Below are 57,671 nucleotides of genomic sequence, written 5' to 3' on the forward strand. Positions count from 1 at the left end.
TTAAAGGAGTGCCTAATAATGGGAATATTACCAGCAGTCAGGCTGTTACAGCAGGGAAATATTACCTGATCGGAAACCCATATCCTTCAGCACTTGATGCAAGGGAGTTTTTATATTCTAATGCCAATAACAATGCAGTTTTAAACGGGACTATCTACTTTTGGACACACAATACGGGTATTTCACCAAGTGGAGGCAAATATGTATATAGCTCTAATGATTATGCTTCGTTTAATGCAACAGGAGGTACGGCTACTACAGGAGCAAACAATGCCATTCCTTCAGGTTACATAGCAGCGGGACAATCGTTTATGGCAAGTGCAAAAGCAAATGGAACTGTTCAGTTTGATAATTCAATGCGTGTTGGGGGAGCTGATAATGCACAATTCTTCAAACCCGGTAAAAGTTCAAAATCAGCAGGATTCGAGAGTCATCGTTTATGGCTTAATATGACCAATTCAGAAGGAGCTTTTAAACAAACCCTTATTGGCTATGTTGAGGGTGCAACCAATAGTTATGATGTTAATTTTGACGGAGAGACTTTTGATGGCAACACGTATATCGATTTTTACAGTGTCAATACAACCAATAAGCTGACTATCCAGGGTCGTGCCTTGCCTTTTACCAATACAGATTTGGTTCCTTTAGGATATCGCTCTACCATTGCGGGTGACTTTACCATTTCAATTGATAAGGCCGATGGTAATTTAGCAACCCAAAGGGTTTACCTTGAAGATAAGCAAACCGGTACAATAAACGAATTAACAGCCGGTAATTATGTCTTTACCACAAAAGCGGGAACCTTCAATGATCGGTTTGTATTGCGTTATAGTTCCAATACATTGGGTACGGGCGATTTTGAAGTGGCAGATGATGCAGTTTGGGTTAAGATTGCCAACAAAACAGTTAGTGTAAATTCAACATCAGAAAACATAGATAAGGTATTTATCTATGATCTTTCAGGCAAACAACTGTATGTGAAAGAGGATGTAAATAATCTGCAGTTGCTTATTGAGAATCTGCGATCTGCCCAACAGGTTTTATTGGTAAAGGTAGTATTGGTTAATGGGTATGAGACAACAAAAAAAGTAATCTTTAAATAAAGCCGGTAAAGCGATTAATTAAAAATCCGATAGCGAAAGTTATCGGATTTTTTGGTTTTGAAAGAAAGTTTGATCATGTACATAAATCACTAAATGTGGGTATTGTGGCAAGTTAAGGATAAATATAAATTGCATGTAAATTCTTATTAATTGTAAAAAAAATATCCTCTAACTAAACTGTTTTTATTTTGAAATTAAAATTACATTATCTGCCTATAATCCTATTCTTCTTTTTATTAAATAATAGTAATGCCCAACAGGGAAAATTAGATACAACGTTTAACAGTTATGATAATGGAACCAACGGAGATGGGTTTGATAATGCCATAAGAACTACATCTATGCAAACGGATGGTAATTTAATTGTGGGAGGTGATTTTTTAAATTTTAATGGAAAATCACTTTCTTATTTAACACGATTAAAAACAGACGGGTCTGTAGATACCGATTTTGACACAGGTTCGGGCTTTAATGGGAAAATATATTCATCTTATATTCAGTCTGATGGAAAAATCATTATTGGAGGGAATTTTACCAGTTATAATGGAGAAAATGCAGGTAGATTGATTCGTTTAAATAGTGACGGTTCTTACGATACTACTTTTAATACATCATTAGGTGCAAGTTCAGGTATAATAAATCAGATTGTAACACAGTCAGATGGGAAAATTATTATTGTTGGAAGTTTTACAAAATATAATGGCATTACAGTAAACAGGATTGCCAGAATTTTGCCTGATGGAAATTTAGATGCCGGATTTTTAACCGGTTCCGGAGCTCCTTCAAATATCAATTGTGTTGAAATCCAGTCAGATGGTAAAATTATTTTAGCAGGCAATTTTATTAAGTTTAATGGTGTTGATGTGAACCGAATTACCCGTTTAAATCCTGATGGAAGTACAGATATTACTTTTAATGTTGGAAGTGGTTTTGATAACGATATTCATGCAATGTCTTTGCAGCCGAATGGTAAAATTATTCTGGGTGGAGAATTTACAGGTTATAACGGAAACACAGCAAACAGAATTATCCGATTACATCCGGATGGAACTCCAGATACGACTTTTTTGTCAGGAACAGGTTTGAATAATGGTATTGTATATGTTATAAAAACAGATACTTCAGGAAATATAATGTTGGGAGGTTCTTTTACAGATTTATATAATGGATTAGATGTAAACAGATTAATGCTCTTAAATCCTGACGGAATCATTAAACCTGATTTTGATATAGGCAATGGTCCAGGTTCTGCATCGGTATACAGTTTGGCTAATTCTTCTGAAGGAGGGTGGTATATCGGTGGTTCATTTTCAGTTTTTGATTCTCAAAATCAGGGTAAGTTAGCTAAAATTGATACAAACGGAATCCATGACATTAGTTATTTATCGGCAGGAGTTGGGTTTGATAATTCCGTTTTTAAAGTATTGCCATTATCAGATAACACAACAATGGTTTTTGGTAATTTTTCGAGATTTAACGGTCTTCCTTCTTCAAGAATTGCCCGCATTCTGCCAGATGGAAATTTGGATATTACCTTTAATTCTGCTCAGACAAATGCTAATAATAGTATAAAAACAGCAGCACAGCAATCAGATGGCAAAATAATCATCGGCGGAAATTTTACAAGTTACAACAGTACAACATCCAACCGTATTGCCCGCATTTTACCTGATGGAAGTTTAGACAACAGTTTTGTTTCCGGGATTGGTTTCAATGGTCAGGTAGTATCAGTAGCAATTCAATCAGATCAAAAAATATTGGTAGCGGGAAATTTCACGAAATACAACGGTGTTACATTTGGCCGGATCGTAAGACTTATGCCGGACGGAACAATTGATGGTAGCTTTAATACTGTTGTTGGTGCAAACGGAGCCATAGACGTAATATTAGTTCAGCCTGACGGAAAAATTATCTTAGGAGGAAGATTTGATATGTTTAACGGAACAGGATATTCCAGAATAGTACGATTAAATACTGATGGAAGTATAGACAGCAGTTTTTCTGTAGGTGCCGGATTCGATAAAAATGTATATGCACTTAATCTGCAGTCTGACGGTAAAATTATTGTAGGCGGCTCTTTCTTAAACTATAATGGTATTTCAAAAAGACGAATCCTGCGGCTCAATTCAAACGGAACGTTAGACACAACTTTTGATTCAGGAACTGGTTTTAGTAATGGTGATGTGCGAAGTATTTTGATACAGTCCGATGACAGAATTTTAGCAGGAGGAGCTTTTTCTGGAAATTATAACGGAATAGCTTCTTTACGCTTATTACGGTTATCTTCAAATGGTATTTATGACTCTTCATTTTCAGTAAGTCTTAATAGTACCTTATATACAATGGAAATTACCGCAGATAACAAACTGATAATTGGAGGGAACTTTAATTCGGTTTCAGGAGTTGCCAAACATCGGGTTGCTCGTTTAAAATTGTGCACTGATAGTTCAAGATGGAATGGTTCCTGGTCTAATGGATCTCCGTCTGAGGGAAAAGAACTAGTTTTTGAAGAAGATTATTTGTTTTCAGCTTCGGTAAATGCATGTAGCTGCAGTATCAATTCGGCTAAGACAGTGACAATTTCAAGTGGAAAAACTTTGGGATTGAGTTTCAATTATTCAGGAAACGGAATTTTAGTTTTAGAAGATACTGCTTCGTTGTATCAATCAGATGATGAAATGGTTAATACAGGAATTATTCATCTTAAGCGAAAAACGACTCCTATCCGAAAATTTGATTACACTTGTTGGTCTTCTCCTGTTGAAAATCATAGATTGATAGATGTTTCTCCGGCTACATTATCAGATAAATTTTTCTCTTTTGATGCTATTTTAAGAAAATGGGCAGGAGAAGTTCCGACAAACATAATGGCAGTCGGCAAAGGTTATATTATTCGGGGACCACAAAATTTCTCTTCTACAGTTCCTGAAAAATATGAAGCTATTTTTAAAGGTATACCGGTCAACGGAAAAGTTACAATTCCGCTTGGCACTCCCGGTAACTCAAATTTAATTGGCAATCCATATCCTTCTGCAATTAATGCAGATTCTTTTTTAATAGATAATGCAGAAAATATAGAAGGATCACTTTATTTCTGGACGCACAATACAGCGCTTACCAATAATAAATACAATACAAACGATTATGCGGTTTATAATTTATTGGGAGGTGTAGGGACAAGATCTTCGGTATCTTCGGGACAAAATGAAACTGAACCGGACGGTAAAATTGCTTCGGGACAATCTTTTTTTGTAACAGGCTTAGTTGAGGGAGAAAAAGTGAAATTTGATGATAACATGCGAATCATAGAACAAAATTCCTCTTTTTTTAAACCGGCTAAGACTATTGAAAAAAATAAAATAATAGAAAAAAACAGAATATGGCTCAATCTGACCAATGAAGAAAATTTTTTTAAACAGCTTTTAGTCGGTTATATTGAGGGTGCTACCAATAGTTATGATTTGTTTTTTGACGGAGAGTCTTTGGATGAAAATAGATATATTAATTTTTATAGCTATAACGAAGGTAAAAATTGGGTTATTCAGGGCAGACAATTTCCTTTTCATTCAGATGAAGTTACTTTGGGGTACAAAACAGAAATCAATGGAAATTTTACAATAAGTATTGATCATTTAGACGAAAGTTTTATTGGGCAATCAGTTTATCTGGAAGATAAAGAAAAAAAGATTCTGCATAATTTAAATGATGGATCCTATAGCTTTTCAACAGAAAAAGGAATTTTTAACAGTCGTTTTGTTTTAAAATTTTCAGATAACACATTGCAGACCAAGGAATTTTCGATAAATAAAAAAGGTCTCGTTATTTACCAAAAGAAAGGACAATTAGTTATAGAATCAGAAGACTCAAATATTCAAAAAATTGAGGCTTTTGATATTTCGGGTAAATTGATTTTAGAGCAAAATACCAATCAAAACATCATAATAATTTCTAATCTGAAGCCCAAAAATCAGACTCTGATTTTTAAAATTAAAACTGAAAATAAGCTGGAAACTAAAAAGATAATCTATTAATTTCATTACGCAAATTTTCATTTGTGTTTTGAATTGCCTTTTCATTTTTATAATCTATCCATTTTTGACCTTTGAATTTTCGCATCAAAATATCAAAATGGCGCATGATCAAAACATTGTAAGCCGCTTTTGATAAATGGGTAATGTTTTTAGGAAATGAGCGTAAACTCACAGAAAATCCTGGAGTTAAATATTTCATATAGTGCCAGTAACCTTCCGGCATATATAACATTTGACCATGTTTTAGATTTGTAATGTAACCTTCGGCATTTTTCAAAGCGGGAAATTTATCATAATCCGGATTGTCAAAATCAATGTCTTCTCTCGAAATTAAAGCGTGAGGAACTTTATACAAGTATTTTGACTGATCCGGAGGAAAAATCATGCACTGCTTTTCTCCATGAAAATGGAAATGCAGGATGTTAGAGTAATCAATGTCATAATGCATAAACACTTTAGAGTTTTCTCCGCCAAAAAACACCATAGGCAATTGTTTAACTAATTTTAGTCCAATATCAGGCCATAAAAAGTCATTTTTCAGAGCAGGTACATCTTTCATTAAGTTGTAAAGAAAAATTCGATAATTGGTAGGTTTTTCTTCCAGAAGATTAATGTAGTCACTCATTTTCATTGTGGTATGAGCTTCGTTAAATCCTTCTTCGTGATTAACGGGTCTGTCATCATACAAGGGTACGGTTTTGTCACCCGCTATTTCTTTAATATAGGACAATTTCCATTTATGGTAAGCAGGCCAGTCTTCTGTCAGTTCTTCAACAACAACCGGAATTTGTTTTTTTACATATTGGGAAATAAAATCAGATTTTGAGATTTTCTTAACCCTTTCGATTTGTTTTAGTTTCATCCTTTAAATAAAAAAATTACGTATAATATTGTTTATAAGCAATCTAAAAGTATTTATTGGGATGTATTAACTCTTTTAATTAAATTTTTAACTTGATTAAAACTTCAATACCTGCATATATATATATAGAAATTGTCTTAACTATAGTCTTTTTTGCTCTTCTGTTTGTTCTTTGTTTTTTTCGCTCAGTTTTTGATTTCCAATATTATATTTAAAACCTATTCTGAAATTTTGGCTATCGCTGTAATCAGTAAAATAATTATACTGATTTGCATATTTAGTGGTAACCGTTTGCTTCTCTCCGCGATAAACATCTGAAAAAATCGCAAAAAGCTCCCATTTGTCCTGAAATACCTTTTTTCGAAATGCAAAGTCTAAACTTGTAGATTGGCTAATAGTAAAAGTGCCCTGTACAGATCGGGAGTTGTAATAAAAATTGGCTTCGGCAGTAAAATCCTTTTTCTTGTTGAATGTAAATCGGTTATTAGTACTTCCGTTAAACTGCAAACGTTTGTTTTGGTACAATTTTTCATCAACTCCCAAAAAAGTATCCTGAGTATAATTGACCCCGGTTTGAATTCCGGATTCCCACCAGTCAAAGAAAACCAGATTGGCATTGAATTCTAATCCCAAAGCAGTATTTTTTTCAATGTTGGTAAGATGATAGACAACCGTAGTCGTTTCATAATCCTGATATGAGATTTCCATTGATGGATTTTTTTCGTGTCTGTAATACAAATCAAAATTGTATTTGTCTATTAAAGTATAAGTCAAGTTTAGGTTGTGAATGATGGTGGGCTGCAGTTTTGGATCCCCAACAAAATACGAATAGGAATTGTAGTAAGATCTAAATGGATTGAGCCAGCTGTATTGTGGTCGACTGATTCGTTTTCCGTACGAAAATCCAATTTGATGATTTTCATTTGCTTTGTAAAGCGCATAAAAAGTGGGGAAAAATTTAAAATATTTTTGCTGGTTTATTTCAGTTACCGTAACCGAATTGCCTTTTAGTTGGGTGTATTCTCCTCTTAATCCGGCTTTCAGTGTCCATTTTTGTATCTCTTTATTATAACTTGCATAACCTGCAAAAATAGATTCATCATATAAAAACTGGTTAGTTCTGGCTGTGTTTTCAATTAATTCGCCATTAATTTCATCTTTAAAAATAAGCTGGCTGTCTGCTTTTACTTTTCCAAATTTTATTCCCATTTCGATTCCGTTGTCTTCATTCGCATAATCTGATTGTGCGGAAAAAAGCTGAATTTTTTGCGTATTGTCGCTTACAAATCGAGTTTGTCGGTAAGGAGCACTGTCGGGTAATGAAAATGAAGAGAAAATATCCTGATTTTCATTGTAGTAGTAATGCGTATAATCTGAAGAAAAAGAAAGTTTCTCTTTCTCCTTAAATTTATGATCATAAGAGAAATTGTAATCATTATTTCGGGATGTTTTTTTTCTGTTGTTTTGTGTGACATACAGGGAATCCAGATTTCTGTTACGATCATAAATATAAGTGGGCACATTATAAAAACCATGAACATTTGGAGTCATAGAACCAGTGACGCCAAAAGATATTGTATTTGAATTGTCTATTTCATATTCTGAATCCAGACGAAATGAATTTTGTGATGCCGATTTGTTTTTTCTTCTCATGATGCTTTCCCAAATCGAGTTGGTTTCGCCTGAATTGTCCAAATAATGAATGAAATCTTCTCCTTCTCTCACATAAGTACCCGATCCAAAAGTATAACGCCCCGACAGTGAAAGTTTTTCTCCTTTGTAAATATGGCTTGTAGAAATATTTCCTTTTGCATAAATAGATTGTGTGTAAGAACCGCTCACCGTTCCTTTATAACCTAATTTTACATTTTTTTTCAACTTGATATTTAAAACGACTGCTCCTTGTGCTTCATATTTAGCAGGGGGATTTGTAATCACTTCAATTGATTTGACATCTTCACCGTTTGTGTTTTCTAAAAATTGCTTTAATTCATCACCTGTTAAATAGACTTTTTTGTCATTAATAGTGACCAGAATACTGTTGCTTCCGCGAACAGTCAGATTACCGCTGCTCATGGTAGTCACGCCTGGTGTTTTGCCCAGAATTTCCCAGGCATTATTAGTAGAAAGTGAAGAGTTTTCTACAGTAAATTCTATTCGATCAATTTTTCTTTTTAGAATTGGTTTTGATGTCGTAATGGTAACATCATTTAGTATTTCTGCATTTTGTTCCAGTAGAATAGGTGATAGCTGGAGATCTGATTGTACATCAATATTGAGATGTTTTTCAGAATATCCATAAGAGCTGATTTTCAAAATGTATTTTTCTTTTTCAACATTTATTATTTCAAAAAAACCTTTTTCATCTGTTTGAGTACTTTTATAAAATACAGAATCTTTTTGTTTTAATAAGGAAACAGAGGTAAATTCTACCGTATTATTCTTAGAGTCCAAAATAGTTCCTGAAATTTTGTGTTGTCCAATTCCGATGAGTGGAAGTAATACGATTAAAAAAATATAATGTTTCATGGTGTGATGATTTGTTAGGAGCAAATCTCTGAAACCTCTCTGGAGTATTGGGTTAATGTACGGTTAATGATGGGTTAAAGGGTTTTGTGTAGTTTAGTTTCGAAAAAACTGAAATAAGCTGAACTCCAGATTTTTAAGACATTCATTTCAGCATTCGGTTAATAAAGGGTTAATCGGTTGTTTATTAAAAGCCGTAAAGAATTATTAAGGTAAATTTGTTTTTGTTAATAGTTACATCATGCAAAACAAAAAGAAAATTGCGTATTTAATCGGGGCATGTATTTTTACGGTAATCGCATTGGCGGCTATTCAGGGTTATTTTATATACAATACTTATAAACTAACCGAAAGGGAAGTAAACACCAAAATCAGAAAGCAAATAACCGAGTTGGAAGACCATCCTGAATTCGATGCCATAAAAGACAGCTGGATGGAGCAAACCGGGAAATTATCCGAAGGATATGTTTATAAAAAAATAGCAAAAAAAGAATATTTAAGACTTATTCAGAAGAATCAGGATTCCCTTTCCGATGCTATGAAACGATATATGGAAAAGTCTAAAAAACCGGGAGATTTTGAAATTGGTTACAGCGATTATTTAACGTCTCTGGTCATTATAAACAACAATAAAACGGATTCGGTTTACAATGGCAAATTGTTGATTTTTGATAACAAAGTAAAAAGTAACAATGAAATTTCTTCTTCAACCGGAAAGTGGCAAAACACTAATGAATCAGAATCTGATAACCCAGGTTCTGTAAAAAGTAAATATGTGCTATCGTTAAAAACAGAACAATATTACAGTTTTGCAAGCTGGCAAAAAACGATTTTGGGTCAAATGGCAGGGTTGTTATTGTTTTCTGTGGTCTTAATGTTTTTTGTAGTGTATCTGTATTATCTCTCCATTAAAAATTTAATTAACCAAAAACGAATTGCCGATATAAAAACAGATTTTGTAAACAACATTACACATGAATTTCAGACTCCTTTGTCAACAATGGATATTGCAATCAAGACATTACAGCGAAAGGAAGATCAAATGTCGAAAGAAGAATACAAAACAACTTTATCGTTATTGGAAAGACAGAACAACAGGCTTCAGAAATTGTTTCAGCAGGTTGCGAATGTTTCAGTTAATCCAGTCGCTGACAGAAGTTCTTCCATTGAAATAAGTTGTAAGGAAATTAAAGAAATAATAGATGATTTCAGACTTTCTAAACCTGATATTTTAATTTCCTGTCAGCAAATCAAAGAAATGATCACTTTAAAAATAGATCGTTTTCATCTCAATACAATTTTGATTAATTTTTTGGATAATGCTGTAAAGTATGGTGCTACGGAAATAAATATTGAACTAAACAGTATTGACAATAAATTTTTACTCAGTATAAAAGACAACGGAAAAGGGATTTCTCCAAAAGAACACATAGCTATTTTTGATAAGTTTTACAGAGTAGAAAAAGGAAATCTTCATGATACCAAAGGTCTCGGTTTGGGATTGTTTTATGTAAAACAATTGGTTGAAGCATATCGTGGAGACATAAAAGTAACCAGTGAAGAAAATAAAGGAGCTCTGTTTTTAATATCAATTCCGTTATGATGAAACATATTTTATTAGTAGAAGATGATTTTGATTACGCTTCAGTTTTAAAACAATATCTGGAGTTTTCAGGTTTTAAAGTATCCTGGAAAAAAAACGGTAAAGAAGCTTTGGAGTCTCTTCGCGTGACGAAACCTGATATATGTATTTTGGATGTAATGATGCCGCAAATGGATGGTTTTACTTTAGCCGAAAAGATAGTGGATCAATTTCCGGAAACGCCATTTGTTTTTTTAACGGCAAAATCATTGCAGCAAGACAAAATCAAAGGATTGAAATTGGGAGCCGATGATTATATCGTAAAACCTTTTGAAGTAGAAGAATTAATTCTAAGAATAGGTAATATTTTAAAACGTTCTCAAAAAAATGAAGAAAAAGTTGTTTTACAACAGACCTTCACAATTGGTAGTTACACCTTTGATTATGAAAACTACTTACTCAAACACCAGACAATCACACACCGGATTACTGAAAAAGAAGCACAATTGATTGTTTTTTTGCACACAAACAGAAATAAACTCATTAAAAGAGAAGAAATTTTAAGGGAAATCTGGGGGAACGAAGATTTTTTTTCAGGCAGAAGCATGGATGTTTTTATCAGCCGGTTACGGAAATATTTTAAAGAAGATTCAACTATAAGTATTTTGAGTGTGAGAGGGTTGGGTTTTGAGTTTAAGATTAACAATTAAATCAAAGATTATGAAAATTATTATAGTACTTATTTTTACGGCTATTAGTTTTTTAGCCAATTGCCAAAGTAAACCGACAGTACCAAATCTCCCAAAAATTAATAAATCAGAAACAAAAACCAAGAGCTCCAGTTCATCTGTTTCAGTTCAGAATTCAGATTCATCTTATAGTTTTAAAGCCACTTTTGATTCTGATAAAAATGATAAAGTAAAAAGAATGTTAATGGATCATCTGGATGAAAAATACCTGATTGCTAAAGGAGAAGTTTTGATTTGGAAAAAAATGGATGCAGATGAAATTGTCTATAGCGTCACTTTTAAAAACGGGAGTTTAAGAATGCATGTTGACAAAGAATTAAGTTCCGGAAATGCGGTTAGGGAATTTGAAAAACTCGGAAATAAACTAAGAGAAACGATTTCAAATGATTAAAATAAAAAATGCTTTTGACAAGAATAAAAAGCATTTTTTATTTATGTGTTGAGAAAAAAACTTAAACTTTTAGTTTTCCCGAAGCTTCAACGTTTCTTTCAATAGTATGCCCTGGTCTTGACCATTTTGGTTTTTCACCTAACGGTGCAAATTGAGAATCTGCTGCCTCAACCGTTTTAGGCTGTGATACTTTTGTAAAAGGTTTTTGCGGATTCAATCCTAGCATTTCGAACATTTTCATGTCTTCGTGTACATCCGGGTTTGGAGTTGTAAGCAATTTGTCTCCTGCAAAAATAGAATTGGCTCCTGCAAAAAAGCACATTGCCTGGCCTTCACGGCTCATATTGGTTCTTCCTGCAGATAAACGTACTTGTGTATCCGGCATTACAATTCTGGTAGTAGCTACCATACGAATCATCTCCCAGATTTCAACCGGTTTTTCATCTTCCATAGGAGTTCCTTCAACAGCAACCAAAGCATTGATTGGCACAGATTCAGGCTGTGGGTTTAAAGTAGAAAGCGCAACAAGCATTCCAGCTCTGTCTTCGATGCTTTCTCCCATTCCGATAATTCCACCGCTGCAAACCGTAACATTGGTTTTACGAACATTTTCGATAGTATTTAAACGGTCTTCAAAAGCACGCGTAGAAATAACATCTTTATAATAATCTTCAGAAGTATCTAAGTTATGGTTGTAAGCATACAATCCGGCTTCAGCCAGACGCTGCGCCTGATTTTCGGTAATCATACCCAAAGTACAGCAAACCTCCATATCCAGTTTGTTTATGGTACGAACCATTTCTAAAACCTGATCGAATTCTTCACCATCTTTCACGTTTCTCCAGGCAGCTCCCATGCAAACGCGTGATGATCCGCTTGATTTGGCACGCAAAGCCTGAGCTTTTACCTGACTTACACTCATTAAATCATTTCCTTCAACGCCTGTATTGTAACGGGCAGCCTGTGGGCAATAACCACAGTCCTCAGGACATCCTCCGGTTTTGATAGATAGTAATGTTGATACCTGAACTACGTTCGGATCATGTTTTTGTCTGTGAATGGTTGCTGCTTCATACAGCAAGTCCATCATAGGTTTATTATATATGGCGATTATTTCGTCTTTGGTCCAGTTGTGTTTTGTAATGCTCATTGCTACATTGTTTTTGAAGCTTCAAAAGTAGTTAAATTGTTCTAATCAACCAATGCTGATTTCTGTAAATGAATATTTGACAGTTATTTTCAAAAAAGAAACACCCTAAAATCATAGAATTGTACTTTTTTATGATTTTAGAGTGCTTAATGGCTCCTTTTATTTTCAAAAATTAATCGGCTACGTATTTGTTATTCCAGTATAACATCATCATCAAAGTAACAATTACAGAAGATGCTAGTCCTTCAAACAATAAACAAATACAATAAGTAGGTACCGAAGGGTTTCCTCCAAACATAAAAGTTTGTGATAAAGTTTCTACATAAGCGTCTCCGCCTCGTGCATAACTGTAAACCAGTAATCCAAAAACGCTCATCGATACTCCAACCACAGAGGTTGCCATAGCCGAAACAGCATTGGATACAAAATTAGTTTCTCCTTCGTGAAGGTTCATTTGCATGGTTCTGTTTACGCCATAAAAGATAAAAAATACATTCAGAGTACGTAAATAAAACAAATCTGCTAAGCCTAAAACATTCATGAGTAAAAAATAAATGCCTATTCCGAGGAATATTAAAGCCCCATTGGTTATTTCTTTAGGTAATTTCATGGTGGTTATTTTTAAAGAAGTTAATAGTAAATATTTGATAAACAGTAAAGTGTATTAAATTTACTAAAAATATAAATACGATGATTTAAAAATAACGAAAAGTATTTTTTTGAATTTTCTGTATTTAGCAGAACAATTTATGAATGGTTGTAAAAGAGGCTTTAAATGTTCTTGATTTATATTTAACTATTTGAAAAAACAGGCTATAAATTTTCTACAAATTCCAATGCAGTTTTTTTGTCGAGATTCAATTGCTCTTTCAACAAATCAACCGAGCCAAATTTTTGTTCTTCGCGAAGATATTTTAACAATGAAATTTGAAGCTTTTCGCCATAAATAGCTTTATCGAAATCGAAAAGATTTACTTCAATTGTTTGTTTTTGCCCATTTACAGTTGGATTGAAACCAATATTCATCATTCCGAAAACTTCTTTTTGATCAATAACAGTCTTTACAACATAAACACCATTTTTTGGAATCAGCTTGTAATCTTCTTCAATTTGAATGTTTGCCGTTGGGAAACCAATCGTTCTTCCCAATTGTTTTCCTTTTACCACTTCGCCGGTTAAAAAATAGGAGTATCCCAAATATTCATTGGCCAGAGCCATATTGCCATCCAGTAATGCTTTTCTGATTTTGGTTGAACTTACCGAAACATCCTGAATTTCCTGAGCAGAAATTTGTTCCACCTCAAAACCGTACTGAGCTCCAAAAGCAATTAAATTGTCAATATTAGCGGTTCTGTTTCGTCCAAAACGATGATCATAACCGATGATTATTTTTTGAATACGAAATTGGTCTACTAAAATAGTGCTTACAAATTCTTCAGCAGTTAATCTGGAAAAACTTTCGTCAAAAGGATGAATTACAAGATTTTCGATTCCTGTTTCTTTTAGAAGTCTCGATTTTTCAGAAATAGTATTTAAAAGTTTTATTTCTGATTTTTCCTGTAAAACCATTCTGGGATGCGGGAAAAATGTCAGGACAAGACTTTCATATTTTCCGTTTTCAGTGTTTTGAGTAATTCTTTCCAGAATTTTTTTATGGCCAATGTGTACACCATCAAAAGTGCCAAGAGTTAAAATTGTTTTCTTGGTCGAGTGGAAATCGGTTATAGAATGAAAGAGCTTCAAAACAAATTATTTAAGATGCTGCAAATTTATACTATCTATTTGAAATCTGATAGTAACCAGAAATGATTTTTTGAATTGATTCGGCTTGTTTTTGTGAAAAAGACCCAATTCGTCGATGTGAAATAAATATCTGTCGATAATAGATAAGATTCTGACTTAATTAATTTAATTTTGATTTCTTTAATAACTTTTTGATTATGAAAAAACAACTATCTTGTTTGCTGTTTATTTTTTGTAGTATTACTATTCACGCTCAGACAAATATGCTTTGGGAGAAAGTTAATTCAGTTTCAGCTAAAAAAACAGATAATACTTCTTATCAGAATAAATTATATTATAAACTCAACATAAGCTTTCTGTCACAAAAGCTAGAAACCACTACGAATAAATCTTCAAAAAATGCAAATTCTGAGATCACTATCCCAAATGCAGATGGTGTTTTAGAACGCTTTATGGTTTGGGAGTCTTCTAATTTTGATCCTGTATTGCAGGCAAAATATCCAGATATAAGAGCTTACGAAGGAGCCGGATTAGATGATAAAACAGCAAAAATCCATTTTAGTGTGTCGCCAATAGGAGTTCAGACAATGGTACTTCGACCAGACAAGGCATCTGAATTTATAGAGCAAAATCCAGAAAATAAATCAGAATATGTTTTGTTTACATCAAAAAATAAGGATACTTCAAAATCGCTTATTTGTAAAACAAAAGAAGGAAATACCAACCGCATTTCTGCAAAAACTGCAAAAACAGCCTCTAATAATAAAGTATTCAAAACCCTTCGACTGGCACTATCATGTACATGGGAATATGCTGCTTTTTTTGGAGGGACAAAAGCTGGGGCATTAGCCGGGATGAATGCCACTATGACAAGGGTTAATGCGGTTTTTAATAATGATTTGGCTGTAAAATTAATGATAATAGCGAATAATGAAGATGTTATTTATATCGATTCATCAGACCCTTATTCTCCAGCTGCAGCAGGTGCTAATGGAGCTTGGAACGTTGAGGTTCAAAAGACATTAACAAATGTTATTGGAAGCAATAATTATGATATTGGGCATTTATTTGGACGTTCAGGCGGTGGAGGAGATGCCGGATGTATTGGCTGTGTGTGCCAGGATCCTGTTTCATTGACTGATGAAAATGCAAAAGGGAGTGCTTTTTCATCTCCTTCAAATGCAATTCCACAAGGAGATACATTTGATATCGATTATGTAGCGCATGAAATGGGACATCAGTTAGGGGCAACCCATACTTTTTCTTACTCAATTGAAGGAACGGGGACAAATGTTGAGCCAGGCAGCGGCTCTACCATTATGGCGTATGCCGGAGTTACTGAGGATTATGATGTTCAAAGTAGTTCTGATGACTATTTTGCCTATGCCAGTATCCTGCAAATCCAGGATAATCTTGCTACCAAGACATGTCCCATAAGTACACCTGTAATTAATAATAATCCTCCAATTATAGCTGCCGGACAAGATTACACGATTCCATTGAGTACACCGTTTATTTTAACCGGAACAGGTTCTGATCCTGAGGGCGATAGCGTTACTTATTGTTGGGAGCAAAATGACAGTGCTACGACAGCATCCGGAGATAATAGTATTGCCAAACCAACAAAAACAGATGGGCCATTGTTTCGTTCTCTTCCGCCAACCAGCTCAGCCGTTCGATATATGCCGAGTTTAAGCACGGTTCTACAAAATAAATTAACTACAAGATGGGAGTCTGTTTCATCTGTAGGAAGAAATCTGAATTTTTCTTTAACAGGAAGGGATAATGCTGCTTTAGCACCACCTCAGACTTATACAGATAATATGATTGTTACAGTTAACCCAACGATTGGGCCATTTGCAGTAACATCCCAAAATACAAGTGATATTGGATGGCAAAAAGGTTCTTTTCAGCCTGTCACTTGGAATGTTAACAGTACTAATACGTTGTCAGGCTCTGCAAATGTAAATATTAAATTGTCTATTGATGGAGGATTGACTTATCCAATTGTTTTGGCAGCTAATACTCCAAATGATGGTTCACAGACAATTACTGTTCCATCAGACATTACCGCTACAAATTGCAGAATTTTAATTGAGCCAACAGGTAATATTTATTATGCAATAAATACAACTCCCTTTGCATTAGGTTATACATCAGCAACTACTTGCAATTCTTATAATTTTGCTACTTCGTCTTTTAATATTCCTTTTGGGACAACTTTTACAACAAAAGCAGTAGTAGTACCAGCTTCATCAGGAATAGTTTCAGATGTAAATGTTGCAATAAACGTAACACATGCTCGTTTTTCAGATTTAGAAATTCAAATAGAGAATCCACAGGGAACAGTAGTGAAATTGTTTGATAAAGAATGTGCTTCCACTAATTCAACTTTAATACTTGGATATGATGATTCCGGAGCCAGTTTAGATTGTTCTCAAACAACGAGTCAGATTGTTTTACCGGCTGAATCATTAAGTGTTTTTAATGGGCAGAATCCACAAGGGACCTGGATTTTCAAAGTTCGTGATGCTGTTTCAGGAAGTTTCGGAACTATAAATTCAGCATCAGTAAATATTTGCACACAAACATTTACTTTAGACACATCTGAATTTGAAAAGACAGATTTTGCATTATATCCTAATCCAAACCAGGGTAATTTTACGATTGAATTTGATTGTGATTCTACTAAGGTCGTAGATGTAACTGTTCATAACATATTGGGTGAAAAAGTCTATAATAAAACGTTTGATGAAACAACTTATTTTTATCAGAATATTCAATTGCAAAATACTGTAGCAGGTTTATATTTGGTAACAGTAACAAATGGAGATAAAAAAATTGTTAAAAAGATAATCGTAAACTAAAAATTTACGAATTTGCCATCGCCATACAAACAATACTAATTTTTACTCCCGGAATTTTGAGCAAAGCTCTTGAGCAGGCTTCAAGTGTAGCACCTGTAGTAAGAACATCGTCAACGAGTAAAAAATGCTTGTTGCGATTTTGTTCTGAATAATTTACATCAAATACATTTTCTATCCCTTCTGACCGACCCAGTAGATTTTTTTTGGATTGTGTTTTAGAATATTTCTTGCGAAACAAAATGCTATCATCATAGCCTATATTCAGCCCTTTAGCCAAAGCATTTCCAAAAGTGGTTACCTGATTGTAACCCCGTTCTCTGAATTTCTTTTGATGCAAAGGAACTGGGATTACAGCACTAAAAGGAGTTTTGAGTTGTATGTTTTTTAAGTCTTCAACATACCAGTTTCCCAGAACTGTTCCAATTTCTTCATTTCCTTTGTATTTCAAATTATGGATCAGTTCCTGAACCATACCTTTTTTGTTAAAATATAAAAATGCGGATGCATGTTCTATTTCAATTTTACCATAAAATTTCTTGACCGCTTCATTATTTGAGTCCAAATAATATTGTGTGAGAGGCATTTCATGGCGGCAGTTAGTACACAAAACGATTTCATTAGTCATTAAAAGAGAATGACATCCTGCACAAACTTTAGGGAAAAAAAGATTAATAAGGTAATTAAGCACAGTTGAATGATTTAGTTAAAAAACAGGAATGCTATCATTTAAAGTCAGAGTGTTATTATAGCGATAAAATACTATTGCCTTTTGAATAAATATAATTAAAATATTAATTTTAATCAAAATATTTTTACAAGAAATGATTATTATTTTATAAGAACGTATCTAAAAACTTACTTCAAGTCAAAATTTATATGAAAAATATTTATAGGAGGAATTTCCAGATTTTGGGGTAATTGTTTTTTTTTTAAATGTACGAATTGCAATAGAATTCTATTTCGGATCAAATGTTATAGTATTAAGACCTATCATATTTGTCTTGGGGTAGATGAAAGATTTTAGGTTTGAAATTTATAATTTAAAAGGTTCTTCAACGTATTTTACTAATAAAAATATCAAAGTTTTCAGAGTAGCTTTGGGATTAGATATTCTTAATATTTTAAAAAAGATGAGCAATACTGCTCATCTTTAAATTATTTTCCACTAATATTTACTCTATCTGACATTTTAGAAATGTAAAATCTCATATCACTAAAGCTGAAACAATGTTAAAAAGGTGAATAATTTTGTTCACCTTTTTAATTTATTTTAGTTTCATGAATTGTTTAAAAACCTTTTAAATGACAATGTTTTTTTTAGATCATTGAAACTTATTCATTGCGCTTAATATTTCGTGGCTTTTAAGTGGTATAAATTTTTTTGTATAAATAAAAGATCCTTTATTCTCAGGATAAGTAATTATCATTTTGATGACTTCTGCTTTAAACTTGTCTTCAATCCCGGCAAACAAGACCAGCGGTTTATTCTCTGTCACATTCTGGCGTAGAAATATCTCATACCTCTCACCGGTTTTACTATTAGATATAACTTTTTTGATTTTTTCCCCATTGTAAATGGTGTCTTTCATTTTATAATTTTCATTTTCAAGCCATTTATTGTGAAAATTAAATCCTAAGTCTTTCTTTGCAAGCTGTATCCATGGAATATTTTTAGGATCTTTTTCTAGATTTTTTCCAATATCCTTATATTGTCTTTTTTTGAAGTCAATAAAATAATATGTGTCAACAGATTCTTTTACCTTACTTTTATCATCAACAATAAATTCATCTAATCTCATTATTTTTTCAACAGCCAATTCCTTGTCAACAAAAATGCTGTCGTCGGGAAATTTGAAAGATTGAGCTCCTTGGCTTACAAGAGAGATCACATATACACCTTTTGTGTTTTCTCTGCTACGGCGATTCACAAAAAAAAGTACTAGGAGAATAACTGACACGATAGAGCAAGAAAATAATTTCATAGTATTAGTAATTTGTATATGCACCATTAGTATTTATCATCATGCTTACATTTACGTATTTGTTTGTACCATATTGAAATGATGATCCGTTCGGTATGCTTATGCGTCCGTTTACAAAAAAATAGGCACCCTCACTGCCTGCTACTACATTATGGTTGGTTTCTGTCCAGCTCAGTGGTCCTGAATTACCGCTCATATAACTAAAGCCGTGATATACACTTTTTATGCTGTACAACGTAAGATATTGTGTACTTGGACCAAGATTATAAACTTCAAAGTTTTCAAGCGAATACACACTAAACAATCCATTAATGTTGTATAGCATCGTCCATTGGAACTTCACTCTTGTAACGCTGGTCTGCCAATCTGATAATTCTACACTTGCGCCAAAATCAGCACTGTTTGTTGGAAACGGCGCAATTTGCATATAATCGCTCATTGTGTAGTCAGCCGTTTTAGCACTATTTTTAGAATTTACTATCGGCTCCTTTTTCGAAATATCTTCCCCCTTCAAATATTTGGAATCTTCAGGTTTTTCATCCAGATATTTCACAATTTTTTTCACCTCAGAAAGACTTAAAGTGCTTTTGTCAGGAACTTTCATAAGCCTGATAGCTTCAGCTTCTGCGGATTTGTTAGATTGCTCCCCGTCACTTGTGCAGGATAAAAGCATACCTAAAATAAAAATAGAAATAATTTTCTTCATAGTTTTTAAATTAATTGGTTATTCAATAATTACACGATTTAATTTGTAAGTAAAAGTCTAATAACATCAAAAAGGGTGGAAATATTTTTGTTAAAAAAAACATAATTTTATAATTTTTTATCTAATTATTTGTTTCCCAGTGAGTTGTTAGAATTATAATTTTAGCACTTTAGAATAAGTCAATATCAGATTGAAATTAAGAGATTCTTGGGGTACTGCTTTTACCGGAAGATAAATTTTAAGGCTACTTAAATAAAAATAAATATCTTAGAATTATAAAAAAACGAATTACAGTACTGAATTTAAATCATTAGTTGTCGATTAAGTTACCAGCGACAAATGTATTCTGGTAGAGCGTATTTAAATGAAGTAACAAGGACGAGTCAAAAACTCATTCGCGCACAAATATCTGGATATATTGTATGATGATTTGAATAAAAAAGATAAAGCCTGTTAATAATAATTAATTTTGAAAAGAAGTAATATTCGCGTAACAAGTGGAATAATTTCATTTATATTCGCCAAAAAATGTATTTAGTAATAAAAAACTTCAAATAAAAGTTTCAATCTTAGTTGATTTTCTTTTTTTTAAACCTACTTTTTATATTTTTGCATCATTATGGCAAAACAAGAAGATTTATTTAAGAATGTGGTTTCGCACGCAAAAGAGTACGGATTTATTTTTCCGTCAAGCGAAGTATACGACGGATTGAGTGCAGTGTATGACTATGCACAAAATGGAGTCGAGTTAAAAAAGAATATCCGTGAATATTGGTGGAAATCAATGGTTCAGATGAATGAAAATATTGTAGGATTAGATGCTGCAATATTGATGCATCCAACAACCTGGAAAGCTTCAGGCCACGTTGATGCTTTCAACGATCCGTTAATTGATAATAAAGATTCAAAGAAAAGATACAGAGCTGATGTTTTAGTAGAAGATTATGCTGAAAAGTTAAATCAGAAAGCTCAAAAAGAAATCGAAAAAGCAAGAGCCCGATTTGGAGACGCTTTTAATGAAGAAGAATTTGTTAGTACAAATGCACGTGTTGTAGAATATCTTTCAAAAAAGAAAGAAATTTTAGCAAGGCTTGCAAAAGGTATGAGTGAAGATCTTCAGGATGTAAAAGCGCTGATTGATGAACTTGAAATTGCTGATCCTGAAACCGGATCAAGAAACTGGACAGATGTAAAGCAGTTCAATTTAATGTTCGGAACAAAACTTGGAGCTTCTGCAGATTCTGCAATGGATTTATACTTGCGTCCGGAAACGGCACAGGGTATTTTCGTTAACTTTTTAAATGTTCAGAAGTCTGGACGTATGAAAGTTCCTTTTGGAATTGCCCAAACCGGTAAGGCATTTAGAAATGAAATAGTTGCAAGACAATTCATTTTCCGTATGCGTGAATTTGAACAAATGGAAATGCAGTTTTTTGTACGTCCGGGTGAAGAAATGCAATGGTACGAACACTGGAAAACAACCCGTTTAAACTGGCATTTATCTTTAGGTTTAGGAAAAGAAAATTACCGTTTTCACGATCATGAAAAATTAGCACATTACGCAAATGCTGCTGCCGATATTGAATTTAACTTTCCATTCGGATTCAAAGAACTGGAAGGAATTCATTCCCGTACCGATTTTGATTTAAAAGCACACGAACAATACTCAGGTAGAAAACTACAATATTTTGATCCTGAACTGAATGAAAACTACGTGCCATACGTGGTTGAAACCTCTGTAGGTCTTGATCGTATGTTTTTGGCTGTTTTTGCAACATCGTTGCAGGAAGAAGTTTTAGAAGATGGATCAACAAGAACGGTGTTGAAATTACCTGGAGTTCTGGCACCAACAAAAGCAGCTGTTTTACCATTAGTTAAAAAAGACGGATTGCCTGAAATTTCCAAAAAAATCATCGAAGATTTAAAATGGGATTTCAATGTTTCTTATGATGAAAAAGATGCAGTTGGCCGTCGTTACAGAAGACAGGATGCTCTTGGAACTCCATTTTGTATCACTGTAGATCATCAGACTATTGAAGACCAAACGGTAACCATTCGTCATAGAGATACTATGAAGCAGGACCGTGTTGCGATAGCTGATTTAAAATCAATTATTGAAAACGAAGTTTCAATGAAAAATTGGTTAATGAAAATGTAGTTTTTTCAATTTCAATATATTAAATCCCAAATTCTAAATTAAGAGTTTGGGATTTTTTTATACCCTACTTTAGGCTGTTTTTTTGCAAATGAAGATATGGGTTTCGATATTTTTTATAACTTTAGATGTTTTATTTTGAAAAAAATCCCCGCAAATTAATTGATTAACCCCAAAATTAATCCAAAAATGAATTACACCTACATTATTTTAGATGATGACCCGGACAGTGTTGAAAAAACAAAGACAATTGCAAAGGAGTTTTCAGAGTTAAATTTTATAGCCTCTGCTAATAACTACACAGATGGATTGAACCTGGTATTAAAACATATGCCAGATTTGGTTTTTTTAGAAATTGACCCCAAAGATAAGGCCAGTGGGCTTGCTTTGAATTTAATTAATGGATTATTAATGTATCTGAAAGAACTGCCTAAAATTATTGTTACAACAAAAAGCAAGGAGTTGGCGTTTGATTGTATACAATATGAAGTAAATGATTATTTCCTAAAACCCCTGTCGTCTATAGATTTTGTAAAATTGATTCATAAATTAAATAAATTGTCTAATGAAGATGAAGTGCTTTTGGTTCAGAAATTAAAACCAAAAGAAAAACAAGATGTTGAGGGTATTCAGATTAATAAAAATCGGAAATCTTTCATTCTGTGTGTAAAATCATATGGAGATCATCGTTATATAGATTCAAGTGAAATATGTTACTTTCAGGCCGATAATAATTCAACAGATATTCATTTGAAAAACGGTGAGATGATTACCGCTTTTAAGACTTTGAAACATTTTGAAACCGTTTTGTCAAATCCTTTTATCAGAATACACAACAGTTATATAGTAAACAGGAATTATATTTCGAGAATACATACTGGGAACTCTTTATGTTATATAAAAAAAACGACTATCAAACTGCCGTTTTCTAAATCTTATAAAGCAAATGTTGATTTTATAATTAGTGAATTTGCCAATGAAAATTACATAGAAACTTAAAATAAAACCATCTGCCCTGATTTGCTATCCATTCACTCATGAACGGGTAGCATTGACCATAAACGCCTTTTTTTAAGGCGATTGTTGAGGTTTACTGCTTAGTTTTACAAAAGAATTCCGAACGAAACGGAATCAAAAAATGTAAAAAAGTATAACAATATAAACTCAACAATCATGAAAAAATTAGCTTTAACAACAGGATTATTCTCTTTAGTAATGGTATTAACTTCATTTAATACAGCTGAAGCTTCAAATGATATTTTAGTAAACAATACAACAGTTGGAATTGATGGAAATCAATCAGCAGGACAAAGCAGAAAAGTAGATATGATGGGAACTGATTTATCAAACCAAAAAGTAAGTATTGATGGAAATCAGTCAGCAGGACAAAGTAGAAAAGTGGATTAATTAGCTGCAATTCATTTCAATATACAGAAGGTCGTCTAAATTAGACGGCCTTTTTGTTTATGCCTAATGTATAGTTTTGTATTTTTGAGTAAATTTTTAAGACAAAATTGAAAAAAAACTATCTGATATTACTTATATTTTTTATTGGTTGTACGAAGCAAAATGAAGGCACTCGTGTATCCAGTCAATCAAGAGATAGCCTGGATTTGTACTTGTCACTGGCTAATGAATACAAATTGCCGGTAGAGATAAAGCAAAAGTACAATCAAAAAGCTTTTGAAGTGATTATGAGCCAGCCCGATGACTCACTCAAAAGGGTAAATCTTTTTAAAGTTGCCAATCGTTATTTTAATATGAGGGATTGGAACAATTATAATAAAACGGTTAAAATTGTCTTAGAAAAGGCCCAAAAAGCAAAGGATTCGGTTTCAATGTCGAAAGCTTACATTTATTTAGGGGATTATTACAGTTCTCAAACATCTTCAGACAGTGCATTTGCATTTTATTATAAAGCTGAAAAATTATATTTAGCTACTGATGATTTTTATAATTTAGCAAAGACAAGACTTAGCAAAGCATTATTGCAGTATAATGAAGGTGATTTTTATGGAAGTGAAAAAGCTATTTTTAATGCACTAAGAGTTGTTAAGGGCAAAAATAATAATGATATTTTATACGAGGCCTATAACCTGCTTGGAATTTTATACAATGAATTAGGTGAATATGAAAAGGCAATCGAATTTCATAACAAAGCAATTGCCAGTATTGATGACAAAATTATTCCTGTTGAATTCCAATCAAAAGCAACCTCATTAAATAATATAGGATTTGTTTATCAAAATCTCAGTGATTACAAAAAAGCTAATTTTTATTTTCAGGAAGGATTAAAGGAGAAAAACCTGTTTAACCAAAAGCCCGAATTATATGCCATTTTGCTGGATAATTTAGCTTATTCTCAGTTTAAGTTAAACGAGACCAGTCAACTTCCAAATTTATTTTACAAAGCACTTAAAATAAGGGATAGTTTGCAGTTAACTGCAGGTATAACAGCTAGTAAAATGCATTTGTCTGAGTATTTTGCTTCGGTAAAAGATACTGCGAAGGCGCTGCATTATTCAAATCAGGCACTGATAGTTTCAAGACGGACCAAAAATTTCCGTAATGTATTGGTGGCTTTGAAGCAGTTATCGTTAATTCAGCCAGAAAAAGCTTCAAAATTTTCAGAAGATTATATTAAGCTTAACGACAGTCTGCAAAAGGCTGAGCGTAAAATGGGAGACAAATTTACTCGGATAGAATATGAAACCAATGAAATAAAAAGCGAAAATTCGAGTTTAGAAATACAGAACAGGACTTTGGTATATGTTTTTAGTTTCTTTTTACTGATAGTTCTGTTTTTTTATATCTATAAAACACAACAGGCAAGAAACAGGGAATTGCTTTTTAAGCAGCAACAGCAAATTGCAAACGAGGATATTTATAATTTAATGATTTCGCAGCAAAATGCAATTGAAACCATGCGAATCAGAGAAAAGAAAAAAGTTGCACAGGAACTGCACGATGGCGTTTTAGGAAGGATGTTTGGTGTGAGGATCAGTTTGGACAGTCTTGATAAATTAGATGAAGAAACTGCAGCCGATAAGCGAAAAAAATATCTGCTCGAATTAAAGGAGATTGAACAGGATATTCGTGAAATTTCACATGATTTAAATAAAGAAAAATCAGGATTGATCAATAATTTTGTTGCGATTTTAGAAAAATTGTTTCAAAATCAAATCAATACATTTAGTGCTAAATTGATTTATAACATTGATTCAAATATTAAGTGGGATTTGGTAAGCAATGTTGTAAAAATTAATTTGTACAGGATAATTCAGGAGGCCCTCCAAAACGCGAATAAATATGCAGAAGCAAAAACAATTTCAGTTGAGTTTAAGAGTGAGATTAATTATTTAGTTTTATCAATATCTGATGATGGAGTAGGATTTAATACTCATAAAACAAAAAAAGGTATTGGGCTGCAAAATATTGTACAGCGAACGGCAGAGTGTAACGGAAATGTTGATATACATTCGGCTAAAAGTGAAGGGACATCTATTATCGTAAAGATACCAATTGACCAAAAAATAAATAAAATTCATAATGAAAGCTGATTCAACAACATCGTCGCTTAAACAAACAAGCAACATATTAATTGTAGACGACCATCCGTTTATTATTGAAGGTTATAAAAATGCTATAACACGTTATAATCCTGAAAGCCATGAGTTTTTGATCTCACAGGCAAAAGATTGCAAATCTGCTTATGAGATTATAACGAATCCTGAAATCTTACCTTTTGATATTGCCTTTTTAGATATAAGTATGCCTGCCTATGATGAAAAAGAAATTTTTTCAGGAGAAGATTTGGCAAAATTAATTCTGGAATACATGCCAAACTGCAAAATTATTTTGCTGACCATGTATACCGAATTACTAAAAATTAAAACCATCATCCGGACCATACAGCCCAATGGACTGATTATTAAAAATGATTTGACATTTGATGAATTGCTTTTTGCTTTTGATAAAGTGATAAAAAGCGATAAATATTACAGTCAGTCAGTTCAGAAAATGCTGAATCAGTCGCCTCATCATTCAATTGAAATTGATGAATTTGACAAACAGATTTTATTTCATTTGTCTAAAGGAACCTCTGAGGAAGAAATGCCGCATTATATTCCTATTTCTGTAAACGCAATAAAAAGACGAAAAAAAGGTCTTAAAGAACTGCTCAAAATAAAAACAGATTTAGATGATGATTTGGTAAAAGAAGCAAAAAATAAAGGACTTTTTTGAGTTAAAACTCCAAAATAAAAAATCCAAATTCCAATCAATCATCATATGGTTGGAATTTGGATTTTTTGTTTGATTTTTTTTTAAAATTATTCACTCAGGGCATCCCAGCCGCGAGCTTTTAAGGCAATCTTAGTATTGGCGCGTGTTACGAGATGAATTCCTTCACTTTCATCAGCCATGTGACCAATTATAGAAAAGTTTGGATTTCCTTTTATTTTGTCAAAATCATTAATGTCAATGGTAAATAGCAACTCGTAATCTTCTCCGCCATTAATCGCAACGGTTGTACTGTCGATATTAAACTCTTCGCAAGTCGAAATAAATTGTGGGTCTAAAGGTAATTTATCTTCGTACAGATTACAACCCACCTTTGACTGCTTGCATAAATGAATAATTTCTGAAGAGAGTCCGTCAGAGATGTCAATCATCGAAGTTGGTTTTATTTCAAGAGCGTGTAGCAAAGTACGAACATCTTTTCTGGCTTCAGGTTTCAGTTGGCGTTCAATCAAATAAGTGTAAAGATCCAAATCCGGCTGATTGTTTGGGTTTACCTGAAAAACTTGTTTTTCGCGTTCTAAAACTTGTAATCCCATGTAAGCGGCACCAATATCGCCGGTTACAACCAATAAATCAGTTTGTTTGGCTCCGTTTCTGTATACAATTTCATCAGCGTCGGCTTCACCAATTGCAGTAATGCTGATGATTAATCCTTTTTGAGATGAGGTGGTGTCACCGCCAATAACATCTACTTTATACTCATTTGCAGCATGTGTAATTCCTTCAAATAATTCTTCTAAGGCTTCCAGCGGAAAACGATTAGAAACGGCTACAGAAACCGTTATTTGCGTTGGTTTAGCATTCATGGCGCAAATGTCAGAAACATTTACTACTACAGATTTGTATCCTAAATGTTTCAAAGGCATATAAGCCAGGTCAAAATGGACACCTTCAATTAATAAATCGGTCGAAACGACTACTTTTTTATCCTTAAAATCAAGAACAGCAGCATCATCGCCAATACTTTTTAAAGTCGATTCCTGTTTAACATCGAAATTTTTGGTTAAATGTTCTATTAAACCAAATTCGCCTAATTGCGCTATACTCGTACGTTGTGGGTTTTTATCTTCGATCATTTTGTCTCTTTATTGCTTTTTGGTTTTTACCAAGTTTGCAAAGGTACGAAGTTGAAGGTTTAATAACTATAAACGGAGTTCGATTATTATTTTGTAGCACCAGCATTTGGTTTTTTGGCAACATTGGTCCCACTTTCCGTTGCAAACAAAGTTTTTTTGAACTCGATTAAAATCAAAAGAATTTTTACTTCAATCCGGGCTAATGCAAAACCATTTTTTATTTTGTCTTAAAATTTTTACAAGGTAAAACATTATGCTTGGTTTAATAAATTGACATACTTAATGTTTCTGGCCAGTAATTTATTAAAATAATCGTTTACACTATCTTTAAATTCTCTTTTAGGCTTATCTTTTTTATAGGCTTCTAAAAGTCCCTTCTCTTTTAATCTTTTAGTCAATACCTTACTTTTAAACTTTTTAACAGGACCCGAGATAGTTTCTGAATAATATTCAGGAGAGCTTGAAAATCCGGGAGTAACATAGAAACAAAATTCGCCATGTGCTAAAATTATGTAGCTTTTATTTTTATATCTTCTCCATAATTGATCCTCTTCAGGAGAGTAAAAATCAGCACAAAAATGAGAAATTCCAACTCTTTCTGTTCCATTGTCAGTTTTTATCAAGAGGCTTTCTCCTGCAAAAATGACATAAAGAAAAGAATTTTGAGCTATTTTATATCCTGGTATAAATTTATCGTTGTAATAATCTTCAATGGTTTTGTAAAATCTAAAATCTGTTTGACTAAAGGAAAGATTGCTAATGAAAAGTAATAAAAATACAAATTGAATTTTCTTCATTTTTTTGGATGGTTAATTAAGTTTAATAATTAGGGGTAGTTTTTTATTTTAGAGTCTCTTTAAATTTATTATCATAAAATAAGGCATTTTTTTAGAATAGTAGTCCTTATTCTAAAAAAACACGAATTTATAGTGGAAAATCATCATAAAGCCAATAAATTTTAAAAAGACACTCTTTGCAAACAAGCCCCAGAGTTGATTTTATTGCTCGATATAGAGAATTTTCTCATCGGAATTGTAGTTTGTTTTGAGATTAAAGTATCGGTCAATTTTAGACAAATTAACGACAATGAAATCTGTGGAGGAAAAAACCGTTTTGCCAGGATATGGATTCGATTTAACATAAAAGGCATGTTTCTCACAATTTTTCACGGCTGTTTTTTCCCCGGTACTTGAATTGACTGACCAAATAATTGGAAATTTTTTCTTTCCGTTTTCCAAAATCAATAAATTTTCAATTAGTTGAATTCCAATTTGTTTTGTTGATATAATCAGTGTTTTTAAGTTGTTGGTGCTCATTGAATCTTGTGTAACGTATCCATCGACGCTAACATCTTTGTAATCGTAGTATTTACAATTACCTGACAGCACACTACTGAAATTGCTGAGGTTTATTGGATCAAGGAAAATTTCGTCTTCATCTTTGTAGATCAATGTTGTTGCGATTACTGCTGGACTTCGTTTGTTTTTAATTGCATTTTCAACGATAAATTTACCCATGTTGGAATAGATGTACGATTTTCCATTCTTTTTTACAACGATATTTGCCATTTGGGGCGATGAATCGCTTAGTAGACTTTTAACCAAGAAAAAGATTCCAAAACCAAGTAGGATAATGGCGAAAAAGGGAATCCAGCCAACGATTTTACTTCTCTTCTTAATTTGTTTTTGACTTGTAGTAGCGTTTTGCATGCGATTAATAATTGAAAACTTAGTGTAAATCTATAAAAGTTTATAGAATAATCGGATAATTAAGGAAATATTGGGTATAAACAATAAATTTAAGTGTTTAAAAAAATATTTAGTTTTCAGCATACGTGTACCAAGTTGAAGGTTTTGTTCTCGTTACTTATGTATTTTTCTCGCGGTTATTCTTTGATTTTTATTGTTCTGTTTCTGTATAAGTCCAACGCTTTTTGCAAAATGGTTTCTATTGTTTTTAACGGTAAGTCTTTGTTTGGATTAATTCTGAAAATCTTCATTCGGGAACGCGTACCTTCTTCCAGTTCAGGGTAATCAAGATATTTGCCTTCTACCATGAGAATATAAGGTTCGTTTGTTTTTTTATCTGTCCACAAATAGCAAAACATTTTCTTCTTATAGCAAAAACAAGGCATTCCCCACTTTTGCGTTTCGGTAATATTTGTGTCCTGATCAAGAATAATGCTTCGCAATGCAAGCAGACAACTCTTGTTTGGTTCTTCCTTTTTCAGATAGTAATTATAAAGTTCGTCTAACATTGGTTACCTGTTTTACGGCAATTAAAAAGTCAATTTTTGCATCTTCTGGATTTTGATTTTTTGCTTTAAAAGCTTCAAATTGTCTTGTAAACATTTATAAATGAGTTATTTGATTTTATTTGAAGTAATTTAGTCACTATTGTTCCACGTAATAACTCCGTTTAAAGAAGTTTTGTCGAAATTTTTTAAGAGTGAATTATTTTGTGAATCTACATTTATTTTTACCCATATCCAAGCTTCATGTGATTCAGATAGTTTTGTATTATCAATACTTATAAAATCTTTTAAATTATACTTTTCGAGTATTGATTCAATTACGTATACATCTTCAGGATCAATTCCATTCGTTGCACCTGTTCCTTGATATTTTGAAGAGAGAAAATATTTTGTTAGTTCGGTTTCTGGGCTATGAAGGATATTCGATTCAATAATAACTTCATTCCCAACAGGAATATATATACCTTCCAGTTCTGCTTGTAAACATTTATTTCCTCCTGTTTGATTAGAGAAAGTTATACCAGTTGGTAAGTTAACTATCATCCCAAATCCAAGGCTATCATAAAGAGATATTCGCTTCATTATTTTTGTTGTTTTTAGCAGTTAGTTTTTTGCGATAGTCAACAGGCCCAGTAAATTATCCAAATACAAAACATTTTTGCATTAAGCTAATTGCACAAATCGATTGTAGCTGTTAGAAGGTTTTTTTTATTCAAGAAAGACAATTTATTTTTTGTAGTCATAAATTTCTAATGAACTAATACTGGTTCTCGGTTTTACTTTTATGCTTTTCAAAGTTGAATTTGGTATAAGTTTATTGTCCACATTTACATATCCATCTCTATTTTTTGAACGTTTTTTATTTTGATTGGTAGCTATAATTTTTAATCCGTCCATAAAAGATTTTGTCAATTTGGTGTTCAAGTTATCTGTTCCAATATAGAAAGCGTGTTCGCCTTCTTTTCCTAAACCGTGTTCTAAAAAGATTTCAAATGGCTTCAATTTGTTTTTCTTTTCAAAATTTTTGACATAATCCATTATCGGTTTTTCTGATGGTGTTCCGCAACAAATGCTGGAATAACCAACAATAATATAATTTTTGTCGTTTTGAGAAAAAGCAAAAACAGGAATAATTATTAAAGCAATAGTTATAAGTTTGAGTAGATGTTTCACTTTTTATGATTTTCTTTTGTGGCGGTCGGTCCAGTAAAATTACCGTCAACATTCTTCTTTTTGGTACTACAGTGGGCTTGCGACTAAAAGCACATTATTGTGCTTGGCCAGCGATAGCGAACAGGCGAAGTAAATCATTTTAAATACAAAACCAGCATCAAATTTTGCCAATTACCCAACTAACTTGCGTGTGTTGTGCGTTCGATTTTATTTACCATTTAGCATTGTTTTTTATCAATTCAATTGGTATTTTTCTTTTAACATAAATTTCATTACCAAATCTGTTGCCTTTTTTATTTACAATTAATGTATCGCCATAAAATTCAAATGTTTGTTTTATTATTCCAATTTCTCCCATTCCTGTAATTTGAGTTATTAAATCTCCTTTAATCACATTATTTTCAGAATACAAAATTCCACGCCATCCAGTAAATTCAGGGTCAAACATTTTACTTTCTAACAAAGGTTTCTCTCTGTCAAGCATAAACAAATTAAAATTTCCGTTACCATAAAATTTGTAAACACCATAAATAGTATTTACGTTTTCATAATTTTCCCTTGCTAATCCGTTAACAGGTTTGTCTCCTGAATAATATGTTGTGTTATACTCTTCATAAATCACCAAAGTATCAATTTTCTTTAAAATGCTTTTATCAAAATATTTTTTATTTTGATACACTTTTTGGTCAATTGCAACTTTTGAATGCCCATTTTTAAGTTTATATGTTTTTATCCCACATGAAATGGTTGAAATTAAAACCAATATTATAAATATACTTTTCTTCATTTTTAATACTCTCTTTTCATTCCGCCAAACTGATGCCCAACTTTCTGGGGTTTGTGCGATTTTTTTATTTAAATATAGAGGAAATTTCTTTTTTCTCATTTAACTTAAATATATAAAGTATTTCAATATCATTTTTTTTTATTTCACTTAAAAAAGAATCTTGTGCACCTTCTTTAGTTATTTCCATATATTTCATTTCTTCGGTTGAATAATCAAAATTCTTTGATAATATTAACGAATTGTTTGTTTTTGAAATGCACTCAATTTCGTTACTAATTGTGTTTTCTTTGTTTTTTTGAACGAAATCAGAAAAAGACATAAAAGAGTTTTGCATCGATACACACTTGAAAATCAATACAGTTTTGTCATTTTCAATTTTTAGACTAACATTTTTTGCGTAAATAGTTGATTCTGTTTTGAAATCTGCTTCACAGTCGCAGGAGTTGTTGCTTTCAGAAGTTTTACCTTCCTTACAGCTTAAGAAACAGATAAAAAATATTAAAGAATAAAGTGTTTTCATTTTGTCTTTGCAAAATATCTCAAAACGTCTCGCCTGTAACCGTCAGTAGCGGATCAAAGCGGTCTGAGTTTTCTCTGCCAAGATAAACTTTCTTCGCGAAACGGCAACTTCCCGTTACCGAAATCTCGCGATTGCGGTTACCAGCCGTTTATTCGTTTTTTTTCTAATGTTTTAAAGAAATCAATGTATTCCTCTGATGGTACAAATGTTACTTCTTGAACAGTTGGAATGTTATACTCTTTTTTTGCTCTTTCACAATAATTGAAACCAAGATCACTAATGAAATGCACAGCGGTATTAAAATTTGAGGAATTTGCTGTTTTAAAAATTACTTCCCCATTATCTAGTTTACCAAAGTTGTAAAATATTCCCGCAAGAAAGGATAATTTTTGATAGTTATAAATAAATTTATGCTCATCCAAAATAAGTTTGTGTACTTTGTAGGATTGCTGTGTCTTTTCATTATAATAATCCATTCCCTCGTCTAAATATTTCAAATAAAAATTATTGATTTGAGTTGCAATTTTTTCATTGAAGAATGAATTTTGCTTTTCTGTAATTTCTGATTTAGAAATTTTATAAACTTTACAAATCGAGTCTGAAAACATTCTGCTTAGTTCTGGTTTTGTACTTCCAATGTAACTTGCAGACTCTTTGCTTTCAAAAGCTACAGTTCGTCCATTATAATCGTCCATTAAGCCTAATATAAAACTGTTTGTGTCAAATCTAAAATTAATCTGGCAATTTGCTTTTTCAAAGAGAATGAATATCGCTATTAGAATGATTTTCTTCATAAATGGCTGGTAGCGTTCTGGCACTTAGTGAGGTTGAGGATTAAAGATGCGGGATTTTTCGGTTAAACACAAATTTCCCTGTTAATAAACATTTTTTTATCGAATTTTCTCTTTAATCGAATAAGCAACTTCAATCCCTTCACATTTTTTATTTTGCTTTACGTGAATTAAAGTGTCATTTCTGAGATAGAATTTTTCGTTAATGAATATTTCATAGTTATCGTCTGAATCTGGTGTACAATCTTTTATTGATACATCTCTACCATTTTTTCTTATTTCTTCAATTGTTCTGCACATTGCAGCATATTCTGTTAAATAGACACATCTTTTGGGTTTGAAACTATTGAGAATAATAGTATCATTTTTTAGATTCCAGCTTCCTTCGCTCCACCATCTGGCTGTGCATGCTCCACCAATCAATTTAAAAGTTCTATTTTGCTTGATTTCTAACTTTTCAGTAAATGGAACTTCTTTTATTGTATCAAACCATATTTTCACAAACTCAGAATTTTTATTTTCATTTAGTTGTTCTTTCTGTTTGAACTTGTTACAACTTGAGACGCAAATTATTAATAGTATGATATGTAGAATATTTTTTGATTTCATTGTTCTAAAAATTTTTGCTAACGTTTCAAGGCTAACCAAAGTAGTGGTAATTTAGGGATAAATAGAACCGTCTATTTTCCAAGAAAGATAAACGAGCTATTACATTTCTTATGCTAAAAATGTAAAACTTCGCCAGGTTTTGATTTCTTTATTTTCTCAATAATTTCTTCACCATGTTCATATGATCTGCATTGAACAATAATTTTGTTCGGCGAGTTTTTAATATCATTTTTCACAGCCAAATTACCGGCCATCATAACTTCAATTTTTAGAGTTCCAATAATTTTTGGTCTTACAATTTTCATTCGATTTTCTGTTATGTGTTTGGATTTAAATTAAGCTATTCTTCGGATTTGCCAACCGATAGCAAACAGGCGAAGTAAATCTTTCAAATACAAAACCATCTTTTCATTAAGCTTATTGCCCAAATCTGTTGTAGCTGGTAGGCGATCGGCAAAATTGATGTTATTTGAATCAAGTTAATTTTTTATTTAAATCTTTTCAAGCTTAATTTTTGTTGTGTCTTTTAAACTTATTCTATAAAAAAATAAATTTCTATAATTTTTATATAAATCAGCATTTAAGATTTTATGTAATTTTTGAGGTTGTTTTTTTCTTAAAATTTTTATAATATTAATTTTATATTTCCCTTTTATAAAATCAATTGAATCCAGCAGAATATTATTTTCATAATTGCAAAAGCATTTTATTGACATAGTGTCTTTATTTTGATAAAAAGTATAAGTTTTTGGTGAAGGGTTAATGCTTTTTTCTTGATTTAAAAGAAGTTTCCCATCAATAGTCAGGTACTCACTTTTTGCAAAAACATTTTTATCAGTAAAATTAAATATTCTAACATCATTATTGTTAGTTGAGTTTTTTTTGTCTTGAGACTTACAAGATTGAGTAAACCAAATAATAAATATATATATAAATACTTTTTTCATATTTAAATTCCTTTTATGCCTTCTTCAATACCTTTTTTAACAATATTCAATAATCGTTTCATTTCACTATCCTTCAAATCTTGTTTTGCTTCTTGTAGTTTTTCAATGTGAAAATGACCAGTTGCTAAAGTAGGTCTTATTTCACAACGCATTTTCCCAACTCTATAAAAGATTTCATTTGAAAGATAATCTCCCCCCGAACCTTCATTTAATATTTGTTCACTTTTAGGAATTGTATTTTCTGGATGTAAAACATTATCAAATTTCCAGTTAAATTTTATAAACGGAGCATTTGCAAATGTTTTTGGTAAAGTTGTTTGTATCCATTCAAACTTTGTAGAAACGGCTTGCGAACCATTTTCTCTTATGAAATTTTCATTATCGTTGAAACCTCCTCTTCTTGAGGTTCCAAACATATCAATAACATTTTCCTTAGGACGATATTGACTAACAGTAATAATCATATCAACTTGATTAATCCAAGGTTTTATATATTTTTCAATAATTCCTTCTCCTTGTCCTTTTGCATTATCTTGGTTTCCGTCAAAATCTGTATACCTGACTGGTACAATCATAGTTTGAATATAACAATTTCCAATATTTATGTCATTTAAACTCAATGCAACACAACCCGAAGGGTTGGATTGTAAAATATTTCCAATAAAAATAGGATTATCAAATTGATTTAGAATAAACGGGTCAAACCCAGTTATTAAAACTTTTTTCTTGCCACCTGCTTTGCTGAAATCTATTCCGGTATAGTTTCTGCTTTTTTCTTCAAAAATCTGAATTATTTTCTCCAGTTCTGTTCCTTTTTTGACTATGCTTTTTTCGAAATCAATATCTTTCTCAAAAAGAAAATGGCGTTTTAGCCTCACTTGCATTTTGTTTCTTGTCCAGTATAATGGTCTGTCGTCAAGTTTACCTGACTGAACTTGTTTTATAGATGCATCCCAAATACATTTTGCATCTTGTTCAACTCTAATTTTTATTTGCTCAATCGTAAGTTCTTTGGTATTGTTTATAAATTCCGAAAAATCTGTTGCTATTTTCAGGATTTCTGAATTAGAACTTATAAACTTATTTTCATAATTACTTTGTAAATCTTTGCTCCCTAAATCATCCGTATTGAACAATCCGATTAATTCTTCATAATTCCTTAAATAGGCGATAGGCTTTAGCCTATCTTCTTTTTCAGGAAGATTGAAAAATTCCCCATTAAAAAATCCACTTACATAGAAACTATTTAAGTCTTCAGATTTTATTTCTGTTTTATGTGTGTCATAATTGTAGTTTTCTAAATCTTCGCTATACCATAATGGGTTCAATTCAAAAAAATTCGTTTCACAACTATTACCTTTTATCTCTATATTCCATTTTAGTTTATCAAGTCCAAAAAATTCTTGTTTTGTGCTTTTTGTTTCTGCTTTTAGGTTAAAGTTTATTTTTGTTCCGTCTTCAACTTCTTTGGTTATAATTTTTATTTTTACTTTTTTTCCGTAGAAAAAATCAGTAGCTTTTATTCCCCCAAAGTTTTGAATCGATGATTGTTTTAAAACAGTATTTTTGTCATCAATAAATTGTATTTCCGTAATTTCAGGGTGTTTTTTTTCAGGAGGAGCAACATAATCTCCAAAAGTTACACCTTCTTTTCCTGTAATTATTATTTTTTTGTTTGAAATAAGACTAAGATTTCCTTTTGTAGCAGTAATTGTAACTTTATTGGCTGTTTCAGTAAAAGTTCCAGCTCTTATTGTGTAAGCTCCGTTTACTTTTATATAAATATTTTTAGCCGTTTTATTTATTGCCATAATTCGTAATGTTAATTTATTTTCGGTTTCGTTTATGTACAATGTTGTGGGTTGCTGTCGGATAACTTTCTGTTTTTACATCAGGTTTTGGAATAAACTAAACCCATTCTTATTTACCAAATAAAAAACCAACTTTCCATTAAGCCAATTGCCCAAATCCGTTGGCTGTTAGGTACAGTTATTTTTTTATTTTCTCTCGCCATTTTGAGATTACTTTTCCCCAATTATGCTCTTTCCAATCTTCATTTCTTGAATTCCAATAATCATCAGATTTCAAATCTAAAATGGCTCGTACAATGCCAACTTGCGCCCAATTCCCATTTGCTACAATCTCTTTTTCAATTTCGGGAATTATTGTTTTAGTTTCTATTCTCATTTTATCAAAAGCTTCTAAACTTATATTGTGGCTCATAAGCTCTTCTAATAATCTTCGAGTTATAGTATTACCTTTACTTCGATCAGGAAAAGTAAAATCTAGATATGCTTGTAAGGTGTCTAGGTTAATATCTTTTGAAAAATCAAATTTAGGTTGTCCTTTATTTTCGAAAATTAGTGATTTCTTAAAAATCTCTTTTTCATTTTTTAGTTCTTGAAATTGGGAATCAGCAATTTCTAAAAGTGCACTTAATTGATATAATTTCCGTCTAAATTTTAAGGGAATATCATCTTTAGTTTTATATGCTAATTTATGTTCTATATCTGCCCACGAGTGCATTAGAATAGTTCTTACTTGAATTTCTGTTTTAAGATTTTCTAATCCACGGTAATTTGGAGCTTTTGCCCAAGCTTTTTTTATTTTTACTATGTAATGATTAGATCTATAGCCAAAACGATCCGCTTCTAAATTTTCAGTTTTATCAATAGAATCTAAAACATCAAATTCCTCATTAATTATTTCCGCAATTTTCCCTAGATCTAACGGATAAAAACATATAATTCTTAAACCGCAAAAGTCTTCAATCTGTTCTATTGGTTTATCATATCCTTTTCGTTCGATTTTTTCAAAGTATGAATCAAATTCTTTTACTCTCGAAGATATCGTGTGGTATGAGATTTGTTGTTCAGAAAGAAAAGTTATTAAAGCTTGTTTAATGTTTTCGGCTAGCCTTAAATAGAGCTTATGATTATTTTCGTAGTGTACTTGTATTTCTTGTTTTTCCATAATAATTGTGCCTAACTTGTATATATACGATACAAACATTCGCTAATCTACCCAAATTGGGATGTATATACGAATGTTTGTATTGCATTATTTTTTTCAAATATAAATAATAATAGTAACAAACTTACAAAAACGAACATTCGTATTTTTTATCCTAAAGTTCTTGCGAGCGTGAAGGATGGGAGCAGGTTACCGAAGTAACGCGGACAGACTGACAGCATCCCGGTAAGAGGGCGAATAACCGTAAAGTAGTTTGGCTCTCTTACCGGGATGGTGGCACGCCCAAATGATTATCGTTTCATACTAAAATGTGCCTTAAATACTTGTGTTACTCCGTTTTTTGTGTAGGTTGCGTGAAACCAATAATCGGTGGTGGGAAGCGGATTTCCGTTGTAATTTCCATCCCAACCCGAACCGGAAGGCTTGATCTGTATTAGGAATTTACCATAGCGATCGTATATATTGATAACGGCATCTGGCTGAAAAGCGAGATCGGGAATATTCCACCTGTCATTAAAGCCGTCATTGTTTGGAGTGAAAAATTTGGGATACTTGAGCACATTAGCAGTTAAGTATAGATTTTGGCAATTTCCTTTGGTATCTCTTATTGTAACAATATGTTCTCCTGAATCAACATTGGAGAAGACATTACTGGTTTGAAAATCGCCACCATCCATTTGATATTCGTAGGTTCCAAAACCATTTGTGTTTACTATGATGTCTATATTTTCTTCAAAGTCATCCTCTACGGTTAATGAAGCAACCGCCGGGCTGGATTTATCCACAATTATTGTTGCAGGATTGTAACCACATTCGTCAATTGTGGGTATTTTTTTGATACTGACGACTGTGTAAGTTCCATTTTTGGTCGCTGTATAATTGGCTCCTGTGTTTACTTTGTTTCCGTTCAGAAACCAGTCAACCGTGTAATCGGCAGGATTAAGTCCTGAACTCAATTGTACTGAATTGAGTGCTGCTCCTGTTTCGTAATCGACACAGATTATGGCGTTTTTTAATGTCAGATCTTTTAATGGATAAATAGTAATATCAAAATCATCCTGTGCAGCACAATTGAAATTGGCAGGAGCCGAGGCATGGATGTACATTTTTTGGCTAAAGGTTATTTGTTCTCCCGCAAAATGAGGAGTTCCGGTTGCATTTGGGCCGCTATAATATTTTCCAACAGCTAAGACAGGCAGTGTATAGCTTTGACAAATGGCAACGTCTGCAGTACTGGTCAGTATAGGTGTAACAGAAATAGTAACTGTAAAACTTTTTTCGCTGGTGCAAATCAATCGATTCCCTACAACAGCATATACATAAATAGTTTGTGAGGTTCGCAATATAGTCCCGCCTGGAATAACAGGGCCTTTTCCTCCGGGCTGTGAATAATAATTCCCTAAAGTTAAATTGGGGAGCGTATAGCTGTCGCAAACATTTATATTTTCGAAGTTTCCAACATCTATTCCGTTATAATTCACTTTAAAAAAAGTTTCATTACTGCAGCCTGTAAAATCAGCCCATTCATTATAGATGTAAATAGTCTGGGTTGTGTTTATGAGCGTTCCTTCGTTAATTTGGGTTCCCTGGCCGTGCGGACCTCCGGTTGCGGTGTAGTATTTTCCGTTTTTCAATACAGGAAGTTTAAAAGCTGTACAGGTAACTACATCTGTAAAACTATCTACCAAAGGGCGTTTCCTGATTTCTACAATAAAACTATGTTCGTTGGTACACTCTGTTCCAACGTCATACACATAAATGGTCTGTGTTGTAGTGATGATGTCTCCAGCTTTTAATTGTTTTCCTCCGCCGTTGGTTTTGGTAAAATACTTTCCGTTTACTAAAGGAGGAAGGACATAGCGCTCGCATTCCAATCTATTGGCAGGGGTATCTACCAAGGGCAGGGTTTTTATGGTAATTTCATATTTTAAGTTATCGGTACAATTAGGAGAAGTTGTGGTGACAGCATAATAGTAAACAGTCTGTGAAGAAGTAATGTTGGTTCCGGCAGGAATGTTTTGCCCCTGTCCGGCCGGGGCGGTATAATAGCCACCTACAGCAACAGGCGGTAAAATATAGTTTCCACATTTTGAAATGGGAACAAAGCCTGATGCATTAATAATGTTAATTCTGAAAGAATGTTCATTGGTACATCTTCCATCATCTGCAAAAACATATAGCGTTCGGGTGGTAGTGATATTGGCTCCTGCATTTAAACGGGTACCTAAGCCGCCAGATGAAGTATAATAATTTCCGTTTGTCAAAGGAGGAAGTGTGTATGAATTGCAAGTCACTACATTAGCAGGTTTTTCTATTGCCGGTAATGGGTATACTATAAAGGGCACTGCTATGTCACGACAAACAGCTCCGTTTATTGTAGCATAATAGTAAATAGTCTGATCTGTTGTAAATATAGTTCCTGCCGAAATTGTATTTCCTTTTCCCCCAGCAGCAGTAAAAAAACCACCTGCAGGTACGCGCGGAACTACATATTGGCCGCAGGCTTCTTTTTTAAAAGTAATTTCATAAATCAGGACTACATTAAAGGAATTCTCATTAGTACAACTGTTTGTATTAGATTTATTGAAAATATAATAAACACCACTTTTGGTGATGATATCGCCGGCATTCAATTTGGTTCCTGTTCCGTTTGGCGCTGTATTGTATTCACCAAATGAAATGGTAGGCAATGTGTAGCTGTAGCAGGCAACAACATTTGGAATATCATCTACTTGCGGGAGAGCGTAAATAATTATATTGAAATTTACTGTTGCATAACAAGGCGAACTTGAAATATTTTCGACTCTTACCCAGATAGTTTGTGGTGATTGAGACAAGGAAGTGTTGAAAACTTTTGGATTTGTTATACTATTTGTCGCACTGTTTGCTTCTGTTTGGGTTTTGTAATATCTGATTTTATAGTCTAAAGGATTTAATCCATTAAGTATGGCGGTTTCCTGAAGAGTTAAATCAACACTTACTCCGGAATTATTATCACAAACACTCAGATCCGGTGGTTTTACAATGTTGATTGGAGCCGTCACAAGCAAATCAAATACAAGTATAGTATTGCAATAGGTATTATTGTTGGAAACATGTACCACTTTTATATATATCGTCTCATTACCGGCACTAGTGTAAGAAGTTAATTGATTATCAGGAATAGCCGGTCCGTTTGTATTGGCTGCTTGTAACGAATTATAATAAAAAAGAGCATATTCTGCCGGATTCAGTTTCAATGCCGCCAAATTATTCTGAGTTAAGTTGTATTGATAAGCAGAGTTTCCGTTATAACATGTAGTTAGGTTTTTGGGAGCTGCAATGACTAAATTGCCAATACTAACTTCGTCTTTTATCACACAACCAGATAGTGTTGCTGTAACACCATAAGTTCCGGCTTTATGAAGTGTGAGAGAGCTGTTTGTTTCTCCGGGAATTACAGCTCCATCCAGAGTCCAGACATAATCGTAATTCCCCGCAAGTCCCGACTGCAATGTGACATTTTCTCCCTCACAAATGATTCTGTCCGGTCCTAAATCCATTGTGGTTATAAAACTGCCTCCTTTTATAAAAACTGCCGAATCATAATTACTGTCGTTATAATCACCAATGGCCAGCTTTATACTATAAGTCCTGTTCGGGATTACGGTTGAAGAAGCTGTTAAAATTTTAGTTTCTCCTCTCATATTGATAGCAGACCCTGCCGGATTGGTTACATTATAACGGTCAAATAAATTGGAATTGGCAGATAAGCAGGCAGAATTGTACTGCTGATCCCGAATATTTTTGACCGAAACAGGTGTTGTTGTTCCCGGAACTACGGCAAGATTTTTGGAAACCCCAGTTGTTAAATCGGTCAGGATAAAGGCAAAAACATCACTAAAACCACATTGAAATTCCCCATATTCATTCGAAGCAAAAAGAAAATCAAAACTAAAATTACTCGACAAAGGCGTAAAATCAAACTGAAGATAACTCACATCAGTAATGGGTACAATCTGCCCGTTTTCATTACTTATATTCTGTAAATCATTATCATTGGAAGTGTTTAACCGACTGCTTTCATTGACCCCTCCTGTATAAGAGCCTTCAGTATGTTTTGTAATCCCATTCCGAATAATAATTCCGTGTGTAATTGGAAAATTAGGATTGGTATTGGTGAATTTTCCAATACCCAGCCGTGATGAAAATTTGAAGTTGCTTTCATTAGCACAGGCATTCTGCATTAACTCTTGTCGAACTAGTTCAGGTATAGCCAAAGTTGTAGTGTCGACTATAATTCCTTGTGATGAAGATATGGCCGAATAAAATAATAAAATCATAAGCAGAGCAGCTCTCATAATTCATATTCTATTAATTCCGTTACTTAAAGTTACGAAATTATTTCAATTTAAATTCATGATTGTCAGTATTTTATGATTTATGTTTGTGTTTAACAAAAAATGATTTTACAGTTTTTAATTTGTTAAATTGCATAGAAGTTTAATTCAAACCATATATTCTAAATATTGTAAAAGATGAAATCATTTGATATAGTTACTTTAACCGTAAATCCTTCAGTAGATAAAAGCACACATTTTTCAGGATTGATTGCAGAACAAAAAATAAGATGCAAAGACCCATTATTTGATGCCGGTGGTGGCGGAATAAATGTTTCTAAAGCTATTTACCGTATGCATGGAAGCTCATTGGCAGTCTTTACAGCCGGTGGACCTGTTGGAGAAATGTTAAAGGATTTAGTAAACAAAGAAAAAATAGACTTTGAAGCAATTGAAACTAAAACCGCAACTCGAGAAAATTTCATCGCTGTTGATGATAATACCAATTCGCAATATCGTTTTGGATTTACAGGAGATATTTTAGCGGATTCAGAAGTTGAAAAGCTTTTGGAAACCATTTCGAATTTTAAACCAAAATATTTGGTAGCAAGCGGAAGTTTAAATGAAGGCCTACCATCAGATTTTTATCAGAAAGTAGCTGAAATTGCCAAAACATCCAATTCTAAATTAATCGTTGATACTTCGGGAGAGGCTTTAAAAAAAGTTTTAGAAACAGGTGCGTACCTGATCAAGCCCAATGTTGGAGAATTGGCAAAATTAGTTGGTGTAGAACGCTTAGAAATTGATGAGGTAAACGAAGCTGCTAAAAAAATTATAGCTGATCGACGAGCTGAAATTGTTGTAGTTTCACTTGGGCCTCAAGGAGCCGTTTTGGTTACAAAAGACGAGTACGAATTTGTTCCGGCCCCGAACGTTGCCAAAAAAAGCACTGTGGGGGCAGGCGATAGTATGGTGGGAGGAATGGTTTGGGCATTATCACAGAATAAAAGCCTGAAAGAAGTGATTCGTTGGGGAGTAGCCTGCGGGTCAGCAGCGACTATGAACGAAGGAACTCAATTGTTTAAATTTGAAGATGCTAATCGTTTATTCGAATGGTTAAAAAACAAATAAAATTACAATATAGATTTTCTGTAGAGACACACAGCAGTGCGTATAGCCTTAGGTGAATTGTCTGGTATTACTGGCTGTTAGATGCACTGCTGTGCATCTCTACAGCAGGAAATAAAAATATATTTATTTTTTTATTTCCTGCTGACAAACTGTTGTCACCGACCCTCAATAATTTTGAAGTATCAACAAATTAAAACTTTAAAATCATGAAAACATTAGAAGCACAAGTAATCACTTCAGAAGATTTATTGAAACACTGGCAGGGGCACCGAGCATTAACGCGTCGTTTGATTGAACTTTTTCCGGAAAAAGATTTCTTCGAATTTTCAATTGGAGGAATGCGGCCTTTTGCAAAATTAGTAGATGAGCTTCTGGCAATTGCTGCTCCGGGGCTTAAAGCAATTGTAAATCGTGAAAGCCAGCCTTATACTGAAGCAGAAGAAAAATTGATTTTCAAAGCGCAGTATCTTGAAAAATGGGATGAAGCCACAGCAGAAATCAACAAATATTGGGAGCAATTATCAGTAGAGGATTTCAACGAGACTTTTAACCTTTTCGGGCAATATGAGTTCCCGATTATTCAGAATATCTTATATTTTATTGACAATGAAGTGCATCACAGAGGGCAGGCTTATGTGTATTTAAGAGCTTTAAACATCGAACCGCCATTTTTCTGGGAAAGATAATTGTAGAAAAATTCTGTAACTTTGTTGAATAAATCTAAAATTAATGGCTATGAGTTTAAAAAGAATAATGTCCAATTATGCAGATTATAATTTATGGGTAAACCAGCAATTCGTAAACTGGCTTTCGCCGAAATCTGATGAATTGCTGTATGCAGAAGTACCTTCAAGTTTCTCAACAATTATAAAAACACTTGATCACATTTGGTCTACAGAAGAATATTGGTTTTCTGTTATTTCTGAAGCTGACTTATTAGAAAAGAAACCGGAAAGTGAATTGTCGAAAGAAGAAATCTTTGAAGGCTTATTAAATTCATCTGTAAAATTGAAACATTTAATCAATTCATTGTCGGAAGAAGATTTAGTCAAAGAAGTTAAAATCGTTAATCCTTGGTTTGAATGCGAACTGCCAATTTCTGATTATCTGCTTCAGGTTATCAATCATGGCACTTATCACAGAGGTCAGATTGTAACAATGGGTCGAAATATCGGAATCACAGATGCCTCAAATACCGATTATAATTTTTATAATGTTGTAAAACAGCAGCATTAAAAATCAAAAAAACTCCTAATGCAACTTAGTTTCTTTAGGAGTTTTTTTTCTACAAAAGCCTTAGTCTATTGACTTCTAATAGCTCCAAAGCTCTTGTTTTAAGACTTTCAGGCTCGAGAATTGTGGCGTAATCTCCAAACATTAAAAACCAACGAGGGAAACCATTATCTATATCACGACACATAAAAGTCATTTCGATTTGTCCGTCGACTTCTCTCTCAGAGATAAAACCATGATATTTTCTTTCAGTAGATAAATAGCGTGCTATTTTTTTATCAATTAAGATTCTGACTTTTGTAGTCGGGCAGGTTTCTGTTTTAGTCAGATAGGTTTCCAGAGAATCGTGTTCAATGGTGAAATCAAGTTCGGTTTTTTTAATACACTGAATCCTGTCGGTTCTAAACTGTCGGTAATCTTTTCTCAAATGGCAATAGCCCAGAAAATACCAGTTGTTATTGTCGTGAAATACACCTACAGGTTCTAAATTCCGTTGCGTAGTTTCGTCCTTTGCAAAAGTTTTGTAAGTCAGCAGTATTTGCTTTTTCTCGGCAATTCCTTCAAAAAGAACCGCTAATGTATTAGGAGAATTGTCATTAAACAGCGGTTCAGCAGTCTGCATCATTACCCTCGATTCAATATTCGAAAGATAATCTTTATCGGTACTTCTCAAAACCGATTTCAATTTATACATCGCCGATGCATAGTGGCTCCCTAAAGACGGATCAGTAAATTTCTGCATCAGTTTTTCGGCAGCGATGAAACTGCTCACTTCCTCGCGTGTAAACATCACCGGAGGTAATCGGTAACCTTCCATCAAAGCATAACCAACTCCGGCTTCACTGTAAATAGGAACTCCCGAAGCTTCAAGCGTTCTGATGTCCCGGTAAATGGTTCTCAGACTACATTCAAAACGATCCGCCAATTCCTGCGCTTTTACAATTTTCTTAGATTGCAATTGAATCAGGATGGCGACAATTCGGTCAAATCGTTTTGGGGTTTCGTCCATTTTAAGCTTTTTTTCAAAGATAGTATTTATCGCAAAGAGTTAAAAACAATAAATTTTCGCATCTTTACAGAATTGTAGTATTAAATTAAAATCCGAATAATAATTATAAATGAAGATTCCGTTTGAGCCCGTATGGTTTGGTTATGAAATTAATATTCATTTAGTTTTAGAATATTTAGCCTTTTTTATCGGGTATCGGTATTATGCTTTTTTAAGAAAAAGAAATGTCGACAGAATCATCACAATTAATCGGTTATCGATTATTTTAGGAGCAGCTATAGGGGCTTTTTTGGGTTCCCGAATAGTTGGTTTTTTAGAAAATCCTGTTTTTATTTCAGATTTTAAATCGATTATAGATCTGTTCAATACAAAAACAATTATGGGAGGTCTCTTTGGCGGACTTTTAGGCGTAGAAATAGCTAAAAAAATTATTGGTGAAAGAGAATCTTCCGGGGATCTGTTTACGTTTCCAATTATCCTGGGAATTTTTATCGGGAGAATCGGCTGTTTTTTATCCGGAACAAATGAATTCACATATGGAGAAGCTACTTCTTTTTTCCTGGGAATGAATCTTGGCGATAACATACAGCGGCATCCAATTGCTTTGTATGAATTGGTTTTTTTAGTTGTTTTATTTCTTTTCTTAAAGAAACTCCAAAGCAAAAATCTACCAAACGGCTTGTTATTTCAGTATTTTATGATTTCTTATTTCGCATTCCGGTTTTTTATAGAATTTATAAAACCCAATCATTTCTTTGTTGCAGGAATAAGCTCCATTCAGATTTTATGTTTAATTTGTCTATTATATTATCACAAAACAATTTTAAATCTATTCGTAAAAAATGCCAGTTAGAAAGTACACTTATTATGATTTTACGTTAAGCCTTTGTCCGGAATGCTTAAAGCGTATTGATGCAAAAATTGTTTTTGAAGATGGGAATGTTTACATGCTCAAAAGATGTCCGGAACACGGAAGTTCAAAGGTATTAATTGCGGATGATATTCAATATTATAAAAATATCCGAAACTATAATAAGCCATCAGAGATGCCTTATACCTTTAATACCAAAACCCATTATGGCTGTCCGTATGATTGCGGTTTATGCCCGGATCACGAACAGCATTCCTGCCTGACTGTTGTTGAAGTTACAGATCGGTGTAATCTGACATGTCCGACTTGTTATGCCGGATCATCTCCTTCATACGGAAGACACAGAACACTGGAAGAAATAAAAAGAATGCTGGATACGGTTGTTAAAAATGAAAAGGAACCTGATGTTGTGCAGATTAGTGGTGGTGAACCTACTATTCATCCTCAGTTTTTTGAGATTTTAGACTACGCAAAATCCCTTCCGATAAAGCATTTAATGTTGAATACAAATGGAATCAAGATTGCCAAAGACAAAGAATTCGCCAGACAGCTGAAAGCATATTCACCTGATTTTGAAATTTATTTACAGTTTGATTCTTTTAAAGACAGTGTATTGCAGGAATTGCGTGGTGCCGATCTAAGCGAGATAAGAAAACAAGCGTTGGAGAATCTGAACGAAGTAAATTTGTCTACAACATTGGTGGTTACGCTTCAGAAAGGGCTCAATGATAATGAAATTGGAAAAATAATTGAATTTGCATTAAAACAAAAATGCATCAGAGGAGTGACTTTTCAGCCAACACAAATCGCCGGAAGACTGGAAAATTTTGATCCGGAAAAAGACAGGATGACATTAACCGAGGTCAGAAGGAAAATTTTGGAACAAACTTCCATTTTCAATTCAGATGATTTGCTGCCCGTTCCCTGTAATCCTGATGCTTTGGTAATGGGATATGCCTTGAAATTGGGTGATGAGGTATTTCCGCTTACACGGTACATCAATCCAAATGACTTGTTAGACAATAGTAAAAACACCATCATTTACGAACAGGATGAAGTGCTTCGCGGAAAAATGATAGAATTATTCAGTACAGGAAATTCAGTAGAAGTCGCTGAAGAAAACCTGAAATCAATTCTCTGCTGCCTGCCCAATATTGATGCACCCAATTTGGGTTATGATAATTTGTTTCGCATCATCATTATGCAATTTATAGATGCCTATAATTTTGATGTAAGAGCTATAAAAAAATCATGTGTGCATATTGTCAATAAGGATAATAAAATAATTCCTTTTGAAACCATGAATTTGTTTTACAGAGACGATAAAATAGAAAGATTAGAACAACTTAGAACTAATATATAAAATGATGACAGCATTAGAAGTAGGGAATTTAGACGGATTGGTTGCATTTTTTGTTTCGATTATGGTGGGGCCACCTATCTTATTTACAATCATTGGATTTGCAGTAAAAAGAAACAATCCAAAAACAGCAAAAGTGCTTTTTATTATGGGAGCCGTATATTTAATCGTAGGACTGGGAATTTGTGGAGGTCTTATTTCGTAAAAAAGGAAAACCCAATAGCTTGTAGGTTATTGGGTTAGTATTAATTACAAATCTGATTCAATTATAAATTTTTAGAAACTTCATCCCAGTCTAAAAGTCTTTCAGGGTTTATTTTGGCTTTTTCCATTCTGTCTAAAACAATTTCCTGATGCTCAATCGGGATTTCAGTACTAATGTTGAATTTTTTAGTTTCCATAATTATAAGGTTAATGAAAAAATGATTTACGCTTTAAATTTTCTGAAGGATTGGATCATTTCATAAATGCCGAAAGCAATTACAATTTTTCCAATTATAAAAATAAACCAACTTAATGGATTTGTTAGGTAAGTTCGATCATTTTCTAATGGGGTGTAAAAATCTGTAACTAAAAAGAATCTAAATGCACCGGAGATGAAGCGTTTCCAATTATTCCAGTCACATAATGTAATTTCATGATCATAATTTTCACAAATAAAGAAAAGAATGTAAATTATTGAACCAACTAGCAAAGTAAATTTCATTGCTCTTTTCCAGTCTGTTCCATATTCAGAAACAATATCACTGATATTTAAAATAAATAAATCTCTATTTAGTTGTTTTGGTTCTCTTGCTCTATGATTTAAATGATCTTTGTCTTTTTCAAATTCTTTTAATTTCTTTTTTATATCATCTCTGAAAGCGTTGAATTCATAAATTCTAAAGCGATTATAATCAATTTTATTTTCAGCTTTTTGCAATTGCAATTTAATGGTTCTAATAGTTCTTATATTGCATTTATATATTTGTTTAATTTGAATATCATCAAAATATACTTGCTTTTCAAAAATAGTTCTATCAATATCTACAATATCAAAATATGTTTCTTGTAAAGAAATGATATCAAAGAATTTTAAATTATTAAATGAGATTTTGTGGATTCTTGATTTATTGAAACTTACTTGTTTTAAAAATTCACAGTCATCAAATTTCAATGTTGTTTTTATTTCATCACCAGTAGCTTCAAATTTTGCAATATTTAGAAATTTGCAATCAGAAAATTTTGTGTCAGAATTAAAAGTTGTTTTGAAAAAACTAGAATGATTGAACACACAATGATTAAATAATGCAGAATTTAAACTTGATGCGGTTTTGTTGCCAAAATATTCGAAATGACTTTTAAAATTACAGTGAGAAATAATGATGGAATTAAGAGTTGAACGAATAATTGAACAATTTTCTATAGAATCTAAATTTACAATTTTAAGATTTCCTTTTTCAAAATTTATATTTTCAATGTCAATAGAATTAATTTTACCTCCATTTATCTCAATTTCACCATTCTTTATGTTATTCGTTTTTACATTACGAATGTCATTAGTATTTTCCTTAAATGAAAGATAATTTATATTCGAATTTACAATAACTAAATATTTGCGTTGTATATCGCAGGAAATGAATGTTAGATCCTCAAATTCACAGGTGTCAAATTCTAACTCACAATTGAAAGTACAATCATAGAAATGAACATATAAATCTTCATGGGTGTAATTTTCAAAAATTAATTTTGAACAATTAAAAGTTTTATTTTTGAAAACCACAGATTGACCTCCTAAATCACCATTGTCAAAAACAATAATATCTCCAGAGAATGTAATTTCTGATTTGTCTTTTAGATCAGTATATTTTAATTTATTTAGGCTAATTCGATATTGATCCATTTAGTGTGATTTTTTGATTATAAATAAACAAAAAACCTGATAATTTTCATCATCAGGTTTTCTCTATATTCTTTTTTATTCTATTTTCTAAAAAAACTAGTCGTTAAGCTTCAAAACAGCCATAAACGCCTCTTGCGGAATCTCAACGTTTCCAACCTGTCTCATACGTTTTTTACCTTTTTTCTGTTTTTCAAGCAGTTTACGCTTACGCGAAATATCTCCACCGTAACATTTTGCGGTAACGTCTTTACGAAGTGCTTTAATCGTTTCACGAGCAATAATTTTTGCTCCAATTGCAGCCTGAATAGGAATATCAAATTGCTGTCTTGGAATCAATTCGCGTAATTTCTCGGTCATTTTTTTACCGATATTATATGCGTTATCTTCGTGAATCAATGCAGAAAGTGCATCAACTGTCTGAGCATTTAAAAGAACGTCAAGTTTTACCAATTTCGAAGTACGCATTCCAATTGGAGAATAGTCGAAAGAAGCATACCCTTTAGAAACTGTTTTTAAACGATCATAAAAATCGAATACAATTTCTGCCAAAGGCATATCAAAATTCAATTCCACTCTTTCTGTTGTCAAGTACGTTTGATTGGTAATTTGACCACGTTTTTCAATACATAAACTCATTACGTTTCCAACAAAATCAGCTTTTGTAATGATGGTTGCTTTGATAAACGGTTCTTCAACTCTGTCCAGTTTTGAAGGTTCCGGTAAGTCAGAAGGGTTGTTTACGATTAATGCAGTTTCCGGATGTTTTTTGGTATAAGCCAAATACGAAACGTTAGGAACTGTAGTAATTACAGTCATATCGAACTCACGCTCTAAACGTTCCTGAATGATTTCCATGTGAAGCATTCCTAAGAATCCGCAACGGAAACCAAATCCTAATGCTGCAGAACTTTCTGGAGCAAATACGAGCGAAGCATCGTTAAGCTGTAATTTCTCCATCGAAGAACGTAAATCTTCGTAATCTTCTGTATCAACAGGATAAATTCCGGCAAATACCATTGGTTTTACGTCCTCAAAACCGGTAATCATATTGGTTGTCGGCACTTTTGCATCCGTAATCGTATCACCAACTTTTACTTCGCGTGCTTCTTTAATTCCAGAAATCAAATAACCAACATCTCCGGCAGAAACAACAGTTTTAGGAACCTGATTTAATTTTAAAGTTCCAATTTCGTCAGCAAAATATTCATTGTCCGTAGCCATGAATTTAATTTTTTGCCCTTTTTTGATTTCACCGTTTACAACTCTGAAGATAACTTCGATTCCACGAAACGGATTGTAAACCGAGTCAAAAATCAAAGCCTGTAATGGTTCTTCCGGATTTCCTTTTGGAGCCGGAATTTTTTCGATAATAGCAGCAAGAATGTTCTCAACACCAAAACCTGTTTTTCCGGATGCGTGAATAATATCTTCTAATTTACATCCAAGTAAATCGATAATATCATCGCTAACTTCTTCAGGGTTAGCACTTGGTAAATCAACTTTGTTTAAAACCGGAATAATTTCCAGGTCATTTTCTAAAGCTAAATATAAATTTGAAATCGTTTGTGCCTGAATACTTTGTGCAGCATCCACAATCAAAAGTGCACCTTCGCAGGCCGCAATAGATCGTGAAACTTCGTATGAAAAGTCAACGTGACCGGGAGTGTCAATTAAATTTAAAATATATTCTTCTCCTTTGTAAGTGTACTCCATCTGAATGGCGTGACTTTTAATGGTGATTCCACGCTCACGTTCCAGATCCATGTTGTCAAGCAATTGTGCTTTTTCTTCACGTGCTGTAACGGTTTGTGTAGCGCCCAGTAATCGGTCTGCCAGTGTACTTTTACCGTGGTCAATGTGTGCAATAATGCAAAAGTTACGTATCTTCTTCATTTTAATATATCAATTCTCTAATTGAGTTTTAGTCTTTTTCGGGTATAAATTGCACTGTAGCAATTGCTTTAGCGCATAATATTAAGGCGCAAAGATAGCGCAAAGTTTTGGATTCTGGAATGTAGTTGCCCGATAGTTGATTTTGAAAATTAAATTACGGTCTTAAAACTCAAAATTAAATCCTTTTTCAGTCAGTTTTTTGTAGATTTCTGAATCAAATTTGTACAATTTAGCGGCTCTGTGGGACACATCTTGTTGTTTTTCATCTAAGGCAACGAGTAATTTCATATGCAGAATTTTTCTTCGAAAATTTGATTTGTCGAGTTCGATTCCCAATATTTCTTCGTAAAGATGCATTAGTTGCAATAAAGTGAATTTTTCAGGTAAAAGATTGAATCCAATTGGGGCCTGACGCACTCTGTTACGAAGTTGCATTAAGCTGAATTGTAAAATTTCCCTATGATCAAAAATCAAATCCGGCAGTTCGTTGATTTTATGCCAGGTCGCTTCCATTAAGGTAAGACCGGCTTTTACATTATAATCTTCGCGATTCACTAATGTGTAATAACCAATGGTCACAACTCTTCTTCCGGGCACACGATTGGGATCTGTAAATGCTTTTAACTGCTCCAGGTAAATGTTGTCCAGACTGGTTAGTTCATACAAAATTCGTTGTGCTGCATAATCAGAACTTTCTTCTTTTTTGAGCCAGCCTCCAAGAAGCCCCCATTTTCCAATACTTTCTCCTTCGGCATGATGAGCCAGTAGCACTTCGAGGTTTCCTTTGTTAAATCCAAATATGACACAGTCGATCGTAACTCCGTCGATGACCGGGTTTTGAATTGCAGGAGGTTCTCCGCTATACGTTTTGGAAGTTTTTTTAGAGTGTAAAAATGCCATTTGTTTGCTTTATGAGCTGATTTTAAAATTCAAAATTAAATCCTTTTTCAGTAAGTTTTGTATAAATCTCCGAATCAAATTTGTATAGTTTGGCTGCCCTGTGCGAAACATCCTGTTGCTTTTCATCAAGGGCGACAAGTAATTTCATATGAAGAATTTTTCGTCTGAAATTTGACTTGTCCATTTCGATTCCTAATATTTCTTCATACAAATGCATCAATTGCAACAGTGTAAACTTTTCCGGCAAAAGATTAAATCCAATTGGTGCCTGACGAACTCTGTCCCGCAAATGTTTCAGACTATAAGCCAGTATTTCATTGTGATCATAAATCAAGTCCGGAATTTCATTGATCTTATACCATTTGGCATCAGATGCCGTAAAACCAGCCTGAATATTGTAATCTTCTCTTTTAATTAAGGCATAGTAGCCAATTGTAATAACACGCCTCAGCGGAAATCGATCCGGATTTCCAAATGCTTTCAGTTGTTCGAGATAGATGTGATCTAATGCGGTCAGTTCATTTAACAGGCGGTGAGCAGCATTATCAGTGCTTTCTTTTTTATTAATCCATCCTCCCGGGAGTCCCCATCTTCCTTTGCTTATTCCTTCTGCGTGTTGAATTAGAAGTATTTCAAGGCTTCCCTTGTCAAAACCAAATATAACACAGTCAATAGTAATGGCATTCATCACTGAAGAATCATTTTTTACGATAATATCATCATCTAAATTATCAGCCATGCTTGTTAAAAATTTTGACAAATTAAATAAATAAAAAGAATAGATGCTCTTAAAAGTTTACATATTTTTAAAATGATTACAAAAAGATTAAAATTTTTAAACTTAATGATGTAAAAGTGAATGATTGGTTTTAAAATAACAATAATAAAATATATTAAATGAATATTTATCAATAATTATTGCTTCGGTTAAATTAAATAATGTAGTTATTTAATAAAAATAACTTCAAAATTATCTGAATAGTAAAAAAATCATGCTAATTTTTTGTTAATATAGAAAAATTGCATTACACTTGTAGTCAAATTAACCATAAGATAAATTCTTTTTGACTATAAGTAAGCTGGTAACAAAAAACTATTAATTAAACCTCAAATTTTTTTTTACAGGAAGTAATTCGGAAAGTCTCATGAAAACATCATTTAGATACCATAATCAAAAAAAAATCTGCCTAAGAATTAATTATTACAACAGATTTAAATTAAGAATAGAAAATTTCGGTCCATTGACGTAAAACAGAACGTGCAAGCGGAGAACTTCATTGTTTAGAGGCAGACTAAAAAATAGTGGGACAAATTATTTAGAAGATTCATTAATCAGATTAAAAACAACTAACAACAAAATTTAACCAAATTATTAATTATTATGAAAAGCAATTATTGTATTAAACCAACAATGCTCCAGTTTTACCTGATGCTGTTGCTTAGCGTATTTACGATGCAGTCGGGTTTTGCACAAGAGCAATCCCAATTTGTAAGCGGAAATGTAAAATCGGCAGACGATGGTATGGGAATTCCCGGTGCTAGTGTAACAATTGAAGGAACAAAAAGAGGAACCTCTACAGATTTTGATGGAAATTTCAGGTTGGAAGCAAAAACAGGTGATGTCATTGCAATCAGTTTTATGGGATTTAAAACACAGCGTGTCACGGTTGGAACTCAAAAAACAATTAATGTAACCTTACAAACCGAAGCAGCAGATCTTAAAGAAGTTGTAGTTATTGGGTACGGTACACAAAAAAGAACAGCCGTAATGACTGCTATTACACAGGTTTCTGGTGAAAGCCTGGCTAAAACAAATACTATAAATGCACTCCAGGGACTGCAAGGGCAGGCAGCCGGACTTCAAATTACATCTACTTCCGGACAGCCGGGAGAAAAAATGAATGTGGTTATCAGAGGTTTGGGGACTACTGGAGGCAGCAACCCGCTTTATGTTGTAGATGGGATACTTACCGGAGATATTACCTATCTAAACAACTCTGATATTGAGTCAATTTCCGTTTTAAAGGATGCCGCTTCATCTGCTATTTATGGATCACAAGCTGCGAACGGAGTGGTTTTGGTAACAACCAAAAAGGGAAAAAGAGGCTCTCCGGGAAAAATTACTTTCGATCAGTATTATGGCGTACAGTCTGTAGCCAGAAAAGTTGATTTGTTAGATGCTAAAGAATATGCTGTTATTTTAAATGAAGCTGCTGTAAACTCCGGTAAAAATCCTTATTTCACTAATGACCAGATTGCCGGATTAGGAAAAGGCACCAACTGGATGGATAAAATGCTCACGGATAATGCAGCTACTAAAAACTTTTCATTTGGTGCTTCGGGAGGTTCTGATACTTCTGTTTATTCTACTTCATTATCTTATCTGGGGCAGGAAGGAATTGTTGGAGGTAAAGACTTATCCAATTATGATCGTTACAATTTCAGATTCAATTCAGAACATAAACTGTATAAAGATGTGCTTACTTTGGGACAGAATTTAAGTTTTGCTTATGTAGATAAAAACGGTATTGGAGTTGGAAACCAATACAATAATTCTTTAAGAAGTGCATTTCAGACCACTCCATTATTACCAATGTATGATGCCGATGGTAATTATTTTGATACTACAAAGAGTACCGAACTATGGCTGTCAGGTGTAGCAAATCCTTATGCGATTATGGATTATAACAATCAAAACGAAAGTAATAATCAAAAGTTATTAGGGAATGTTTATTTACAGGTTGAACCAATAAAAAACCTAACATTTAAAACAACTTTAGGACTTGATTATTATGTGTCCGAAGGCCATTCTTACAAGCCTGTATATCACTTATCAATTTATGCAAATAATAATTATGATACAGTGAATCAAAATATGAGCAAAAGCAGGAGTATTACCTGGGATAATTTATTAGGCTATAAATTTAATGTTGCCGAAAATCATCATTTTGAAGCCATGGCAGGAACATCTTATATTAATTACGCAGAAACTTCTGTAGAAGCAAACAATGCAGATTCTGTTTTTAATGATTTAGAACATGCCTGGATAGACAATACTACTAATAAAGACGGATCCAAAATAACAATTAAGGGTAAAAAAGAAGAAAATAGACTGATGTCTTATTTTGGAAGAGCAAACTATAATTATAAAGATACCTATTTCTTCAATGGAACTCTTAGGGCAGATGGTTCGTCAAAATTTGCTCAGGGAAATCAATGGGGGTATTTTCCATCAGTATCTGCAGGTTGGGTTGCTTCAAATGAAGCATTTTTAAAAGATTCGCAAGCTATTAATTTCCTTAAAGTAAGAGCAAGCTGGGGTCAGGTTGGTAATCAGAGTATTAGGTCGTTTCAGTATTTAGGTCTAATGCAATCAAAGAACACAAATTATATTTTTGGTAATACCGAAGGCGTACTTACACCGGGAACATATCCTTATAGATTTGGAAATCCTGACTTAAAATGGGAGGCATCAGAGCAGATTAACCTTGGTTTGGATGCCAGATTTTTAAATAATGCTTTAAGTGTAACATTTGATGTTTATAAAAAAACGAACAAGGACTGGCTAATATTGGCTCCAATTTTAGCAACTGCGGGTGCTGAAGTAGCCCCTTATATTAATGGAGGTGATATTGTTAATAAAGGGGTTGAGCTTAGCCTTAATTATCAGAATAAAATTGGGGACTTTAATTATAGTGTTAGCGCAAATGGTGCATATAATAAAAATACTGTGGGTCGAATACCTACTGCAGATGGTATCATTCATGGATTGAGTAATGAATTGTATGATAATGCCGGAGAATTTTACAGAGCAGAAAACGGATTTCCATTAGGTTATTTTTGGGGTTACAAAACTGGAGGTGTTTTTCAGAACCAGGAACAAATTAATAATTATAAATCGGCGAGTGGTGTAGTATTACAGCCAGGTGCAGCTCCGGGGGATATTATTTATCAAAACGTGAACAGAGATGATAAAATTGATGCCTCTGATAAAACCAGTATCGGAAATCCTAATCCGGACTTTACTTTTGGTTTCTCTTTATCTGCTAATTATAAAGCTTTTGACTTTTCAGTGATGGCAAATGGTGTTGCCGGAAATCAAATTGTACAATCGTATAGAAATCAATCAGGAGCTTTCGGAAACTATACATCTGCTATTTTAAGCCGTTGGCATGGTGAGGGTTCTTCGAATTCAATGCCAAGGGTAACGGAAGACAATAGAAACTTTACACAATTTTCTGATTTGTATGTTCAGGATGGTGATTTTTTAAGAATTAATACGGTTACTTTAGGATTTGATTTAGCAAAAATGAATAAATCTAAAACATTCTTTGCAAGTCAGTTCAGAATTTACTTTTCAGTATTAAATCTTTACACTTTTACAAAATACGACGGTATGGATCCTGAGATTGGATTTGGTTCTTCAAATGATGATCAAAAATTTTCATCAGGAGTAGATGTAGGGTACTATCCAAGACCAAGAACCTATATGTTGGGGTTAAATGTTAAACTTTAATAAATAAAACAATGAAAAATACCTATTTATATATTTTCTGTTTGAGTTTATTGTCTCTGGGTTCTTGTAGTTTAGAAACAGATCCATTGGTAAATCAAACGGATACAAATTTTTACAAAACTACAGAGGATGCTTATGCTGCATTAGTAGGTTGTTATGATGGATTACAGGTGGCTACAGGAGCTTCGGGACTGGGTGTTCCAGTAATAAGCGAAGTGATGTCTGATGATTGTTTTGGAGGAACCGGTGCTTCAGATGGGTACAATTATGCATTGATAGATGAATTTGACAAGAGTCGTTCTCCATCTGATGTGGACTTGCTTAATAACAATTGGATTGCCTATTATAGAGCAATTTATCGTTGTAATCTTTTCTTGTTAAAAATGGATCAGATTGACTGGAAAGGTGATACTGCTTTAAGAAATACTTACGAGTCTGAAACTAAATTTATCAGAGCTTATGTGTATTTTGAAATGGTGCGTTTGTGGGGGAATATACCTTTATTAACGGCTCCTTCAACAGATAATATCCCACAGGCAACTCCTGAAGAAGTTTATAAAGTAATAGCTGAAGATTTAGTTTTTGCAGCAGACAATTTACCAACAGCAGCATACAATTCTGTACCTAATGGAAGAATTACAAAATGGGCCGCAAAATCTTTATTAGGCCGTGTATATTTATATTACACAGGATATTACGGAAAAACTGATTTAGCGGGGGTTGTAACAAAAGCACAGGCCTTAGGACATTTGGAAGATGTTATTTCGTCTAGTGGTCATGGTTTAGTTAGTGATTTTTCTACTTTATGGCCAGCTGCATCTGTTGATCAATATGCAGGAGAAAACAATAAAGAGTTCATTTTTTCTATAAAATACACTTACACTAGTGATTATAACGGGAATACTGATGGTAACGCATGGTTGGTAATGTTTGGAATGAGAGAGTTTTCATCTTACCCTTATGCGCATGGATGGGGAGTAACTGTAAACTCAAAATTATGGGATGATTACGCTGCAAATGATACAAGACGCGGAGCAACTGTAATTGGAATTGAAGAAGAAAATATAGCGTTCAACAAAATAAACAGCCAAAGAGAATATACGGGTTATTACAATAAAAAATATTGCCCAATGATTGATAAGGACGGAAAAGAACTTCCTATTGTTTTAGGTAGCCAGTTTTGGGATATCAGTCAGTTTCAGGATTATGTGGTATTAAGATACGCTGATGTTTTATTAATGGCAGCAGAATTAGGAAGTGGAAGTGCTCAGTCTTATT

48 protein-coding genes (1 of these 48 running past the window's edge) are annotated in these 57,671 nt (G+C 33.1%); 19 read left to right on the plus strand and 29 right to left on the minus strand.

All coding sequences use genetic code 11. The features are described from left to right. On the plus strand, nt 1-1,103 hold a 1,103-nt coding region (locus tag JE46_RS09275; RefSeq protein ID WP_031454996.1), incomplete at its 5' end, for a T9SS sorting signal type C domain-containing protein. A gap of 188 nt (nt 1,104-1,291) precedes the next feature. Then, nucleotides 1,292-5,134: a delta-60 repeat domain-containing protein gene (locus tag JE46_RS09280; RefSeq protein ID WP_031454997.1), complete on the plus strand. Its 3,843-nt coding sequence runs from the start codon at nt 1,292-1,294 to the stop codon at nt 5,132-5,134. Here the strand turns inward: JE46_RS09280 and JE46_RS09285 are convergent. Together JE46_RS09285 and JE46_RS09290 are read right to left on the minus strand one after the other, a co-directional pair. Next, complete coding sequence (locus JE46_RS09285) at nt 5,115-5,996, minus strand: cupin-like domain-containing protein (protein ID WP_031454998.1); 882 nt, start codon at nt 5,994-5,996, stop codon at nt 5,115-5,117. The genes JE46_RS09280 and JE46_RS09285 overlap by 20 nt on opposite strands. 141 nt (nt 5,997-6,137) lie before the next feature. Beyond that, complete coding sequence (locus JE46_RS09290; protein ID WP_031454999.1) at nt 6,138-8,525, minus strand: outer membrane beta-barrel family protein; 2,388 nt, start codon at nt 8,523-8,525, stop codon at nt 6,138-6,140. A gap of 238 nt (nt 8,526-8,763) precedes the next feature. Here JE46_RS09290 and JE46_RS09295 point away from each other — a divergent pair, with 238 nt between their 5' ends. Genes JE46_RS09295 through JE46_RS09305 form a run of 3 tightly spaced genes read left to right on the plus strand, consistent with a single transcriptional unit; the run spans nt 8,764 to nt 11,244 of the window. Next, a complete protein-coding gene (locus JE46_RS09295) occupies nt 8,764-10,125 on the plus strand; it encodes a sensor histidine kinase (RefSeq protein ID WP_051872861.1) in 1,362 nt (453 codons plus the stop codon). Beyond that, nucleotides 10,125-10,814, plus strand: a complete 690-nt coding sequence (locus JE46_RS09300; protein WP_031455001.1) for a response regulator transcription factor — start codon at nt 10,125-10,127, stop codon at nt 10,812-10,814. Before JE46_RS09295 ends, JE46_RS09300 begins: the two co-directional genes overlap by 1 nt. Nucleotides 10,815-10,824: 10 nt before the next feature. Further along, complete coding sequence (locus tag JE46_RS09305) at nt 10,825-11,244, plus strand: hypothetical protein (protein WP_157505899.1); 420 nt, start codon at nt 10,825-10,827, stop codon at nt 11,242-11,244. 61 nt (nt 11,245-11,305) lie between these two features. Here the strand turns inward: JE46_RS09305 and bioB are convergent, their stop codons facing one another. From bioB to JE46_RS09320, 3 genes are all read right to left on the minus strand, one after another. Then, nucleotides 11,306-12,394, minus strand: coding sequence for a biotin synthase BioB (gene bioB, locus JE46_RS09310; protein WP_031455003.1), 1,089 nt, complete (start codon nt 12,392-12,394; stop codon nt 11,306-11,308). 172 nt (nt 12,395-12,566) lie between these two features. Further along, nucleotides 12,567-13,004, minus strand: a complete 438-nt coding sequence (locus tag JE46_RS09315; RefSeq protein ID WP_031455004.1) for a hypothetical protein — start codon at nt 13,002-13,004, stop codon at nt 12,567-12,569. Nucleotides 13,005-13,207: 203 nt separating this feature from the next. After that, the gene (locus JE46_RS09320; protein ID WP_031455005.1) at nt 13,208-14,137 is read right to left on the minus strand and encodes a bifunctional riboflavin kinase/FAD synthetase; all 930 of its coding nucleotides are present in this window, start codon (nt 14,135-14,137) and stop codon (nt 13,208-13,210) included. Between the two features lie 197 nt (nt 14,138-14,334). Between JE46_RS09320 and JE46_RS09325 the strand changes: the two genes are divergently transcribed. Beyond that, nucleotides 14,335-17,004 carry a zinc-dependent metalloprotease gene (locus tag JE46_RS09325; protein WP_031455006.1) on the plus strand — a complete coding sequence of 890 codons (2,670 nt, stop codon included), beginning with the start codon at nt 14,335-14,337 and terminating at the stop codon, nt 17,002-17,004. A gap of 4 nt (nt 17,005-17,008) precedes the next feature. Here the strand turns inward: JE46_RS09325 and JE46_RS09330 are convergent, their stop codons facing one another. The 3 genes from JE46_RS09330 to JE46_RS09340 all read right to left on the minus strand — a co-directional run bounded on the left by JE46_RS09330 (nt 17,009) and on the right by JE46_RS09340 (nt 19,692). Then, entirely contained in the window at nt 17,009-17,692 is a 684-nt protein-coding gene (locus JE46_RS09330; protein ID WP_031455007.1) for a ComF family protein, read from the minus strand. A 634-nt stretch (nt 17,693-18,326) separates the two neighbouring features. After that, nucleotides 18,327-18,986, minus strand: a complete 660-nt coding sequence (locus JE46_RS09335; protein ID WP_157505900.1) for a hypothetical protein — start codon at nt 18,984-18,986, stop codon at nt 18,327-18,329. A 4-nt stretch (nt 18,987-18,990) separates the two neighbouring features. Continuing rightward, the gene (locus JE46_RS09340; RefSeq protein WP_031455009.1) at nt 18,991-19,692 is read right to left on the minus strand and encodes a hypothetical protein; all 702 of its coding nucleotides are present in this window, start codon (nt 19,690-19,692) and stop codon (nt 18,991-18,993) included. A 619-nt stretch (nt 19,693-20,311) separates the two neighbouring features. Between JE46_RS09340 and JE46_RS09345 the strand changes: the two genes are divergently transcribed. From JE46_RS09345 to JE46_RS09365, 5 genes are all read left to right on the plus strand, one after another. Beyond that, on the plus strand, nt 20,312-21,850 hold the full coding sequence (locus JE46_RS09345; RefSeq protein WP_031455010.1) for a glycine--tRNA ligase: 1,539 nt from the start codon (nt 20,312-20,314) through the stop codon (nt 21,848-21,850). Nucleotides 21,851-22,036: 186 nt separating this feature from the next. After that, the gene (locus tag JE46_RS09350) at nt 22,037-22,846 is read left to right on the plus strand and encodes a LytR/AlgR family response regulator transcription factor (RefSeq protein WP_031455011.1); all 810 of its coding nucleotides are present in this window, start codon (nt 22,037-22,039) and stop codon (nt 22,844-22,846) included. A gap of 174 nt (nt 22,847-23,020) precedes the next feature. After that, the gene (locus tag JE46_RS09355) at nt 23,021-23,254 is read left to right on the plus strand and encodes a hypothetical protein (RefSeq protein ID WP_031455012.1); all 234 of its coding nucleotides are present in this window, start codon (nt 23,021-23,023) and stop codon (nt 23,252-23,254) included. Between the two features lie 107 nt (nt 23,255-23,361). Next, nucleotides 23,362-25,407, plus strand: a complete 2,046-nt coding sequence (locus JE46_RS09360) for an ATP-binding protein (RefSeq protein ID WP_031455013.1) — start codon at nt 23,362-23,364, stop codon at nt 25,405-25,407. After that, nucleotides 25,397-26,092 carry a response regulator gene (locus JE46_RS09365; protein ID WP_031455014.1) on the plus strand — a complete coding sequence of 232 codons (696 nt, stop codon included), beginning with the start codon at nt 25,397-25,399 and terminating at the stop codon, nt 26,090-26,092. The genes JE46_RS09360 and JE46_RS09365 overlap by 11 nt, the downstream gene beginning before the upstream one ends. Nucleotides 26,093-26,178: 86 nt before the next feature. Here JE46_RS09365 and thiL read toward each other — a convergent pair whose 3' ends face one another. The 15 genes from thiL to JE46_RS09440 all read right to left on the minus strand — a co-directional run bounded on the left by thiL (nt 26,179) and on the right by JE46_RS09440 (nt 41,601). Further along, complete coding sequence (gene thiL / locus JE46_RS09370; protein ID WP_031455015.1) at nt 26,179-27,225, minus strand: thiamine-phosphate kinase; 1,047 nt, start codon at nt 27,223-27,225, stop codon at nt 26,179-26,181. A 251-nt stretch (nt 27,226-27,476) separates the two neighbouring features. Further along, nucleotides 27,477-28,022: a hypothetical protein gene (locus JE46_RS09375; RefSeq protein WP_031455016.1), complete on the minus strand. Its 546-nt coding sequence runs from the start codon at nt 28,020-28,022 to the stop codon at nt 27,477-27,479. A gap of 201 nt (nt 28,023-28,223) precedes the next feature. Continuing rightward, on the minus strand, nt 28,224-28,934 hold the full coding sequence (locus tag JE46_RS09380) for a hypothetical protein (protein WP_031455017.1): 711 nt from the start codon (nt 28,932-28,934) through the stop codon (nt 28,224-28,226). 176 nt (nt 28,935-29,110) lie between these two features. Then, nucleotides 29,111-29,482 (minus strand): DUF1801 domain-containing protein, encoded by a 372-nt coding sequence (locus JE46_RS09385; protein WP_031455018.1) that lies wholly within the window; start codon nt 29,480-29,482, stop codon nt 29,111-29,113. A 129-nt stretch (nt 29,483-29,611) separates the two neighbouring features. Further along, a complete protein-coding gene (locus JE46_RS09390; RefSeq protein WP_157505901.1) occupies nt 29,612-30,061 on the minus strand; it encodes a DUF6210 family protein in 450 nt (149 codons plus the stop codon). A gap of 144 nt (nt 30,062-30,205) precedes the next feature. Continuing rightward, entirely contained in the window at nt 30,206-30,652 is a 447-nt protein-coding gene (locus JE46_RS09395; protein ID WP_051872862.1) for a hypothetical protein, read from the minus strand. Nucleotides 30,653-30,863: 211 nt separating this feature from the next. After that, complete coding sequence (locus tag JE46_RS09400) at nt 30,864-31,439, minus strand: hypothetical protein (RefSeq protein ID WP_157505902.1); 576 nt, start codon at nt 31,437-31,439, stop codon at nt 30,864-30,866. Nucleotides 31,440-31,503: 64 nt separating this feature from the next. Further along, nucleotides 31,504-31,773, minus strand: coding sequence for a hypothetical protein (locus JE46_RS24030; RefSeq protein ID WP_157505903.1), 270 nt, complete (start codon nt 31,771-31,773; stop codon nt 31,504-31,506). Between the two features lie 323 nt (nt 31,774-32,096). Further along, nucleotides 32,097-32,753: a hypothetical protein gene (locus JE46_RS09410; protein ID WP_167343427.1), complete on the minus strand. Its 657-nt coding sequence runs from the start codon at nt 32,751-32,753 to the stop codon at nt 32,097-32,099. A gap of 96 nt (nt 32,754-32,849) precedes the next feature. Next, nucleotides 32,850-33,359, minus strand: coding sequence for a hypothetical protein (locus JE46_RS09415; protein ID WP_031455024.1), 510 nt, complete (start codon nt 33,357-33,359; stop codon nt 32,850-32,852). A gap of 113 nt (nt 33,360-33,472) precedes the next feature. Continuing rightward, the gene (locus JE46_RS09420; protein ID WP_031455025.1) at nt 33,473-33,664 is read right to left on the minus strand and encodes a hypothetical protein; all 192 of its coding nucleotides are present in this window, start codon (nt 33,662-33,664) and stop codon (nt 33,473-33,475) included. Between the two features lie 186 nt (nt 33,665-33,850). Next, the gene (locus JE46_RS09425) at nt 33,851-34,306 is read right to left on the minus strand and encodes a hypothetical protein (protein WP_031455026.1); all 456 of its coding nucleotides are present in this window, start codon (nt 34,304-34,306) and stop codon (nt 33,851-33,853) included. A gap of 2 nt (nt 34,307-34,308) precedes the next feature. Beyond that, a complete protein-coding gene (locus JE46_RS09430) occupies nt 34,309-36,117 on the minus strand; it encodes a C15 family peptidase (RefSeq protein ID WP_051872863.1) in 1,809 nt (602 codons plus the stop codon). 178 nt (nt 36,118-36,295) lie between these two features. Beyond that, entirely contained in the window at nt 36,296-37,279 is a 984-nt protein-coding gene (locus tag JE46_RS09435; RefSeq protein WP_051872864.1) for a GTP pyrophosphokinase, read from the minus strand. Between the two features lie 290 nt (nt 37,280-37,569). Beyond that, the gene (locus JE46_RS09440; protein ID WP_167343428.1) at nt 37,570-41,601 is read right to left on the minus strand and encodes a choice-of-anchor L domain-containing protein; all 4,032 of its coding nucleotides are present in this window, start codon (nt 41,599-41,601) and stop codon (nt 37,570-37,572) included. 195 nt (nt 41,602-41,796) lie between these two features. Here JE46_RS09440 and JE46_RS09445 point away from each other — a divergent pair, with 195 nt between their 5' ends. The 3 genes from JE46_RS09445 (at nt 41,797) to JE46_RS09455 (ending at nt 43,965) form a co-directional block, all read left to right on the plus strand. Continuing rightward, the gene (locus tag JE46_RS09445) at nt 41,797-42,729 is read left to right on the plus strand and encodes a 1-phosphofructokinase family hexose kinase (protein ID WP_031455030.1); all 933 of its coding nucleotides are present in this window, start codon (nt 41,797-41,799) and stop codon (nt 42,727-42,729) included. A 206-nt stretch (nt 42,730-42,935) separates the two neighbouring features. Further along, complete coding sequence (locus JE46_RS09450) at nt 42,936-43,415, plus strand: DinB family protein (RefSeq protein ID WP_031455031.1); 480 nt, start codon at nt 42,936-42,938, stop codon at nt 43,413-43,415. A 49-nt stretch (nt 43,416-43,464) separates the two neighbouring features. Continuing rightward, a complete protein-coding gene (locus tag JE46_RS09455) occupies nt 43,465-43,965 on the plus strand; it encodes a DinB family protein (protein ID WP_031455032.1) in 501 nt (166 codons plus the stop codon). Between the two features lie 49 nt (nt 43,966-44,014). Here JE46_RS09455 and JE46_RS09460 read toward each other — a convergent pair whose 3' ends face one another. After that, on the minus strand, nt 44,015-44,971 hold the full coding sequence (locus JE46_RS09460; protein WP_031455033.1) for a helix-turn-helix transcriptional regulator: 957 nt from the start codon (nt 44,969-44,971) through the stop codon (nt 44,015-44,017). Between the two features lie 109 nt (nt 44,972-45,080). Between JE46_RS09460 and JE46_RS09465 the strand changes: the two genes are divergently transcribed. From JE46_RS09465 to JE46_RS09475, 3 genes are read left to right on the plus strand one after another with little or no spacing between them, the layout of a single operon-like run. Further along, a complete protein-coding gene (locus tag JE46_RS09465; RefSeq protein ID WP_031455034.1) occupies nt 45,081-45,824 on the plus strand; it encodes a prolipoprotein diacylglyceryl transferase in 744 nt (247 codons plus the stop codon). Further along, the gene (locus JE46_RS09470; RefSeq protein WP_031455035.1) at nt 45,814-47,205 is read left to right on the plus strand and encodes a radical SAM protein; all 1,392 of its coding nucleotides are present in this window, start codon (nt 45,814-45,816) and stop codon (nt 47,203-47,205) included. The genes JE46_RS09465 and JE46_RS09470 overlap by 11 nt, the downstream gene beginning before the upstream one ends. Nucleotide 47,206: 1 nt before the next feature. Further along, nucleotides 47,207-47,407 carry a hypothetical protein gene (locus JE46_RS09475; RefSeq protein WP_031455036.1) on the plus strand — a complete coding sequence of 67 codons (201 nt, stop codon included), beginning with the start codon at nt 47,207-47,209 and terminating at the stop codon, nt 47,405-47,407. A 61-nt stretch (nt 47,408-47,468) separates the two neighbouring features. Here the strand turns inward: JE46_RS09475 and JE46_RS24625 are convergent, their stop codons facing one another. From JE46_RS24625 to JE46_RS09495, 5 genes are all read right to left on the minus strand, one after another. Beyond that, entirely contained in the window at nt 47,469-47,603 is a 135-nt protein-coding gene (locus JE46_RS24625) for a hypothetical protein (RefSeq protein WP_255406176.1), read from the minus strand. 26 nt (nt 47,604-47,629) lie between these two features. Continuing rightward, nucleotides 47,630-48,964 (minus strand): hypothetical protein, encoded by a 1,335-nt coding sequence (locus tag JE46_RS09480; protein WP_157505904.1) that lies wholly within the window; start codon nt 48,962-48,964, stop codon nt 47,630-47,632. Nucleotides 48,965-49,180: 216 nt separating this feature from the next. Then, on the minus strand, nt 49,181-50,977 hold the full coding sequence (lepA, locus tag JE46_RS09485) for a translation elongation factor 4 (protein WP_031455038.1): 1,797 nt from the start codon (nt 50,975-50,977) through the stop codon (nt 49,181-49,183). A 162-nt stretch (nt 50,978-51,139) separates the two neighbouring features. Next, nucleotides 51,140-51,877 carry an NUDIX hydrolase gene (locus JE46_RS09490; RefSeq protein WP_031455039.1) on the minus strand — a complete coding sequence of 246 codons (738 nt, stop codon included), beginning with the start codon at nt 51,875-51,877 and terminating at the stop codon, nt 51,140-51,142. Between the two features lie 22 nt (nt 51,878-51,899). Further along, nucleotides 51,900-52,616 carry an NUDIX hydrolase gene (locus tag JE46_RS09495; RefSeq protein ID WP_031455040.1) on the minus strand — a complete coding sequence of 239 codons (717 nt, stop codon included), beginning with the start codon at nt 52,614-52,616 and terminating at the stop codon, nt 51,900-51,902. A 642-nt stretch (nt 52,617-53,258) separates the two neighbouring features. Between JE46_RS09495 and JE46_RS09500 the strand changes: the two genes are divergently transcribed. Further along, nucleotides 53,259-56,393 (plus strand): SusC/RagA family TonB-linked outer membrane protein, encoded by a 3,135-nt coding sequence (locus JE46_RS09500; protein WP_031455041.1) that lies wholly within the window; start codon nt 53,259-53,261, stop codon nt 56,391-56,393. A gap of 11 nt (nt 56,394-56,404) precedes the next feature. Then, nucleotides 56,405-57,671, plus strand: the 5' portion of a protein-coding gene (locus tag JE46_RS09505; protein WP_031455042.1) for a RagB/SusD family nutrient uptake outer membrane protein. 308 nt of this gene lie beyond the right edge of the window; only the first 1,267 of its 1,575 coding nucleotides appear in the window; its start codon is at nt 56,405-56,407; its stop codon lies off the right edge, out of view.

The sequence above is a fragment of the Flavobacterium chungangense LMG 26729 genome (genome assembly GCF_000735715.2).
In the GTDB taxonomy this organism is placed as follows: domain Bacteria; phylum Bacteroidota; class Bacteroidia; order Flavobacteriales; family Flavobacteriaceae; genus Flavobacterium; species Flavobacterium chungangense.

Bases quoted from the DNA above. Each gene is read 5' to 3' on its own strand.
- JE46_RS09325 (WP_031455006.1), top strand. From the start codon at position 14,335: ATGAAAAAACAACTATCTTGTTTGCTGTTTATTTTTTGTAGTATTACT.
- JE46_RS09455 (WP_031455032.1), top strand. From the start codon at position 43,465: ATGAGTTTAAAAAGAATAATGTCCAATTATGCAGATTATAATTTATGG.
- JE46_RS09500 (WP_031455041.1), top strand. From the start codon at position 53,259: ATGAAAAGCAATTATTGTATTAAACCAACAATGCTCCAGTTTTACCTG.
- JE46_RS09440 (WP_167343428.1), bottom strand. From the start codon at position 41,601: ATGATTTTATTATTTTATTCGGCCATATCTTCATCACAAGGAATTATA.
- JE46_RS09345 (WP_031455010.1), top strand. From the start codon at position 20,312: ATGGCAAAACAAGAAGATTTATTTAAGAATGTGGTTTCGCACGCAAAA.
- JE46_RS09420 (WP_031455025.1), bottom strand. From the start codon at position 33,664: ATGAAAATTGTAAGACCAAAAATTATTGGAACTCTAAAAATTGAAGTT.
- JE46_RS24625 (WP_255406176.1), bottom strand. From the start codon at position 47,603: ATGGAAACTAAAAAATTCAACATTAGTACTGAAATCCCGATTGAGCAT.
- bioB (WP_031455003.1), bottom strand. From the start codon at position 12,394: ATGAGCATTACAAAACACAACTGGACCAAAGACGAAATAATCGCCATA.
- lepA (WP_031455038.1), bottom strand. From the start codon at position 50,977: ATGAAGAAGATACGTAACTTTTGCATTATTGCACACATTGACCACGGT.
- JE46_RS09465 (WP_031455034.1), top strand. From the start codon at position 45,081: ATGAAGATTCCGTTTGAGCCCGTATGGTTTGGTTATGAAATTAATATT.
- JE46_RS09470 (WP_031455035.1), top strand. From the start codon at position 45,814: ATGCCAGTTAGAAAGTACACTTATTATGATTTTACGTTAAGCCTTTGT.
- JE46_RS09390 (WP_157505901.1), bottom strand. From the start codon at position 30,061: ATGAAGCGAATATCTCTTTATGATAGCCTTGGATTTGGGATGATAGTT.
- JE46_RS09430 (WP_051872863.1), bottom strand. From the start codon at position 36,117: ATGGCAATAAATAAAACGGCTAAAAATATTTATATAAAAGTAAACGGA.
- JE46_RS09285 (WP_031454998.1), bottom strand. From the start codon at position 5,996: ATGAAACTAAAACAAATCGAAAGGGTTAAGAAAATCTCAAAATCTGAT.
- JE46_RS09400 (WP_157505902.1), bottom strand. From the start codon at position 31,439: ATGAAGAAAAGTATATTTATAATATTGGTTTTAATTTCAACCATTTCA.
- JE46_RS09495 (WP_031455040.1), bottom strand. From the start codon at position 52,616: ATGGCTGATAATTTAGATGATGATATTATCGTAAAAAATGATTCTTCA.
- JE46_RS09435 (WP_051872864.1), bottom strand. From the start codon at position 37,279: ATGGAAAAACAAGAAATACAAGTACACTACGAAAATAATCATAAGCTC.
- JE46_RS09355 (WP_031455012.1), top strand. From the start codon at position 23,021: ATGAAAAAATTAGCTTTAACAACAGGATTATTCTCTTTAGTAATGGTA.
- JE46_RS09490 (WP_031455039.1), bottom strand. From the start codon at position 51,877: ATGGCATTTTTACACTCTAAAAAAACTTCCAAAACGTATAGCGGAGAA.
- JE46_RS09450 (WP_031455031.1), top strand. From the start codon at position 42,936: ATGAAAACATTAGAAGCACAAGTAATCACTTCAGAAGATTTATTGAAA.
- JE46_RS09340 (WP_031455009.1), bottom strand. From the start codon at position 19,692: ATGAAGAAAATTATTTCTATTTTTATTTTAGGTATGCTTTTATCCTGC.
- JE46_RS09315 (WP_031455004.1), bottom strand. From the start codon at position 13,004: ATGAAATTACCTAAAGAAATAACCAATGGGGCTTTAATATTCCTCGGA.
- JE46_RS09385 (WP_031455018.1), bottom strand. From the start codon at position 29,482: ATGTTAGACGAACTTTATAATTACTATCTGAAAAAGGAAGAACCAAAC.
- JE46_RS09460 (WP_031455033.1), bottom strand. From the start codon at position 44,971: ATGGACGAAACCCCAAAACGATTTGACCGAATTGTCGCCATCCTGATT.
- thiL (WP_031455015.1), bottom strand. From the start codon at position 27,225: ATGATCGAAGATAAAAACCCACAACGTACGAGTATAGCGCAATTAGGC.
- JE46_RS09380 (WP_031455017.1), bottom strand. From the start codon at position 28,934: ATGCAAAACGCTACTACAAGTCAAAAACAAATTAAGAAGAGAAGTAAA.
- JE46_RS09365 (WP_031455014.1), top strand. From the start codon at position 25,397: ATGAAAGCTGATTCAACAACATCGTCGCTTAAACAAACAAGCAACATA.
- JE46_RS09375 (WP_031455016.1), bottom strand. From the start codon at position 28,022: ATGAAGAAAATTCAATTTGTATTTTTATTACTTTTCATTAGCAATCTT.
- JE46_RS09425 (WP_031455026.1), bottom strand. From the start codon at position 34,306: ATGAAAAAAGTATTTATATATATATTTATTATTTGGTTTACTCAATCT.
- JE46_RS09305 (WP_157505899.1), top strand. From the start codon at position 10,825: ATGAAAATTATTATAGTACTTATTTTTACGGCTATTAGTTTTTTAGCC.
- JE46_RS09295 (WP_051872861.1), top strand. From the start codon at position 8,764: ATGCAAAACAAAAAGAAAATTGCGTATTTAATCGGGGCATGTATTTTT.
- JE46_RS09475 (WP_031455036.1), top strand. From the start codon at position 47,207: ATGATGACAGCATTAGAAGTAGGGAATTTAGACGGATTGGTTGCATTT.
- JE46_RS24030 (WP_157505903.1), bottom strand. From the start codon at position 31,773: ATGCAAAACTCTTTTATGTCTTTTTCTGATTTCGTTCAAAAAAACAAA.
- JE46_RS09410 (WP_167343427.1), bottom strand. From the start codon at position 32,753: ATGAAGAAAATCATTCTAATAGCGATATTCATTCTCTTTGAAAAAGCA.
- JE46_RS09445 (WP_031455030.1), top strand. From the start codon at position 41,797: ATGAAATCATTTGATATAGTTACTTTAACCGTAAATCCTTCAGTAGAT.
- JE46_RS09415 (WP_031455024.1), bottom strand. From the start codon at position 33,359: ATGAAATCAAAAAATATTCTACATATCATACTATTAATAATTTGCGTC.
- JE46_RS09335 (WP_157505900.1), bottom strand. From the start codon at position 18,986: ATGAAATTATTTTCTTGCTCTATCGTGTCAGTTATTCTCCTAGTACTT.
- JE46_RS09350 (WP_031455011.1), top strand. From the start codon at position 22,037: ATGAATTACACCTACATTATTTTAGATGATGACCCGGACAGTGTTGAA.
- JE46_RS09300 (WP_031455001.1), top strand. From the start codon at position 10,125: ATGAAACATATTTTATTAGTAGAAGATGATTTTGATTACGCTTCAGTT.
- JE46_RS09290 (WP_031454999.1), bottom strand. From the start codon at position 8,525: ATGAAACATTATATTTTTTTAATCGTATTACTTCCACTCATCGGAATT.